This window comes from Thalassoglobus neptunius (assembly GCF_007859735.1).
GTDB lineage: Bacteria > Planctomycetota > Planctomycetia > Planctomycetales > Planctomycetaceae > Thalassoglobus > Thalassoglobus neptunius.
This window is the reverse complement of the sequence record NZ_SIHI01000006.1, coordinates 57,672-108,253: the sequence shown is the minus strand read 5'-3', so window position 1 is coordinate 108,253 and position 50,582 is coordinate 57,672. Positions and strand designations below refer to the sequence as shown.

General features: G+C 53.1%; 36 protein-coding genes (1 of these 36 only partly in view). 19 read left to right on the top strand and 17 right to left on the bottom strand.

What is annotated here, in order from left to right; genetic code table 11:
• Nucleotides 1–144: 144 nt before the first annotated feature.
• The 3 genes from KOR42_RS14380 to KOR42_RS14370 all read right to left on the bottom strand — a co-directional run bounded on the left by KOR42_RS14380 (nucleotide 145) and on the right by KOR42_RS14370 (nucleotide 4,800).
• On the bottom strand, nucleotides 145–789 hold the full coding sequence (locus tag KOR42_RS14380) for a hypothetical protein (protein ID WP_146510529.1): 645 nt from the start codon (nucleotides 787–789) through the stop codon (nucleotides 145–147).
• Between the two features lie 337 nt (nucleotides 790–1,126).
• Nucleotides 1,127–3,187: a serine/threonine protein kinase gene (locus KOR42_RS14375; RefSeq protein ID WP_146510528.1), complete on the bottom strand. Its 2,061-nt coding sequence runs from the start codon at nucleotides 3,185–3,187 to the stop codon at nucleotides 1,127–1,129.
• A 185-nt stretch (nucleotides 3,188–3,372) separates the two neighbouring features.
• Nucleotides 3,373–4,800, bottom strand: a complete 1,428-nt coding sequence (locus tag KOR42_RS14370) for a DUF1501 domain-containing protein (RefSeq protein WP_146510527.1) — start codon at nucleotides 4,798–4,800, stop codon at nucleotides 3,373–3,375.
• 424 nt (nucleotides 4,801–5,224) lie between these two features.
• Between KOR42_RS14370 and KOR42_RS14365 the strand changes: the two genes are divergently transcribed.
• From KOR42_RS14365 to KOR42_RS14320, 10 genes are all read left to right on the top strand, one after another.
• Entirely contained in the window at nucleotides 5,225–6,853 is a 1,629-nt protein-coding gene (locus KOR42_RS14365) for a hypothetical protein (RefSeq protein WP_146510526.1), read from the top strand.
• A gap of 76 nt (nucleotides 6,854–6,929) precedes the next feature.
• On the top strand, nucleotides 6,930–7,964 hold the full coding sequence (locus tag KOR42_RS14360; RefSeq protein ID WP_231740931.1) for an extracellular solute-binding protein: 1,035 nt from the start codon (nucleotides 6,930–6,932) through the stop codon (nucleotides 7,962–7,964).
• A 37-nt stretch (nucleotides 7,965–8,001) separates the two neighbouring features.
• The gene (locus KOR42_RS14355; RefSeq protein ID WP_146510525.1) at nucleotides 8,002–9,405 is read left to right on the top strand and encodes a hypothetical protein; all 1,404 of its coding nucleotides are present in this window, start codon (nucleotides 8,002–8,004) and stop codon (nucleotides 9,403–9,405) included.
• A 206-nt stretch (nucleotides 9,406–9,611) separates the two neighbouring features.
• The gene (locus KOR42_RS14350; protein ID WP_146510524.1) at nucleotides 9,612–11,483 is read left to right on the top strand and encodes an ATP-binding cassette domain-containing protein; all 1,872 of its coding nucleotides are present in this window, start codon (nucleotides 9,612–9,614) and stop codon (nucleotides 11,481–11,483) included.
• Nucleotides 11,480–14,521 (top strand): VWA domain-containing protein, encoded by a 3,042-nt coding sequence (locus tag KOR42_RS14345; protein WP_146510523.1) that lies wholly within the window; start codon nucleotides 11,480–11,482, stop codon nucleotides 14,519–14,521. The genes KOR42_RS14350 and KOR42_RS14345 overlap by 4 nt, the downstream gene beginning before the upstream one ends.
• Nucleotides 14,522–14,600: 79 nt before the next feature.
• Nucleotides 14,601–15,608, top strand: coding sequence for an AAA family ATPase (locus KOR42_RS14340; RefSeq protein ID WP_146510522.1), 1,008 nt, complete (start codon nucleotides 14,601–14,603; stop codon nucleotides 15,606–15,608).
• 62 nt (nucleotides 15,609–15,670) lie between these two features.
• Nucleotides 15,671–16,462 (top strand): carboxylesterase family protein, encoded by a 792-nt coding sequence (locus tag KOR42_RS14335; RefSeq protein ID WP_146510521.1) that lies wholly within the window; start codon nucleotides 15,671–15,673, stop codon nucleotides 16,460–16,462.
• 47 nt (nucleotides 16,463–16,509) lie between these two features.
• Nucleotides 16,510–17,409 (top strand): DUF58 domain-containing protein, encoded by a 900-nt coding sequence (locus KOR42_RS14330; RefSeq protein WP_146510520.1) that lies wholly within the window; start codon nucleotides 16,510–16,512, stop codon nucleotides 17,407–17,409.
• A gap of 52 nt (nucleotides 17,410–17,461) precedes the next feature.
• Nucleotides 17,462–19,387 (top strand): vWA domain-containing protein, encoded by a 1,926-nt coding sequence (locus tag KOR42_RS14325; RefSeq protein ID WP_146510519.1) that lies wholly within the window; start codon nucleotides 17,462–17,464, stop codon nucleotides 19,385–19,387.
• Between the two features lie 17 nt (nucleotides 19,388–19,404).
• Entirely contained in the window at nucleotides 19,405–21,633 is a 2,229-nt protein-coding gene (locus tag KOR42_RS14320; RefSeq protein WP_231740930.1) for a hypothetical protein, read from the top strand.
• A gap of 51 nt (nucleotides 21,634–21,684) precedes the next feature.
• On the opposite strand, the gene KOR42_RS14315 is transcribed toward KOR42_RS14320, so the two are convergent.
• A complete protein-coding gene (locus tag KOR42_RS14315) occupies nucleotides 21,685–22,455 on the bottom strand; it encodes a hypothetical protein (protein WP_146510517.1) in 771 nt (256 codons plus the stop codon).
• Between the two features lie 94 nt (nucleotides 22,456–22,549).
• Between KOR42_RS14315 and KOR42_RS14310 the strand changes: the two genes are divergently transcribed.
• The 4 genes from KOR42_RS14310 (at nucleotide 22,550) to KOR42_RS14295 (ending at nucleotide 28,323) form a co-directional block, all read left to right on the top strand.
• The gene (locus KOR42_RS14310) at nucleotides 22,550–23,431 is read left to right on the top strand and encodes an NAD(+)/NADH kinase (protein WP_146510516.1); all 882 of its coding nucleotides are present in this window, start codon (nucleotides 22,550–22,552) and stop codon (nucleotides 23,429–23,431) included.
• A gap of 351 nt (nucleotides 23,432–23,782) precedes the next feature.
• A complete protein-coding gene (locus tag KOR42_RS14305) occupies nucleotides 23,783–25,699 on the top strand; it encodes a 2-oxoacid:acceptor oxidoreductase subunit alpha (protein WP_146510515.1) in 1,917 nt (638 codons plus the stop codon).
• A gap of 86 nt (nucleotides 25,700–25,785) precedes the next feature.
• Nucleotides 25,786–26,817 (top strand): 2-oxoacid:ferredoxin oxidoreductase subunit beta, encoded by a 1,032-nt coding sequence (locus KOR42_RS14300; protein ID WP_146510514.1) that lies wholly within the window; start codon nucleotides 25,786–25,788, stop codon nucleotides 26,815–26,817.
• 156 nt (nucleotides 26,818–26,973) lie between these two features.
• Nucleotides 26,974–28,323, top strand: coding sequence for an MFS transporter (locus KOR42_RS14295; RefSeq protein WP_197441195.1), 1,350 nt, complete (start codon nucleotides 26,974–26,976; stop codon nucleotides 28,321–28,323).
• Here KOR42_RS14295 and KOR42_RS14290 read toward each other — a convergent pair.
• From KOR42_RS14290 to KOR42_RS14280, 3 genes are all read right to left on the bottom strand, one after another.
• The gene (locus tag KOR42_RS14290) at nucleotides 28,267–28,764 is read right to left on the bottom strand and encodes an MOSC domain-containing protein (protein ID WP_146510512.1); all 498 of its coding nucleotides are present in this window, start codon (nucleotides 28,762–28,764) and stop codon (nucleotides 28,267–28,269) included. The genes KOR42_RS14295 and KOR42_RS14290 overlap by 57 nt on opposite strands.
• Nucleotides 28,765–28,815: 51 nt before the next feature.
• Nucleotides 28,816–30,216, bottom strand: a complete 1,401-nt coding sequence (murD, locus tag KOR42_RS14285; protein WP_197441194.1) for a UDP-N-acetylmuramoyl-L-alanine--D-glutamate ligase — start codon at nucleotides 30,214–30,216, stop codon at nucleotides 28,816–28,818.
• 79 nt (nucleotides 30,217–30,295) lie between these two features.
• Nucleotides 30,296–31,345, bottom strand: coding sequence for a Gfo/Idh/MocA family protein (locus tag KOR42_RS14280; protein WP_146510510.1), 1,050 nt, complete (start codon nucleotides 31,343–31,345; stop codon nucleotides 30,296–30,298).
• A 205-nt stretch (nucleotides 31,346–31,550) separates the two neighbouring features.
• On the opposite strand from KOR42_RS14280, the gene KOR42_RS14275 reads away from it, so the two are divergent.
• Both KOR42_RS14275 and KOR42_RS14270 read left to right on the top strand, forming a co-directional pair.
• Nucleotides 31,551–32,753: a GIY-YIG nuclease family protein gene (locus KOR42_RS14275; protein WP_146510509.1), complete on the top strand. Its 1,203-nt coding sequence runs from the start codon at nucleotides 31,551–31,553 to the stop codon at nucleotides 32,751–32,753.
• A gap of 69 nt (nucleotides 32,754–32,822) precedes the next feature.
• A complete protein-coding gene (locus tag KOR42_RS14270) occupies nucleotides 32,823–33,788 on the top strand; it encodes a C-terminal binding protein (RefSeq protein ID WP_146510508.1) in 966 nt (321 codons plus the stop codon).
• Nucleotides 33,789–33,901: 113 nt separating this feature from the next.
• Here the strand turns inward: KOR42_RS14270 and trpS are convergent, their stop codons facing one another.
• Nucleotides 33,902–34,885: a tryptophan--tRNA ligase gene (gene trpS, locus KOR42_RS14265; protein WP_146510507.1), complete on the bottom strand. Its 984-nt coding sequence runs from the start codon at nucleotides 34,883–34,885 to the stop codon at nucleotides 33,902–33,904.
• A gap of 52 nt (nucleotides 34,886–34,937) precedes the next feature.
• On the bottom strand, nucleotides 34,938–35,864 hold the full coding sequence (locus KOR42_RS14260) for a dihydroorotate dehydrogenase (RefSeq protein WP_146510506.1): 927 nt from the start codon (nucleotides 35,862–35,864) through the stop codon (nucleotides 34,938–34,940).
• A gap of 433 nt (nucleotides 35,865–36,297) precedes the next feature.
• On the opposite strand from KOR42_RS14260, the gene KOR42_RS14255 reads away from it, so the two are divergent.
• Nucleotides 36,298–36,546: a hypothetical protein gene (locus KOR42_RS14255; RefSeq protein WP_146510505.1), complete on the top strand. Its 249-nt coding sequence runs from the start codon at nucleotides 36,298–36,300 to the stop codon at nucleotides 36,544–36,546.
• 7 nt (nucleotides 36,547–36,553) lie between these two features.
• Nucleotides 36,554–38,968 (top strand): carboxylesterase family protein, encoded by a 2,415-nt coding sequence (locus tag KOR42_RS14250; RefSeq protein WP_146510504.1) that lies wholly within the window; start codon nucleotides 36,554–36,556, stop codon nucleotides 38,966–38,968.
• 71 nt (nucleotides 38,969–39,039) lie between these two features.
• Here KOR42_RS14250 and KOR42_RS14245 read toward each other — a convergent pair whose 3' ends face one another.
• From KOR42_RS14245 to KOR42_RS14215, 8 genes are all read right to left on the bottom strand, one after another.
• Nucleotides 39,040–40,191, bottom strand: a complete 1,152-nt coding sequence (locus KOR42_RS14245) for a glycosyltransferase family 4 protein (RefSeq protein ID WP_146510503.1) — start codon at nucleotides 40,189–40,191, stop codon at nucleotides 39,040–39,042.
• A 36-nt stretch (nucleotides 40,192–40,227) separates the two neighbouring features.
• Nucleotides 40,228–41,358, bottom strand: a complete 1,131-nt coding sequence (locus tag KOR42_RS14240; protein ID WP_146510502.1) for an FHA domain-containing protein — start codon at nucleotides 41,356–41,358, stop codon at nucleotides 40,228–40,230.
• Between the two features lie 192 nt (nucleotides 41,359–41,550).
• Nucleotides 41,551–42,570: a hydantoinase/oxoprolinase family protein gene (locus KOR42_RS14235; RefSeq protein WP_146510501.1), complete on the bottom strand. Its 1,020-nt coding sequence runs from the start codon at nucleotides 42,568–42,570 to the stop codon at nucleotides 41,551–41,553.
• Complete coding sequence (locus tag KOR42_RS14230; RefSeq protein ID WP_197441192.1) at nucleotides 42,567–43,634, bottom strand: ATP-grasp domain-containing protein; 1,068 nt, start codon at nucleotides 43,632–43,634, stop codon at nucleotides 42,567–42,569. Before KOR42_RS14230 ends, KOR42_RS14235 begins: the two co-directional genes overlap by 4 nt.
• Nucleotides 43,635–43,937: 303 nt before the next feature.
• Nucleotides 43,938–45,080 (bottom strand): EAL domain-containing protein, encoded by a 1,143-nt coding sequence (locus KOR42_RS14225; protein ID WP_146510499.1) that lies wholly within the window; start codon nucleotides 45,078–45,080, stop codon nucleotides 43,938–43,940.
• 600 nt (nucleotides 45,081–45,680) lie between these two features.
• On the bottom strand, nucleotides 45,681–46,145 hold the full coding sequence (locus tag KOR42_RS14220) for a RidA family protein (RefSeq protein WP_146510498.1): 465 nt from the start codon (nucleotides 46,143–46,145) through the stop codon (nucleotides 45,681–45,683).
• Between the two features lie 440 nt (nucleotides 46,146–46,585).
• Nucleotides 46,586–46,750, bottom strand: a complete 165-nt coding sequence (locus KOR42_RS26680; RefSeq protein WP_197441191.1) for a hypothetical protein — start codon at nucleotides 46,748–46,750, stop codon at nucleotides 46,586–46,588.
• A gap of 179 nt (nucleotides 46,751–46,929) precedes the next feature.
• Nucleotides 46,930–47,811: a CPBP family intramembrane glutamic endopeptidase gene (locus tag KOR42_RS14215; protein ID WP_146510497.1), complete on the bottom strand. Its 882-nt coding sequence runs from the start codon at nucleotides 47,809–47,811 to the stop codon at nucleotides 46,930–46,932.
• 382 nt (nucleotides 47,812–48,193) lie between these two features.
• Here KOR42_RS14215 and KOR42_RS14210 point away from each other — a divergent pair, with 382 nt between their 5' ends.
• Nucleotides 48,194–50,582, top strand: partial view of an efflux RND transporter permease subunit gene (locus KOR42_RS14210; RefSeq protein ID WP_197441190.1) — the 5' portion only. The gene runs 350 nt beyond the window's last position; only the first 2,389 of its 2,739 coding nucleotides appear in the window; its start codon is at nucleotides 48,194–48,196; its stop codon lies off the right edge, out of view.

Here is a 50,582-nt window from a genome sequence, read left to right as displayed (position 1 = left end):
CAGCTTCTGCAACACCTCAGCCAGCGACTTTCCTGCCGCCAACATCGCTTGCCCCTCCTGCAACAGCTTCACAATCTGCTCAGGCTTACGTCGTCGTCGCTTCGTCATCAAAGTCTCCTCGAACCAAAATCGGTCGGTTGACTCTCATAACATCTGGATCAGAAAATGGGGAGCACGCCACGTCAACGACGTTATGAATCTTGGTGAGCGATACCAGTCGCTCGCCTGGATTCGCTGCACAACGTCGAGAAACTGTGCAATGGTGTTTGCTTTTTCGAGCGACCATTCTGTCGTATTGACTGCTGAGACGGGACCGAGTTTCATCACGCTTTCAGGGTCGCCAACGATGATCGGGAACTCTTGCCCCGACACGTGTTGAATCATTTCGTAGTTGGAAACTGGAGTGCCTTTTTCGTCCTCATAATACTCCGTCGTCACGCTCACGGTTTGGAATCCGCGATCATGACGCACTGGGTCGTTGAAGAACGCCTCGACGTTATTGTCTGGAACCTCTGTGAAAAGGTTGCGGTACTTGAGCATACGATTGTCGTAGTTGGGTGCTCCGACCGACTTTGTTATGACGGTTTCTTCGAACCCGACCGGTTCGTGTTGAGATTTCATACTCAGCTTGGCGTCGATGATTGCAAGAATGTCGGATGTCTGTTCTGGCGTTAGCTTTGTCCAGTCGAGCCAGTACCAGCGGTTGTAGACCGGAAGCGGATTCTCGCGTCGCCGATCGAAACAGGAAATCGGCCAGAGAAGTACCGGCAACTCACTATCTAAAGTCATCGTCGATCCTTATGTGATCCAGCGTAGATAGGCAAATAACTTGCTTATCACCCAATAATCTGTCTTGAGATTATTCCGGGTGGTGACGGCAGTCAATCTTAAGTGAGGAATGGAGATGCGTCGAATCGGATGCGCGAGTTGAACGAGAAACTCGTGCGCGGGGACATTGTGGGGATGAAACGCCTCGAACCGCACAGAGCGGCCTTTGAAGTTTGCCGCCTCATCGTTCATTTAAACAATGCTTTTCCCGAATGAACCGTGCACATGAGCTATCCTGACGACACCGATATCCGGATCGGATATAAGAGTTTCGTGTGGGCAGTTGGTCGCCAGTGGCTTAACTGCTGACGCGGCGGATGAGCCATCCTAGGACTGCCAGCATAGCTGTGAAGACGACGAACATTAATTGACCGTAGCGGATGAAAATCTCTCGGAGTTCATCCATGGGGGCGACTGCTTCGGCCCGGCGCTCTTGAACGACTGCAATCCAGTTGACGTTCTTAAGATTCGCCACGGCAGCCAGCCATTCTCCCTGAAAACTCTCGTCGATGTCGGCAAGTGGGTCGTGATACTCTGAGATCACTCCATTCCCGTTGACTGCCCTTTCGAGTTGACTCTCTTCGTTTGAGGAGAGAGCGAGGATTTTCTCTAACTCGACGTCCGATTGAATCTCTTTAAGATTGGCTGCGGACATCCAGGAGTGATCCAACAGGACCGGTGCCCCTTCGCGCATGTCGACGAGAGACAGGAACCGTTCGTGTTCCGTGTCCGATTCGTTGCCGCTGCGAATTCGTCGTTCCCACTGGCTGAGCAGATCGGTCAGATGAATGGTCCGAGCGAGAACGCCAATGACTTCCGAATGATCCTGATTCCAGATCGGAACCGCGACAGCCACCATATATTGATGCGTGTTGCTGCTGCGGAAAGCTCCTGAAATCCCGGGTGTTTTTCTCGGAGTGTAATCCGTTCCGGCGATGTGGCCTCGTTCGACACCTCTCCCCAAACCATGAAAGTAATCTCTCCAGTCAAAGCGTTGACCGACGGAACCATCTTTCTCGTCAACCGGATGCGGATTTCTGTAAATCTGAATCCCGTTGCGGTCATTGACGAAGAAGCTGATGTCCAAAGTTCGTCGCTGCCGCTTGAGTCGCTCGTCGTTCTCTTGTCTCCACTTCGTCAGAAACTCTCCCATATCGGGACGGAAACCGTCCGCTGAGCGTTCGCCGTTAGTTGCAATTAGTTGTTGCGCGAGTCGTTCGAGTTCGTCGGTGCGTTCGGCAAGTTCCTGATCGACACTGGCAGCGAGCAATCTGACGGTCGCTGCGTCGCTGGTCAGTGCCCGTTCGTAAAGGTTTTGTTCCGCCTGTTGAACCGCTTCCGGAACGGCTGTTACCGCAATCCAGAGCATCATCAGCAGAAACAGGACCGGACCGAGGAAGCCGAGCCACACCAATGGACGCCGCGAGCGATTTAACTCTCGTTGTCGCAATCGGTCCAGCACCACCTGTGCGTTGGGAATTCTCTGTGAAGGGTCGGGGCTGAGACAATCTTCGATCAAACGAGCGAGTTCTCCGTCCACTCCGGAGGTGCTGCGGTGTTCGTTCGGAAGAGGATAGTTCTGAATGGTTCGGCGATACTCTCGAAGTCGCTCTTCGAGACTTTGAGAGGCGGAAAGTCGCTTCTTCGTTTGCTCGCTGTGATACGGTGGATTGCCCGTCACCATGTGATAAAGGACGGCACCGAGTGCGTAAACGTCCCAGCGGACATCCGGCACAGCATCGACTGCCGCTTGTTCGGGGGCCATGTAGTAAAAGGTTCCCAATGCGGGGCTTTGATCAGAGGACAGGCGTGATTGTCCAAAATCACTGAGCCGTGCATCGTCGGCATGATCGAGAAGGATATTGGCCGGTTTGATGTCACAGTGCAAAATTCCTGCACCATGCGAATGTACGAGTGCCCGCGCGACGGCAGCGCAAATCTCGATCGCACGCTTGATCGGGAGTGGACCATCTTCCAGCAATGTCGCGACCGAATCATGAGGAAGATACTCCATCACGAAATACGGAGGATCGTGATCCCATCCCACGTCGAGAAGCCGAACGACATCGCGGGAGGCGTCGAGGACCGCCAGTTTCTCGACTTCGCGAGTTAAGAGCGACCAGTCGAGACCGCGACGGTTTGTGAAGAATTTGATCGCAACCTGTCGACCAGTTTTTCGCTCTCGGGCCAACCAGACCATTCCGAATGATCCTTCGCCGAGACATCGCAGGATTTCGTACCCAGCGACGGACGTTGGAACTCGCCCGGTTCGGAGGCTGAGTTCTTGCGAAACCTGCTGTTCACGCTCATCCTGAACGGGAGTTGATTCAAGAGGTGATGAGTTTTGAGGACGATTCATGGCAGCAGCGATGGAATTGAGATTCGAATGGCCGCATCATGACAGCTTTTCGCGTTTTCGTCGATAAGTCTTATTCATCGACGTTGTGGACCGTCATCCCATCGAAACAGACAATTGCGTTTCCGTTCGATTCTCTCTCCCAGAGAGCCGAATGCCGCTTGATTTCCGAGCATTTCAAGTCTTCTCTACGCGATGATGTCGTCGACGACGTGTCCGTGAACGTCGGTCAGCCGGAAATCGCGACCGGAATAGCGGTACGTTAAGCGTTCGTGGTCGAAACCGAGCAGGTGCAGCATCGTGGCGTGTAAGTCGTGGACGTGCACGCGATCCTCAACAGCACGGAACCCGAATTCGTCGGTCGCTCCATAAACCGTTCCGCCCTTGACTCCTCCTCCCGCCATCCAGACTGTGAACCCGTGATGGTTGTGGTCTCTTCCGTTCTGTTTTCCCTGATTCGCCCCCGGTGTGGGAAGTTCGACAACGGGAGTCCGTCCGAATTCCCCGCCCCACAAAACAAGTGTTTCATCCAGCAGACCTCGCTGCTTCAAGTCTTTCAGAAGTGCTCCGAGCGGCTGATCGAGCTGCCCCGCCAGACGGCGATGATTCTGTTCGAGGTCATCATGATTGTCCCAGGGTTGCCCTGCCCCGTGCCAAAGCTGAACGAAACGGACTCCTCGTTCGACGAGTCTTCGGGCCATTAAACATTGACGCGCGTGAACGCCCTCCCCGTACATCTCGTGAATGTGATCCGGTTCCCGAGACAAGTCAAACGCGTCGGACGCTTCGATCTGCATCCGATAGGCAAGCTCCAGCGAATGAATCCGGGATTCGAGTTTCGGATCGTGCCCCCGCTCCGAAAGATGCTGACGATTCAGTTCCTGGACGAAGTTGAGTTGATGCCGCTGTTGTTCGAGCGACAGTTGCTCATTCCGGATGTTGGAAATCAGTTCGTCAACCCCTTTGCGTTTCGTGTCGAGGTACGTTCCCTGATAAACACCCGGCAGAAAGGCGGAACGCCAGTTGGCTGTTTCGGTAATCGGGTAACCGCCGGGACACATTGCGATGAACCCCGGAAGGTTCTGGTTCTCGGTTCCGAGTCCGTAGGTCAACCAACTACCGAAGCTTGGTCGAATCAAACGTCCATCCCCACAATTCATGAGCATGAGAGACGGCTCATGGTTGGGAACGTCTGCGTGCATGGAACGGACCACGCAAATGTCGTCGATTGACTCCGCCACGTTCTTGAAGAGTTCGCTGACTGGAATCCCGCTTTCGCCGTACTTCTGAAACTGATACGGCGACGCAAGTGCCGCTCCAGTCTTGCGCTCTGTCTTCAGGTTTTCCATCGGCAACTCTTTGCCGGCCCATTCCGTCAGCTTGGGTTTGGGATCGAATGTATCGACATGAGACGGTCCGCCGTTGCAGAAGATGTGAATAACGTGCTTCGCCTTCCCCGGGAAGTGTGACGCTTTGGGCGCCATGGGCGAACGACTTTCGGATGCTCCTCGGGCTGTGCCCGGTTCTTCGAGAAGTGAGGCGAGCCCAAGCATTCCGAGTCCTTGACCGGAGCGCTGCAACATGTCACGTCGGGAAAGATAGGGAAGACCGTTCATTGTGGGCCATCGATTCTGAGGTAAGAGGCGGGACTCAGGTGGGATACCAAGTTTCGACCATCAATGGTCATTCGTAAAGTGTAAAAGTCTGCTTGTGGCTTCAATTCCCGGTTTCATTGGGCCTGTATCACTATTCTATCGACGAACTTCCCGACAGCGAACTGGCCCGTCGCAAACAAAGACTGAATGCTCCTGAAAGTCCGGCGGAGAGCATGTCGGTCGGTTTTTTCAGACATTTCTTGTTGATCGGTCCAACAGCACGTATCCTTGAAACGTAGTTTTTCACGATACCGGAATGCGCCCCGAAACTGGTTTCCACTTATTTCGACTTACGTGAGTATTTCAAGTCCCTACTCACGGTGCAGGTTTTGGGATTCCGACTCGAAATTTCACTCGAACATTCATTTCCCGGGTGTGTGCCACTATGTCACAATTTCCAAATGCAACCCGCCTGCTGGAACGAGTTCGGATGCGGTTGACCATTCAGCAATGGTTTCGCCGAATGCTCACCCTCACACTCGTACTCGCCGCAATTTGTGGAATTGTGCTTTTGGCTGGACGCTTGACTGGTCTGTTCGCGGACTGGTTCACTCCACGCTCGGTGATTCTCCTCCCCATTCTCGGTGGAGTCATTGCAGCACTGATCCCCTGGAAGCCCGATGAAAAGACAGCAGCGTCGGCGATCGATCAGTCGCAATCGTCGAACGATTTGTTCCTGACTCTTTTGTCGATCGAAAAGTCTTCCTCTGATTACCGACCGCTGGTGATCCGTAACGCAGAGAAAATGGCTCCCAACGTGAATCCGGAAATCGTCGCTCCATTTCAATGGGAACGGTTCTCCATGTGGCCGATTGCGGCGTTGGTCCTGTTGATGGTTGGTTCGATGCTCGTTCCGACACTCGACCCGTTCGGAAAAGTCGCGGAAGCCAAACAAGAGGAAGATCAGAAGAAGCTTCTCGAAGAATCTGCCAAGCAGGCTCAAAAGCGCAAAGATGTTCTCGCTCAAAAGAACATCGATGCTGAGAACTCTGAGGAAGTCGAGAAAGCCGTTGAAGGGCTCAAGATTGGTTTTCAGCGAATGGAGAAAGCCAATCCCAAAGCGAATCTCGATCGGCTGAATAAACATCAGAAAGAGATTGGCGAGATTTTTCGCAAGCTGAACTCGGGTGAGTTGAAATCATTGTTCGACAAATGGAACAGCGAGCAGAAATTCGGATCGCTCGGAAATCAGGAGATGTTTCGCGAGTGGCAGAAGAACCTCCAGAAAGGCGATTCCGAACCGCTGCAGCAGGAACTCGACGAGATTTCGGACGCCCTGAAGGAACTTGCGAAGACCGACGATCCCATTGAACGGACTGAAATGGAACGTCAGATTCAAAAGAAGCTCGATGCTCTGGAAGACTTTTCAGAAAAACAGGTCGGATCCAAAGCACTCACTTCGGCACTCCAGCGCGTGAAGCAGCAACTGGACGCTTCCAAAGGCGAACCACTCTCCCAAGAAGCAATGGAGTCGATTCAGCAATCGATGGAAGTCGCTCAAATGGAAATGGAGCTTGTCGCCCAATCCGCTCGAGATCTAGAGAAGCTGGAGAAAGCACTCGAAGCGATCGCTCAAGCCAAGCAAATGAATGCAGAAGGTGGCCTTGATGGAGAAGAATTCGAAAGCGATATGACGCTCGAGGACTATGCCGAACTCTATGCTCAAATGACTGGCCGTCAGGGAATGGGAGAAGGTGACGGCGAGGGAGAAGGAGACGGGGACGGCGATGGCCTCGGAGGAGAAGGTTTCGGTGAAGGTGGAGAAGCTCCTGAAGACGATTCTGTCGCAACGGGATTCATTAACGAAACTTCGAAGTCCGCAATCCAGAAGGGCAAGATCCTGCTGTCGATGAAAACAAAAGGGCTCTCCGAATCCGGAGAAATCAAGGATGAAGAATACAAACAGATCGTCGGAGACATTCAGCAATCACTCGATGATGTGATTGATCAGGAGCAGATTCCGCCCGGGTACGTTGACTCGATTAAAAAATACTTCGATACCCTCGACAGGTAATATCGCTGCTTTCGATCCTGAATTTTCAGCTTGCACTCAGACGCTCGCAACTTGATCAATCGTGGAAAGTCTTCTCGTGGCCAAACCGCTGCAGTATGTTCTCATTGGGTTTCTCGTTCTCGCACTTGCTGTCGGCTGGATGTCAGTCGCACGAAGAACTGACGAAGCACTCGTCGTTTATTGTGCTCACGATCTCATCTTCGCGAGTCAAATTCTGGATGACTTCGAAAGCGAAACCGGCATCCCGGTTGTCGTGGTCGGTGACACGGAAGCCACCAAGTCTCTCGGACTCGTGCAGCGATTGCTTCGTGAAAAAGAGAACCCGGTTTGTGACGTTTTCTGGAACAATCAAGTTCTGGGAACTGTCGAACTGGCTGAAGCGGGCGTGCTTCAACCGTATCGCGGGAGCGGTTTCGAAAGAATTCCGGAACAGTTCAAAGACCCGGACGGGTTGTGGGCCGGATTTGGAGGTCGCCTGAGAGTCTGGATTGTGAATACGGACTCCTTCACGACAGAGGAATCGAAAGTTCTGGAAGCCTTTCAATCAGACGACCTGTCGCAGATGACGATTGCGATGCCACTCTACGGAACGACGCTGACCCACTTTGCGATTCTCTGGAATCAGTGGGGCGGCTCGGAAACAAAAGCGTGGTATGACGACCTGTTGGAGCGCGGCTGTCAGATTTCCCCGGGGAATGCGACGGTGAAAAATCTGGTCGCTGAGGGCGTCTGTCAGTTCGGCTGGACCGACACTGATGACTACTTCGTCGGGCTGGATGAAGGAGCTCCGGTCGCGATGTTGCCGATTCGCGTTGATGAGGGGAAGACCATCTGCATTCCAAACAGTGTCGCAATGATCAATGGGACTTCGAAGAAAGAAGAGACGCAGCAGCTGATCGACTACTTACTCAGCGAGCGTATTGAACTCGCCCTTGCGAAATCAGGTTCCCGACAGATCCCGCTCGGTCCGACAGATGAAGATGCGCTCCCCGAAGATGTCCGTGAACTGATTCCTCTTGCGGCTCAGTCTGTGGATGTCACTGATTCCGCCAGTGCGAGGATTGAATGCCTGAAGTGGTTGTCCGAACTGTATACGTCTCCTTCTCAATGATTCTCATCGACTCACATTCGGAATTGGGTGCTCGCCTGTGACCTGGCTGGGGGCGCTCATCTGGTCGCTGGTTCGAAGCCTGATCATTTCCGCATTGGGAACCTGTCTGGCGGAACTGGGTTGTCGAGTTCTTGAATCCCTTCCCCCTGCTCGGCGGAAGTGGATGATGTCTGCAATGGCTGTCCCGTTTCTGATCCCTTCCGTGATGACGGGATACTGCTTTCGTGACACGTCAATGTCCCTCGTGCATCATCCCTGGATGCGCGAAGGACTTTATGCCGCGATCGTGTTAATGCAGTTGTTTCCGGTGGCTGTGATCATCCTCTGGCTTTCTCCTCCATCGACCGTGACGGACAGTGCAATTCACTTGGGACGACTGGCTCGGACCTCGTGGAGTTTCCGTTTTCGACTGGCACTGCAGTCGCGGCTTCGAATTCATCTGACCGCGTTCTGCCTGCTGTTTCTGCTCTCGTTTCAGGAAGCGGACCTTGCCTCACTGATGCAGGCGAACGGTTGGACAGAGTGGATTTTCACGAAACATTCGCGAGGACTTGAACTTGGAGAAACGTTGCGACTGGCAGCTTTCCCGATGGTGGTTCATCTTCCGTTTCTCATTCCGATTGTTCTGTGGATCAACTCGCCACGACCTGATGATCGGCACAACATTCGACGACTTTCGAAAGCTCACACTGGGCGTACGCTGCTGATTTGCTCGTGGATCGCGGCAAGCTTGCTCGTCGTGGTCCTGATGCCAACGTGGCATCTTGTGCGAGGATTTCGATTCGGACTCAACATGGTGGGATCACAGCCGACACTCATTCGCGAGGTGAGCGATGGAATCCTGATCGCTGCGACATCCGGATGCGTTTGTCTGGGGCTCGTTCTGACCTTGAGGTCAACGTTTCAGACGGGAGTTCCGCGACTGTTGTTGTTTCTTCTTTTTCTGCCTGCGTCGATGGGAAGTCTTCCGTGGGGATTGACCGTCGCGGAAATCTTTCAAACAGCGGGCTTCCGTTTCGCGTACGATACACCAGTCCCGTTGATCCTGTCGGAAGTGCTGTATCTGTTGCCGCGAGCAGTCATCCTTTTTCACTGTTTCGATTTGAGTGAAAATTCCCCCGCGAGGAAGATGATTCAGCTGCTGAGCGAGTCAGGAAATGCTGCACAGAAGCGGATCGGACGAGAACTGCACTGGAAATTTCATGGCCGAAAGGTCTTTGCCGTCGCTTTGTTGTTATCGTACTGGAGCTACTTTGAAGTCATGCTTCCATCGATCCTGGCGATGCCTGGCTTGGCTCCCATCAATTATGTTCTTTACAATAGTCTGCACTACGGAAGAATCGCGGCGCTGGGAGTCAAACTCGCTGTGGCCATTGTGATTCCGTTTGTACTTGTCACCGTTCTGATTTCACTTCGACGATTGTTCACAAGGTTTTTCTAACGCATCTTCATCAATGATCTTCACGAGTGAATTCTGCGTTCATCGGTGCAGAAACGTTCGAGCAGCGGCAGACTGGCAATTCGAAAACGATTTCCCAACAAACAATGAAATGTTGCCAATGCCTGTGATCCGAATTGGCGCTGAAGAGTTTCATCAATCATAAGACAAACATTGGACGGCCCCTCTGAAACGGGTCCCTTGCCATCATGGGAATCGAACTCTGGAATCTGGAGAACATTCAACTGGGACACCCCAGTTGCCCTCGACTGGCAATTGGTCAACTCTCCATCCCGAGCGGAGTGACTGCAGTCATCGGTCCTTCTGGTGCGGGGAAAACGTCTCTCCTGAACTTACTGGTCGAATTTGAATCTCCCGAGCGCGGAGTGGTCCGTGCTTCAGACTCATTACAACAGGAGTCGAAACGTCGACTGGGTGTCGGATGGGTCCCTGCCGACTTCGGTCTCTGGCCGCTGCTGAGTGTCCGTGACCATCTGCAAGTTGTGTCTCAAGGCTCCAGCCAACCGTCAACCGATCGTGAGCCGTCAGCCGAAACGGTCGATGAACTTCTGACGACGTTCGACCTGTCTCATCTGAGCGACCGCACTCCCGATTCACTCTCGATGGGAGAGCGGGCTCGACTGGCTGTTGCGAGAAGTCTGGCGATGCAACCGTTTGTACATGTGATGGACGAACCGTTTACGCACGTTGATCCAGAACGAGTTGACCTGTACTGGAGAGTCCTTCGCGAAACCTTGCGGCGTTCCGGGTGTTCGTTGATTTTCTCCACGCATTTTCCTTCTGTGGTTCTCCGAGAAGCGGACTTCGTCATTTGCATCCAAGACGGTCAGGTCGCCTGGTCGGGCTCCCCCCACGAACTTTATTATCGCCCTGAAAACAAATCCCTCGCGAATCTCCTGGGCCCCGCCAACTGGTTTGGCAACGATGAACAACCTTTGTGGCTGCCGGTTGAAAACGAAACACCCTGCCTGCGCCCCGAACAAATTGTTCTGCAAGAAGACGAGACATCCCCCCTCTCAATTGAGAAGACCTGGAATGTCGGTCAGCATCATCAGTCAGAGATCCAACATGGCGAGACCCGAGAAACTCGAACGATTTACCATCAACCGTCATCAGGCACATTCAAGTCGGGGACGCGTGTTCGCCTGAGTGTCGTGCTCGCCCTCTTCTTATCGCTTCTTGTTCCACTTTTGTCCGGATGTGGTCAGTCGGACGCTCAAGAACCACAACTTGCCATCGAGTCTGCAAAGATTTATTCGCTCCCGAACGAAGGGCCCATGCTGCCAGCTCCGAGAGGAATGACCTTCAGCCCTCGGGGAGACCTGTTCGTTCTGGATGATGCAGGACGAGTTCTCATGTTTGATCAAGTCGGGGACCTCGTCCGCAAATGGTGGATGCCGGAATACGATGTCGGCAAGCCGGAAGGGGCTTGGGTTCTCCTCGATGGACGCATCGCAGTTGCCGACACTCATTACAATCGGATCACGTTCTTTAACGTCGAAGGTGAACTTCTCGGAACGCTTGGAGAGTTCGGGCGCGGACCGGGCCAGTTCATCTACACCGTTGCTGTCACGCAGACTCCGGATGGATTCCTTTATGTTGCGGAATATGGGGGCAACGACCGGATTCAAAAATTCACACATACCGGAGAGTTTGTTACTGAATTCGGCGAAGTCGGAACAGAGAATGGACAGTTTCAACGACCAAGTGGACTCGTCTGGCACGAAGGGACGCTTTACGTCGCCGACGCCATCAACAACCGCATTCAGGCGTTTGACCTGGACGGAAAATTTCTTCGTGTCGTTGCAGATGCGCAAACAGCTGGACTCTACTATCCGTATGATCTGGCAAAAGGCCCGGACGGGTCGTTGTTCGTGGCCGAATACGGAGCCGGTCGAATCTCCCGGATTTCGACAGAGGGAAAAGTTTTGGGTCGTTATGGACATGAAGGACGAGGGGAAGGACAATTCTGGACCCCGTGGGGAATTGCAGTGAATCATGACGGCAAGATCGCCGTTGCCGATACCGGAAACCGTCGAGTTGTGGAACTACTCTATTGAAAGTCCCAGACCTGCTCCGCCGAATCTTTCCGAAACCACGAAGCCGGGTGGGCTGGCGTGACGCGCTTCCGCTCGTCGTTTTTCTCATTCTCTACGCGGTCGCGATTCTCACGGTCATCTCCTTCGACGTTTTCACGTTCACCAAACCGCTAATGTTTGGGCTGATTGCGGTCTCCGTCTGGGTGTGGTGGATGGCAACATGCGGCTGGAGCGGACTCAATCGCTGGAGATCGACACAGGCACTCATCGTACGTTTGATCCTCGTCGGCGTTTTCGTCGCGATGCTTGCCGAGCCTCGAAGTGTTCGTACGACCGATGAACTTTCTGTCGTTTATGCCGTCGACATTTCTGAGTCGATTCATCCCGATCGCGTGACCGACGCATTGACCTTCGTCGCAAGAACGACCTCAGAGAAACCGCTTCAGGATGTCGCTGGCTGGATCGCATTCGGAAGCTCCGCCGCGGTGGAAGTTCCTCCCATTCAGACGAACTATGGGAGCACGATGTCGAATCCGGAGGAGATCCGATTCAACAGTCGCGTCGATCGCGATGCCACCAACATCGAAAACGCTCTGTCTCTCGCCGCCGCCATTCTCCCGGAAGATCGACGCGGAAGAATCGTCCTCATCAGCGACGGTTCTGAAACGACCGGTGACCTCAAAACGGTTCTCGACCAATTGAATGCCCGCGAGATCTCCGTTGACGTTCTGCCTGTGAAGTACCAGTACGACAACGAAACCTGGGTTGAGCGGCTCGACCTTCCGCAGTCCGTCAAGATCGGTGAACCCTACGAAGCATCAGTCGTGATTTCTTCTCTTCAGGCTGGGAAAGGGAAGTTGATCATCGAGGAGAACGGCGAGCCGATCACAGAAGATCCGATTGAGATCACTTACGAAGAAGGTAAGAACCGAATCGACATCCCGATTTATCTGAGAAGCCCGGGGTACTACGAATACGAAGCGACTCTGATCCCAGAAGATGGAACAGATGGACGCGACGAAAACAATCGTGCGGTTGGCTACATTTACGTCGAGGGAGAAGGCAAAGTTCTCATCGTCCGTGATCCCATTCGTGATGACGATCGTGATTACGAACATCTCGCGAGAGCGATTCGCGAGGGAGAACGTGCGATTGAAGTCGTCGACTCTTACAGATTTCCCCGCGATTCGCTTTCCCTGCTGCCCTACGATTGCGTCATCTTCGCGAATGTCGCTCACGACGCTTTTGACGAAGTACAGCTTCAGGCGCTGCGTGACGCTGTCTTCAATCAGGGCACCGGTTTTCTGATGACAGGGGGCGACAACAGCTTCGGCCCGGGTGGATATCATCGAACCATTGTTGAAGAAGTGCTGCCGGTCTCGATGGACATCACGAAGAAGAAGGTTCTCCCGAAAGGGGCGCTGGCGATTATTCTTCACACATGTGAATTCGCCGAGGGAAATACGTGGGCCAAGCGGATTACCAAACAGGCAATCAAGGTTCTCGGGAATCAGGATGATGTCGGCGTCATCGCTTATGGCCCGGGCGGAGAACAGTGGGTCGTCGACATGGCTCCAGCTTCTCAATACGAGGACATGGTCCCCGCCATTAACAGCGCAGTCATCGGAGATATGCCCGCCTTCGGACCGACGATGCAGATTGGTTTTGATGGTCTCAGTGAAAGCGATGCTGCCACGAAACACATGATCATCATTTCCGATGGTGATCCTCAGATTCCAGCACCGAGCCTGTTGAACAAATTCATCTCGGAGAAAATCAGCGTTTCAACGATCGCCATTTTCCCCCATGGAGGGATTGAGATCGAGACGCTGCGAAACATCGCCAACGCCACCGATGGTCGCTATTACTTCCCGGCCGATCCCAATGAGCTTCCATCGATCTTCATCAAGGAAGCGAAGACTTTGAAGCGGAGCATGATTCAGGAGAAAGACTTCACTCCGGACGTCGGTTTTCCTTCACCCGTTCTCGAAGGAATTGACGGACTTCCTCCGCTGCATGGATTTGTTCTGACGTCGCTGAAAGAAAATGCACTGACTGAAAACATTCTGTTCACCATCCCGGAAGATGCCTCTGAAGAAGAGACGGACCCCGTGCTCGCCATTTGGAGATACGGGCTGGGAACAACGGCGGCATTTACTTCATCTCTCTCGAATCAATGGGCACGCGACTGGGTCGACTGGAACGACTACACCGCGTTCGTCAAACAATTGCTGATTCGCATTTCCCGAGTCGAGAAGACGGGAAGTCTGCGGATGTGGACCTATAACTCCGGTGGCGAAGGAGTCATCGTCGTTGAGGATTTTTACCCCGAAGAAGACTTTCTCGACGTCGCTGCAAAAGTCTCCGGACCTGGAGGAACGGAACTCTCAATTCCACTCAAACAGGTGGGGCCGCGCCGCTATCAGGGAACATTCCCGGTCAACGACAAGGGGCAATTCCAGGTCACTGCGATTGGAAAATCGGGAGAGCGCGAAGACCGTGTTCATGGCGGCTTCATCGTTTCGTACTCGCCGGAGTTTCTCAAATTCACCTCGAATATGAGCACTCTCCAGCAAATCAAAGACGAAACCTCGGGAACGGAACTGTCTGCCGATTCAACAGCGGAAGACATCTACAACCGACGAACTCCGAAGCAAAGCTCCAAGCCGATCTTTGACTGGTTCCTGATCGCACTCGCCTGCCTGTTGCCGCTCGACGTTGCTGTTCGCCGAGTCCAACTCGACTGGTCTGTTGTGAAGTCGATGCTTGGATTCGGAACGAAGAAGGAAACGACACAGACGATGGGCGCACTCTTGCAACGCAAGAAACAAGTCGGTGAACACCTCAAGTCGGAGCGTCCGTCGAAACCATTCCAGCCGACCGGACAGAAGAGTCCGTATTTGACAACCGAAGCCAAACGGACTGCCGAGCCTTCGAAACCGAAATCGGAGAAACCCAAAGACGTTCCGCCGAAACACGATGAATCGACCACCAGTCGCCTTCTCCAGATGAAACGAAAACGATCCGAAGACGACGACACTCCTGACCAGAAAAGCTGACAGGCAGTCCACTTCGTCCACGATGAGCCATTGCCCACAAAATTATCTCAAGACAATTTGTCACGATTGAGGAAGACCGATGAACGATCAGGAACTTGACGCACTGCAGGCGGAAGCCAATGACTTCAAACAGACTTACGAGTCCGTCTGCAACGAAATCGGCAAAGTCATCGTCGGTCAGGAACGCGTCATCGAAGCGGCGCTGACGGCAATCATCTGCGGCGGAAATGTTCTGCTCGAAGGTGTTCCCGGTTTGGGAAAAACAGAACTGATCAAAGCCATGTCCGAAGTCCTGGATCTCGAATTTCGACGAATCCAGTTTACTCCGGACCTGATGCCGGCGGACATCATCGGTACGAACATGATGCAGTCTGACGAACACGGTCGGTATCAGTTCGAATTCCGCCCCGGGCCGATCTTCACGCAACTTCTGCTGGCCGATGAAATCAACCGGGCAACCCCCAAAACACAGTCGGCACTTCTGGAGACGATGCAGGAAGGAACAGTCACCACGGGAGGCACGATTCACCGCTTGGAACAACCGTTCTTTGTCATGGCGACTCAAAACCCTCTCGAGCAGGAAGGAACCTATCCTCTCCCCGAGGCCCAACTCGACCGGTTCCTTTTCAAGATCGACGTCCCGTTTGTGTCACTGACAGAATTGAACGAGATCGTGAACCGGACGATTCTTCGTCAACGCGTCGAACTGCAAAAGCTTCTGGATGGCCCACGCATCCTGCACCTACGAACCATTCTCAACAAAGTGGTCGTCGCGGAACCGATTCGCGACTTCGCATGTCGACTGGTCCTCGCCACACATCCTGAGACAGAGTTCTCCCCGGAAGGCGTTAAAAAATTCATCCGCTGGGGTGCGTCTCCGCGTGCAGCACAGGCGTTAATTAAAGCAGGTCGCTTGCGCGCTCTCAGCCAAGGCAGAAGCCATCTTTCATTCGACGATGTCCGCTACTTTGCCGACGAAGTTCTTAAACATCGAACATTGCTCAATTACGACGGACAGGCAGAAAACGTCGAAGTGGGCGATTTGATTGACGAGTGCCTAACAACACTCCCTGAACAAGCTGCCTGAGAAATTCTAGTTAACGCTAACTAAACCAACATCGATCCTTACTCAGTTAATAAGGTCCATTCGTGAAAACCCTGAAACCTGTCACTCCTTTGGCGATCGTGTTTGCGTTCGGATTAACTGGCTCCGTATCTGCGCAGGATGAGTTCGAGGCTCTGTTCGAATCCCGAAAGCATCAGGCCGAGAACGGACATGAATTGAATTACCGCCTCATGTCTCCCGAGAAAATGGAAGACGGCCAGACATACCCGCTGGTTCTCTTTCTTCACGGGGCGGGCGAACGCGGAAACGACAACGCCGCCCAGTTGGTTCATGTCGTCGAAGAACTCGCAACTCCGGAAATGCGAAAGCGGTATCCCTGTTTCGTCCTCGCTCCTCAGTGTCCTCAAGGCCAGAAGTGGGTCGAAATTGACTGGAGTAAGCCGAGCAGCACAATGCCGGAAGAACCTTCCAAACCACTCGGAGCAACGAGCGAAGTCATCGACACACTGATTGAAAACTTGCCAGTGGATCCCGATCGAATCTACGTTTGCGGACTCTCCATGGGCGGTTACGGAACTTGGGACTGCGTTCAACGTTGGCCGGATCGGTTTGCAGCGGGCATTCCGATTTGTGGCGGAGGCGACCCTGCTTACGCGAAACGTTTTGTCAATGTTCCCATCTGGGTCTTTCACGGTGACGCTGACGGAGCCGTTCCTGTGAGACGTTCTCGCGAAATGGTCTCGAAATTAAAAGAGCTGAACGGAAACGTGATTTACACCGAGTACCCGGGTGTCGGGCATAACAGCTGGACACAAACCGCACAGAATCGTCTTACATGGGACTGGTTGTTCGCACAATCGCGTCAAAAGGATTGAGATACTTTACCTCAACTCTTTATTAAGCAACGACCGGAGACTTTGTTATGTCCACTGCCGCGACTCAGTTTACATCATTGTTGCCCAACGATGTTCTCGCACGAGCTGAGAAGATGCGACTGAACCCGCTGCGCCGACGGACCAACCGGATGCGCGGGGAACATCTCTCCGGTAAGGGCGGAACGAGTATCGAGTTTTCGGACTATCGAGAGTATGTACCCGGCGACGACATGCGTTACGTCGACTGGAACATCTTCTCTCGATTAAATCATCCGTACTTGAAACTCTACGCCCACGAAGAAGAAATGCACGTGGCGATTCTTCTGGACAGTTCGAGTTCGATGGAGTTCGAAGGAAAGTTCGAGCTTGCACGTCGTGTAGCTGCTGCGCTGGGCGTGATGGGACTGATGAACGTGGAGCGCGTCAGTGTGTTCAAATGCGGGTCAACATCCGGCGAACTTCCGTACCTGCGCCCCTGTACCGGCCGAGCCAGCTTAAAGAAGTTCTTTCGGTTTCTGGAGCAAACAACTCCGGGTGGTTCGGTCTCCATCGACGAATCCGTCGATCAGGTTCTGAAGGTCCATTCAGGAAAAGGAATCGCCATCGTCCTTTCCGACTTTCTCACACTTGGCGATGTGGCGCGAAGTTTCAATCTCCTGTTCGGAGCCGGGCTCGAAGTCTATGCCCTGCAGATCCTCGGACCGACTGAAATCTCCCCGGAACTGGCGGGCTACTTACGCTTCGTCGACTCGGAAACCAACGCCACGCTGGACGTTTCATCGGTGGGAGAACTGCTGGGGATGTATCACCAGCATCGACTTGGACTCGAAAACTATCTCGCATCGCAGTGCCGCAAGCGAAACGGACGGTTTCTCTCCGTCTCCAGCGAAGACCCATTGAAGTCGTTGTTATTCGATCAGATGTTGCGGCAAGGTTGGATCAGATAATTATTCGCAATGAAAACAGTATGAACTCCCTGAATCGATCACGGTATTGAGCATGAGCTGGCTGACACAATGGATTCCGACCTTCTTTGCGCCGAAATACGCCTGGCTGTTTCTGCTCGCCATTCCCGTGATTATCTTTTACTTTCTGAAACTTCGCCGAACACGCATCGCCATCTCTTCACTGGCTCTCTGGCAACAGGTGATCAACGATCAGCGAGTGAATGCTCCGTTTCAAAAGTTCAAACGCAACATGTTGCTATTCCTGCAACTGTTGCTCCTGTCGCTTCTGGCACTGGCAGCGATGCAACCATTCTGGAGAGGCGATTCTGAGCGGCTCACTTATCTTCCGATCTTGATTGACTGTTCGGCCAGCATGGGAGCAGTGGATGCCGAAGGGACAAGTCGCCTTGATGTCGCCAAAGGGGAAATTCAGTCCATCATCGACGGGCTTTTGCCCGATCAAAAGCTGACTCTGATCGCGATGGGTTCGACGGCCCGCCGATTGACCGAATTCACGGACAACAAGACGTTGCTCACCGACGCTCTCAAGCGGTTGGAAGTGGAACAAGTCCCGAGTAAATTGACCGATGGACTTCGACTGGCGCAGGCGTTGTCACGAACTCAATCGATTGAGACTGTCCGTTTGTACTCTGATGGAAACCTTCCGACGCGTCCCAATCCAGCGACGGGAGAATTGATGGCAGAGGTCGACTTCGATCTCCCATTCACGTTGGACTTCTTTCAGATCGATCTCCCCGGCAATAACATTGGAATCACTGCACTCAACGCTCGTCGTTCTTCTCCCGAACGCTGGGACATTTTTATCCGGATTGAAGGGACCGCTTCCGCCAGTACGGAAGCCGAGCTTGTTTTGACTTCGAACGGGGAACCGGTCGGAGAAGAACGAGTCATTCTGAATGCTGGCGAATCTCAGCGGCTGGTCTTTTCTGTCGATGCCCGAACCGATCAGGCATTGCAGGCGAGTCTGAAACCGGTTGGACTCGATGCCCTCGCCGCAGACGACAGCGCCTGGCTGAACCTTCCGAAAGGACGGGAAATTGATGTTTACTGCCCGACAAATATGAAGGCATTTCGACATGCTCTGGAATCGCTTCCCGGCGTCCTCGTTTATCCGCGTGCTGATGCAGTCGAACCGGCCAATGAATATGACCTTGTCATTTCTGACAACAAGGACGACATCGCGCGTGAAACTCCACTGAGCATCTTCATTGGAGTTCTTCCCGACGATCTCGCAAGCCTCATCTCGATTCAAGACGAACCGGCAGAAGTCGTCGACTGGGAACGTGACGCCCAGATTCTGCAGCATGTGCAGCTCAAGGAAGTGATCATCTCTGAGATGCCCGTCAAGAACGAAGGGATCAGCGATGTGTCCATTGAAGATTTGGGCTATAGCATTCTCGCTCACGGAACTCAGGGTCCGTTGATCGTGAGCCAACGAGTCGGAATCGGCAAGCGATATTTCCTCCTGTTCCATACAGACCGATCGACTCTTCCCTACCGCGTCGGATTTCCAGTCTTCATCGCGAATGCCATCAATGAAGCGATGCAGTTTGCTTCCCTCTCTGACATCCGGGCCCCCTCCACTGGAGTCCTTCCCGCGCAAGTGATGAATGAACCTGGAACCTATCGCGTAACGACTCCCGAAGGTCGACACGAAGAACGATCGACCGATGCTGACGGAGTGCTCAAAGGGATCTCCGCACCAGAAGTCGGAGAATACCAGATCCGAAAATCTGGAGATCTCGTCGCGAAAATCGGAGTCAGTCTGCTCAACCCGACGGAATCACGACTCGAAACCGTCGATACAATCACCTTCAATGAGTTGTCGGTCGAAGCGGAACAGCAAACGGTTCAACAGGATGCTCCTTTGTGGACATGGTTCGCAGCTGCTGGCTTCATCGTTCTGTTATTCGAATGGTGGTATTTTCAACGACGACCGGTCGGAGTTCCTGAATAGACAATGAACATGAATTCATGGCCCGTGCCGACATTTTGTTTCTGATGAGCGAATCGATGAAATCCGGACACCTATCACACTCCAATTGGACGAAATTGCTGCTAAGCCTCAGTGTCTTCGTGTTGTTTGTGTGCGTCGGTTCTCTTCAAGCTCAACCTGCCCGATCATACCCACTGCTCGTGGAGTTCGATTCCGAGACCTATTCCAATCGATCAGGCGGCCCGATCTTGCTTCGAATGCGCGTCCAATGCGGTTTGCCCGCCCCGGGTGTTTCTGGAGATCTGACCCTCGAACTCGTCAACGACGCGAGCGGTCGAGTCGGAATCTATGAGCTCGACAATCTGTTTTTCACATCGGGGACTCAGGATTATGAGTTTCTCATTCAGCCACCGACAGCGAGGCTGTGGCAATCGCAATACGATGTCTTCGTCACTTTCACATCGAGCGATGGAATTCGACACGCGCTGAATCCGCAGGTGATTCGAACTCCCGGCGCAAGTCGCCGCGCTTGCGTGGTCACGTTAGCGTCGCCCGATTCCGACCGGATGACGACCGAAGAGAAGGAACTCTGCCACGAGTTTTTTCTCGAAACGTGTCTGCCGGACTATGATGATCAGACTCAGGCTGATCGTCCGGTTGTGTCCCTTTCGCGTCTTCTGGAACCGATCGATTTCCCCAACAGCCCTCTCGAACATTGCGTCAGCGATCTGGTCATCATTTCGAGCGACTTGTTCGCCAAGCTCAGCGAACAGCAAATCATTGCATTGAAGGCATGGATTCGAGCCGGGGGAAGCTGTCTGATCCTACTGAACTCATCTCAACACGTGAACTCAGATGAGTTGACGGCTCTGAATTCACTGGGAGGTTTTCCAGAATCCGATCCTCATGTCTTTCAAACTCCTGGCGGAGGTTTCTCTTTTGAAGATGAAGAGAAAATTCTGACCTGTCGTTCCGGATTCGGCCGTGTGGCGTACGTGAGAACCGATCCTCAGGAGAAGGTGATTGAATCGTTGACCGAGCAGCAACGACTCAAGCTGTTCGTCCATTTGTGGAAGGTTCGCAAAGAACAAGTTGCTCCAATTCTTGAATCGGGAAAATGGTCATGGGACCCCGGTCGACGTTACACCGTTCTGAATAACTGGAACTTTCACACCGTCGACGACCCGGGAATCGATGCGTTTGTGACGCGGTTTCGCCAAACACCTTCTTCGGGCGGAGCCAGTTTTCTGCAGCGAACCCAACCCACAGGAATGAAAGTTCTTCCACTCTGGTTCATTTCACTGTCGTTGTTTCTGTACGTTCTTGCGATCGGACCGCTGGACTATCTTTGTCTGGGATCGCTCGGGCTTCGAAAGTGGACATGGGTCACCTTTCCAGTGATGACAGTCCTCTTCGCGTTCGGTGCAATTACGACCTCCAACTATGCCATGCAAGGCAGCAATGAAGGCGGAAGCCTGACGATCGTTGACGTGACCGATGACGGACAAATCGCACGCGTGAACGAACTCCACACAATGCTTCTTTCAACTTCGAGACAACTCGACCTCGAAGCCGACCGAGAACTTCTCACCTCGATCGATCTGCAATCGATGTCGGGATCGAATAACGTCCAGTACCGTCGCCCCGACGAGACCCCGAACGAAATTCCGTTCTATCGCGGAAGCTTTCCCAGCGGCGCCCATCTGATTCAGGCTGTTCATAAATGGTCTCCTCAAGTCTTTCGCCGAATGAAAATTCCGACAGAAGACCAAACACCTCCGGGAGACTTTGACTGGACACTTCCGATTGACCCCGCTGCCAGCAACCAGCATCTCGCCCTCCAGGAGCGATTGCGAGAAGCATTCGGAGACGACGTCTATGCTCAACTGATCCGTCAAATTCCAATCCAGCAGCGTAACAATACGAACTGGTATCCGGTCGATCGGATCGTATTCTGCGGAGACTCCGAATTCTTTGATTACTCGGAAGTTGAGAAGGCTGATCAGATGAGGCCGATGGCCGTTCCAGTGATTGACCAATATGGACACCGCAGCGAAGCCAACTTTTTATACTCGACTGCTTTCCGCACCGAAGCTGGCATCTATTCCGTCGTGAGTCAGCTCTCACCGAAATGTGATGACTTTCTTGAAGACCTTCCATTGATCGACTCTTCCGATCCTCATCAGTGGCTGTTGCTCGTGGCAACAAAAGACGACAACCACTGGACCGTTTACCGAAAGGTCTATGACACTCGAACCAAACGTTGACCGGTCAGCTGAAAATTATTTCATCTGCCTGAATCGTTTCGAGAGAAGCCTTCACTCGTCGCGAGGGCCGGAATTTTCCGGCGAGGTTCGCGACTCAGCTGCTCGGGTTCCCAGTCGAGTCAACCGTTCGAAGTAAGCTTTGACCTGATCTTCATAGCCCGGCAGAAACGTCTCGCTGTAGGTCCGAGAGAGTTGCCTTCGTTCTTGAGGGGGAAGGTGTCCCCACACAGCGTCTTCAAGTGTCGCACGTTGCCACGGCGACCAGTTCTCAGCAGCTGGCTCTTTCGCAGGACCCTGCCCTGCTCCGTGACCAGTTGCTCCATCTGTTGGCTCTTCAGAACTGCCTCCTTGAGAGGAATTCGAGGGGTCATTCGATGTCATCTCCGAACTTTCCGGACGCTGTTCCGCCGTTCCCTCTGATGGCTCACCCTCCGATTGTCCTGCCTCAAGTCGATCCGTTGATTCCGCCTGTTCGGACTTAGGGTTCGCGAGAGAATCCGTTTGACTGTCTGTCGAGAGAAGCTGTCGGATCAGTTCGAGGACACGTTTTTGTTCGTCAAGAACGTCTGGACCAAATTGTCCATTCTGGATTTTCGTTCCCAAACGATTCGCGGAATCTGCAACGTGCTGAATCACTTCTCGACGTTGTTCCGAAGTCGCCCCCCGCAAGGACGGATCGTCCGTTGAAGATGCGGGTTCTTCTGCGTAAGCCCCCGACAACATCGCGCAGCTCAACAGCATTGACCACGAGAGTTTACCGAGTTCACCACAAAAGTGACCTAGCGGCAAACGAACTTTGAGATGCGACACTTGTGAAAACATCTGTTATCTTCATGCTGAATGAATCGTCTCCGTATTGTATCACCTCGACCTTCCTCAGGACGAGGGTTGACTCCGAATGAGAAGAAAGCGTGGCATGTCCGAGCCTGCTCTAAAAATCGTAATTGTGGCTCGCGACCAGTCATCCCATGTGCAATCTGCGCAACGAAAACTGAGCAAGATCCTCTCTGAGAAGGAAGGAATTGAGCTTGTCGCCACGCTGACAACTTCGGACGAGACGATTGGAGATCAGGATGTCGACGTCGCACTGGTCGTCGGAGGAGACGGAGCGATTCTGCGCGCCTGCCGCTGGTTCGAGAACGAACAGATCCCCATTCTCGGAGTCAATCTTGGCCGACTGGGATTCCTCGCGGAGATTGCGGAAGACGAAGTGGAAGTTATTCTCGACGATCTCGTTGAGCGTCGTTTTACCATCGTCTCGCACTTGATGTTTGAATGCGTTCATCGTCACGCGAACGGAGAGGAATCCCGATACCATGGCCTCAACGAAGCGGCGATCCTGGCGGGGGCTTCGCTCTCACTGATCGATATCGAACTGTCAATCAACGGAACAGAGGTCACCACCTTCAGCGGCGACGGATTGATTGTCAGCACCCCTGTCGGTTCGACAGCCCACAACCTGTCCGCCGGGGGTCCGATTCTTCGACAGGATTTGAGAGCCTTCGTGGTCACTCCGATCTGTCCCCACACATTGACCGTGCGTCCCATTGTCGACCGGGCTGATGCGGAGTACCGGCTGACCTCCGATCATGTCCCCGATGGAGTCATGCTGGTCGTAGATGGACAGATTCGTGTTCCGTTTTCGTCAGGTGATGAAGTCATCGTTCGCGAAGCGGATATCTCTTTTCAGCTTCTTCGTGTCGAAGGATACGACTTTTACGGCACGCTTCATCGTAAGCTCGGATGGGATGGCCAACCTCGCTACCGACGCTCGCGGATCCCACGCAAGGAACACTAGATTCGTTCCCCGTCAAGATTCGATTCAGCCAATAATTGCAATTCGCGAAAAACGCATCAACTCATGCCGATTTCCCGATGTAAGGTCTTTGCAAGCATGCAGTGAATTGCAAGAATGAACTCAGAGGTCATAGGAGAGAGGGAAGTGTTTCTTCCGTCTCTGAATTCGGTCAGGAACTGGATCTCGTATGTTATCCGTCCTTCAGAATCGTCGTGTTGGAATTTCAACACCAGAGAGTTGTTGATGCTCTCTCACACGAATTCCCTTTGACAGGGCGAGTCGGAACTGGATGCATTCTCAGATCTTTCTGACATAGCAGACTCATCAGAGTCACCGAGGAGTTACGGAGCGATGTCATCCGAGAGTCGAGAGTCGAGTGAGCAAGAGACTGCGGAGAGCGAAACGCCAGTTGAAAGCCAAGCAGCATCCAAAGAACTTCAAACCGTTGAATCCGTCGTCATCCGGTTTTGTGGTGACAGCGGCGACGGAATGCAACTCGCCGGGACGCAGTTTACGAATGTCTCAGCAGTTTTCGGGAATGACGTCAGCACGCTTCCAGACTTTCCCGCCGAGATCCGTGCCCCTGCCGGATCGCTCTTCGGAGTCTCGGGTTTTCAACTCTGCTTCTCCAGTGGAGACATCTACACCCCCGGAGACGAAGTCGACACACTCGTCGCGATGAATCCGGCGGCATTGAAGACAAATCTTGCGGATCTGAAACGTGGCGGAACGCTGATCGTCAACGAAGACGCCTTCGACAAAAGCAATCTCGGCAAAGCCCACTACGACTCCAACCCGCTGGACGATGAATCCGAACTTGCCGCGTACAGGGTTCATAAAGTTCCGATGACCCGCCTCACACGGGATGCAGTCGAAGGACTCGGATTGAGTGTCCGGGAAGCGGATCGCTGTAAGAACTTCTTCGCACTCGGATTGGTCTATTGGCTGTACGAACGAGATTCTAAGCCGACGGAAGAATGGGTCAAATCGAAATTCGGGAAATACCCGAGTGTGCTCGAAGCAAACCTCCGGGCGTTAAAAGCGGGGTATAATTTCGGTTTCTCGACGGAACAATTTACCGTCCATTATGAAGTTCCCGCAGCCCAACTTCAGCCCGGCAAATATCGAAAAGTGACCGGCAACGAAGCTGTTGCGATGGGACTGGTCACCGCAGCGAAACTTGCCGACACAGAACTCTTCTACGGCGGTTATCCGATCACTCCCGCCAGTGATATTCTCCACGAACTCTCAAAACTCAAGCGATTCGGAGTCCGAACGTTTCAAGCTGAGGATGAAATCGCGGCGATTACATCCGTCGTTGGAGCCGCTTTCGGCGGGGCATTGGCCGTCACAGCGAGTAGCGGTCCGGGGATTGCACTCAAAGGAGAAGGAATTGGATTGGGGGTCATCATGGAACTCCCGATGGTGATCGTCGATGTTCAACGCGGCGGCCCCAGCACGGGCCTTCCGACGAAGACCGAACAATCCGATCTCTTCTTAACTTACTTCGGCCGCAACGGGGACTGTCCCATGCCGTTGATTGCAGCCCGTTCTCCTGCGGACTGCTTTGCAATGGCGCAAGAAGCGGTTCGAATCGCTGTCGAGTTTATGACTCCCGTCTTCCTGTTGACCGACGGTTATATCGCAAATGGTGCGGAACCGTGGAAGATTCCGGAAGTCGATGGGCTGTATCGAGTCAAAGTCCGTCACCCGAAGGAATCCAATGGGAACGGCGATGGATTCCAACCGTATCTGCGTGATGAAAACCTCGTCCGCCCTTGGGCCATTCCGGGAACCCCTGGACTTGAACACCGACTGGGCGGTCTCGAAAAATCAGACGGTTCGGGAAATGTCTCGTACGACCCCGATAATCACCAACTTATGACCCAAATCCGAAGCCAGAAACTGGAAAAAATCGCGGAATCGATTCCCGATCAGGAAGTTGACGGTCCAGAATCCGGAGACCTTCTGGTCATCAGTTGGGGCGGAACATATGGAGCGGTCAAGTCAGCATGTGCTGCTTCCCGACGGCAGGGAAAATCCGTCGCCCACTGCCATCTTCAATACATTCACCCATTCCCTAAAAACCTCGGCGAGATTTTAAGTCGTTACAAGAAGGTCCTTATCCCCGAATTAAACTCAGGACAGCTGTGGATCATCATTCGTGCTCACTTTCTGGTCGATGCCGTTAGCATGAGCAAGGTCAAAGGAAAACCGTTCCTCATCGGGGAATTGTGTTCCAAGATCGATGAACTTCTCGAAGATTAAACCGGACACATCGATGACGTAGCGGCTGCTGCTCTTGAGTTAAACATTTTGAGTTGAATCATTCATTTCATTAAGTGGAACACCCAATGTCGGCTGATACAAGTCTTCCTGTACTCACTCAAAAAGACTTCGCAAGCGATCAGGAGATTCGCTGGTGCCCGAGATGCGGGGACTATTCGATCCTCGCTCAGATGAAGAAAGTTCTGCCAACGCTCGGTATCCCCCGAGAGAATATCGTCTTCGTTTCCGGAATCGGTTGCTCCAGTCGCTTCCCGTATTACATGTCAACGTATGGAATGCACAGCATCCACGGTCGTGCCCCAGCCATCGCCACAGGTCTGAAAGTCGCTCGACCGGAGCTTACGGTTTTCGTAATCACCGGAGACGGAGATGCCCTGTCGATCGGCGGAAACCATTTGATGCATGCGTTGCGAAGAAATGTCGATTTGAAGATTGTGATGTTTAACAATCAAATCTACGGACTGACGAAAGGACAGTATTCTCCGACCAGTCCGCTCGGCAAAAAAACGAAAAGCACTCCGTTCGGATCCGTTGATCGTCCCCTCAATCCTCTTTCCATCGCGATCAGTGCTGGGGCAACATTTGTCGCACGAAGTGCCGACGTCGACATCAAGCATCTCACCTCAGTCCTGGAACGGGCAGCAAATCACAAGGGATCGGCATTCGTCGAAGTCTATCAGGACTGCAATGTCTTTAACTCGGGTGCCTTTGAATTCGCGACCAAGAAGGACCAAAAAGAAGAGAACTGCATTTACCTCGAACACGGGAAGCCACTCATTTATGGCAAAGCCCGGGACAAGGGAGTTCGGATCGATGGTGCTGGCAATCCAGATATTGTCACTCTGAGCGACGTCAAAGAAGACGACCTTCTCTTCCATGATGAAACGATCGACGATCCAACGCACGCATTTCGACTCGCCCAGATGCGATGGCCCGACTCACCTGAACCGATGGGCGTCTTCCGAGCCATCGAACGGCCGACTTACGACGGAGAAGTGGACCGTCAGTACAAGGATTGCATTGCCTCGCAAGGATCAGGCGATCTCGACAAGTTGTTCAACTCCGGGGACACTTGGGAAGTGAAAGCCAAATCGTAGAATCTCTCATCTCCGAGAGATGAACTCTGCGTCAAAAACTTCTATCTTGTCGAAGCATGAAGTGTTCTGGAGAGCACTTCTCTGGGAAGAGCCGCGGCCGAGAGATCGCGCCGTCTTCGTCGACACGCAATGAATTGTTCAGATGCAGGAGTTGCATTGCCCAACGGGACACGGAAGTTCAGCACCGAAACGGTGACCCGATTGGTCATGTTGAGTCAGGCTTTATTCACCGCCGGAAACTCATTGACGACCGGCGGATTTCTGAACTATTTCATCTACGAGTTTGAACAGTCGGCTCTGTATCTGGCTGCGATACAGGTCGCTCCGGAATGTGCAGAGTCGCTGGGAGTATTCACTCGTCGAATTCTTTATTGGTTCCGAGGACGAAAACGCCTTTGGATCTGCGGACTGATCATCGCACGACTGACGGCACTGGTGATTCCTGCGGTCTTTCTGTTCCTTCCCGAACGCTTCAACAACCTTTCTTTGTCGATCATCCTGGCCGCCATCATCGTTTGGTATCTGGCACAGGGGATCTCGTATTGTGCTTACATTTCCTGGCTGAGCGATCTGGTCCCCGAGCAGAACTGGGGAACGTTCTTTTCTCGACGACGAATTGCTGGCCTGATTGTTTCGATTATTGTCCCGACCAGCTTCGGCTTGCTGAGGAGTCGACTGATCTCGGAATGGCCCAGTGATTGTAAACTTTGGAGCTATCTCGTGATCTTCGGAACTGGGGCTGCCCTTGCACTCAGTTCCATTCTTCCGATGCTTTCACTGCCGGAGACCAAGACTCCGATCACGACGAAAATCATTCCCAAGTATTCACGAACGCGGTGGAAAGAACTCAGCCCATCGTTTCGCTGGCTGCTCTGTTCGAGATGGTGGCTCGCTTTCTTCCAAGGTCTCACTCAGGTCGCTCTGTTCAAATTCAGCGTGAGTGTCTTACACGTTTCGCTCGAAACGTATTACGTCCTGACAGCCATGATGCTGCTACTGCAAATCGTGGCTGCTCGCTGGGCAGGAGCCATGTGCGATCGAGACCAGGATCGTAAGATCACCATTCTCGGACTGCTCATCGTCAGCTGCGCGATGCCTTTCTGGATGACAGCCACTCCACAGTTCTGGTGGTTGATCGTGGGTGCGAATCTTGCCTGGGGAGCTTTCGGAATCGTCAATGTGGGACTACAAAATCTCACACTCAAACTCGCACCGGTGAGCGACAACTCTCTTCATATCAGCCTCTCGCGTCAGTGGAGCGGACTGATCGCCGGCATCGCTGGCCTCTTAGGCGGGTACTACCTCGATTGGGCGTTTAAGCAAAGCGAGATCGCTCCGAATCTCGTTTATACGATGATCTTTGGCGTTTCCTGGTTTGGGCGAATGACTGCCCCGCTGTTTCTACTTCCCGTCGTCCAACCAACATCCAGACAATCTGCCAGTGACGAATCACTCGGCGCAGACGAGAGTGATCGGATCACCGAGACGAATCGTCCCACCAGTTAAAACTTTCGCGGTGATCCCTCCGTGCCCGCGCATCGCCTGAAAGCCTCCCTCTCCGAGATTCTCTTCCATCCGCCGACACGGATCGCAAGGACCGGTCCCTTCCAGAAGGACATCGCCAATGGTGAATGTCGACTTCTTAAGCGATAGAAGATTGATTCCAGAGACGACAAGATTTCGACGAAGCTGCTCCGGAGAGACAGCATCGCGACCACAGAGTTGCGCAACGACCGGCAAATGCTCTGCTTGAATCAATGTCACCTGCCGATGCCCACCCGGTCGATTGACGCAGTGATGGTCACCCTCAATTCCGGTCCCGACTTTCAGGGTTGCGGTCTCCAGCTGCTCGATCGGTTCTTTTTTCCCCGGTGACACACCGATCGATTCCAATCGTCCCACTTGAGGAACTTTCTGGAGCAAATCACCAAAGTCGATCGATGTCATCCGGCCACCCTCTCTCTCTCACTGAACTATCTCAAAGCTTCGATGAACTGATCATCGAGAGAGGAGTTCACTCACGATCCGACGAAACTCATCCCCTCGATGCTCAAAGTTATAAAATTCCGAGTGACTCGCACACCCTGGCGACAACAGAACGATGTCACCGGACCTCGCTCGGCTGATCGACCACTCAACAGCGTGATCAAGACTCGCGGCGACTTCAACAGGCAATCCGGGGGTCAATTCACGGAAGTGATCGGCCAGTGTCTCCCCGACATCACCAATGCAGGCGACTCCTTGAACACGTTGGGAAAAAGCTTCACACATCGGACGGAGATCGACCTGTTTGTCTTTCCCGCCGAGAATCAAATAGATCGGCTTCGCCATGCTTTGGACAGCAGCGATTGTCGCTTCCGGTGTTGTCGCTTTCGAGTCATTCACAAATGTGACCGGTCCGTCCACGGAAAGCACTTCCAGCCGGTGAGACAGCGGCTCGAATCTGCGAACTCCGTCGACGAGTTGATTCGGAGGAAGCTCGAGGCAGATTCCCGTGACCGCCAGAGCAGCTGCGAGATTCTCTTGCAGATGACGATACTGAAACCGATCAGGAAGCTGGCTGAACGGAATCATGGTCTGCCCCGTTTCGGCCTGAAGCAGAATGCCTTCGGGAGCCACTCGTGCTCCCTGCTCACTCTCTTGAAGTGAGCGACCAAACCAGATTCGCTTCCCAGCTCCGGGCCAGTTTCGGAGAGCCTCGTCATCGCGATTCAGAATCGTCACTTGCCGATCAGTCTGCCAGCGAGAAGCCTGTTCCTTGCACTGCCGATAGTCATCGATCGAGGGATGCCAGTCGAGGTGATTGGGCCTGAAATTCGTGACAACAGTGATCTCAGGAATCGGTTGAGTCGACGCCAGTTGGCTGAGTTGGAAACTGCTGAGTTCCAGGACCACCCAATCTTCTTCCCGAATGCTTCCGACTGTTGGAAGCAAACTGACACCGATGTTGCCTCCAAGAAAGGCGGCTCTTCCGGCCGCTTGGAGCATCGTGTGAATGAGTGTCGAAGTGGTCGATTTTCCGACCGTCCCAGTCACGACAATTTTCGATCCGCGACAATTTCGCCAGAAGATCTCGATCTCGCTGGTGAGTGGGGTTCCCTGCTCGATCGCTGCAAGCGTGTATCGATTTCGATTCGGATTGAGCGCCGGACTGACGACGATCAGATCGGCAGTCACAAAGTCTTCCAGCCGATGCTCGCCGAGAACCAGTGATTCAAGACGGGAAACATCAATCTGGGCGAGCGATTGCTGCAACGCTGTGGCCGACTGCAAATCAGTGAGAGTGACTCGCGCTCCGGAGTCGAGAAGAAAATTGACGACCGCGATACCGCCGCCGAAGCGACCCAGCCCCATGACCGTGACACGCTGTCCCGCGAATGAAGGATCTCCACGGTCCATAGTCATTCCGTAAGTTTCTGAAGCACGAAGTCGCAGTCGTTGACCATCGCCGACTCAATGACGAGGCGTGGACGCTCTCCTATTCGAGTGGAAGTTCGACGGGCTGATTCGACTCAGCACTCATCGAAACAGCTTCGACGAATTCCATGTACTTCACGCCTGTCTCAAAATCGGTGAGGTCGACCTTCCGTTCTCCTCGAATCGCTGCCACGAAATCTTCTTCGACCTGCCATCGCCCAAGTTCTTCTTCCGGGATTTCGAGCCGTTGCAGCTCTTCGTCACCTGCGCGTCCGTGCCAGACGATTTCTTCTCCGTTCACGAATTCAATTTTCATCGTGCCACGGCTTCCGTAGAGATGAATCTGAAGCCCCGGACCAAAGAGAATCACCCCGCTCAAATGATACATGCAGCGGGCGCCCCCTTTGAGTTCAGAAAGAATCTGTACGCTGTCGGGAACCGATGCTGTCACGAACTCTCCGGAGTCGGCAGAAGGTCGTGTTGGCTCAAAGAGTTCCGCTTGAGCGAAAATCTGAACTGGCTCGGGAGCCCATCGCATCAGAGTTTCGTGGAGAATGCCGAGCGACAGAATGTTCTTCCCGCTCAGTTGAGAATCCTGACGAGGACTCAGCGGTTTGCTGTAGTCCCAGAATTGATCGTTCGCGCCGAGAACAACAACTTCGCGAAGATCTCCGAGAAAGTGGCTTTTAACCATCGAACTGACAGACGGTCCACAAACGAGCCCGAACGGGCTGGGAACAACTTGAGCCACAAGTTCGGGATGCGCCTTGGCTGCCTCCAGCATTTGGCGAGCTTCAGCAAGATCTCGCGCCATCCGGGCTTCGGTCAGAACGTGCTTCCCCGCTTTGAGAGCCGCACAGGTGAGCGAACAATGTTGATCGGGCCAGGTCCCGATGACGACAGCATCGATGTCGGGTGATTCGATTAACTCTTGAGGTGATGAGAAACACTTTTCGATTCCGAACTTTTCGGCGACAGCCTGGGACGACTCCATCGAACGATTGACGACGCCAGCAATCACGACATCGTCGATGTTTTTCAGCTCCGGAATATGACGTTCCTGTGTATTTTTTCCGGCACCAATCAGTCCGATACGAATCGTCTCCGCCATTGTTTCTCAAACCTCAATCTGTAAGTGTGTTCCAAGCGACGCATCGTATCGACTTCTGCATTCCACAGGGAGTCCCCTGAGTGGAGAAAATCGTCGGGAGTGGCAAGGCGGTTCCATTTCCATCTTCACTCTCTGACCATTCCCCAGATATGATCATTTGCTCTGCCGGAGACAGGATGCACAGCATGATTTACAAGGACGGACAATGCCCCGCAAACGATCGCAAGTAACGATCCCAGAAGAACTTGCGACAACTTTTGCGACTTCTGAACGCTGCCCGAGCCGTGAATCGGTCCGGACAATCGATCTGACGGGAACACTCAAAACGATCCGTTCGAGAGTGCGGGAAAACTGCCCGCAGAGTCCGGGCGTCTACAGCTTGATCAATTCTGAGAATCAAATCGTCTACGTCGGGATGTCGGTCTCCCTGGCGAACCGGTTACAAACCTACTTCACGCAAAAACGTGCTCGCCGAAGGGAATCGCGAATTCGTCGGGCGGCCGTCCGACTGATCTGGCAGCCGCTGGATCACGGACTCATCGCCAGAATTCGCGAGAGAGAACTGATCCGAAAATTTCGCCCCTTGATGAATGTCATCGGTCACCCGACTCAGCTTAAAACGGGATATGTCGTCGCGATCGATCACCCGGTCGGCGGGTTCGAGTTTGTCGAAGAACTGCGTGGTCGCTATCAGGGCATCTGGGGACCGATCCCATTCAATCAATGGTCCAGAGATGCGACAGAAGAGTTAAACCTCCACTTCCAACTTCGTGATTGCCCAAAGTCGACGGTCTTGTATTTCTCTGGTCAACCGACTCCCGAAGCTCCATCCACTCCGTGCTTACGGGCGGATCTCGGAACGTGCCTCAGCCCCTGTATTGGCAAGTGTTCGAAGACTGCATATCTCCGCGCGTTCAAACGCGCACGATCATTTTTGAATGGGTCCGCTGAAGACGTGACAGCTGAGATCGAAACTCAAATGCGCGAAGCTGCCGGTGAGAAAAACTTCGAGACCGCCGCTCGCCTTCGTGACCGCATGAAAGCATTTCGATACCTGAATGATCGACTGCGGCGATTTCATGACTGGACCAATCGAGCGAATTTTGTCTACCGATTCACTTCCGAAATTGATTCTCAACCTCGATGGCTTGTCGTTTCGCGCGGTGTCATTCACCAGTTGATTGACGAGCCGAGCAGCGTCGAACAGGCTATGGGAATATTAAATCCGCTTAATTCTTCGAGAACCCGCCATTCAAAACCGACAAGACCGAACGAACAATTGCGCCCGGGAGACTTTGAAACCGCTCGGATTCTGTTTCGATGGTTTCGCCAGTTCCCGAAAGAGAAAACATCACGATTGAGTTATTCCGCTGCCCTCCGACTGATCAAACGTCGCCGTGCTGATTAACGAAAGAGAAGTTCAACCGAGTGCGATTTTGACAGGTTCAGGCAGCTCAGGAAAAGGACAACGAACGCGATGGCCTCAAAGAAAGTTCTGATCACCGATCACCCGTGGACTGAACTCGATATCGAGTCCAAGATCTTGTCGGAAGAGTCGCTCGAAATTGTCGACGCTCCGGATGACTCCGAAGAGACTCTCGCAAACCTTGCTCAGGATGTGATTGCGATCGCAACCTGCTGGGGACAGGTGACGAAGACCGTGATCGAATCGGCTTCGGACTGCCGCCTCATCTGCCGGATGGGAATTGGCCTCGACAACATCGATGTCGACTTCGCCACGTCCCAAGGGATCACGGTGACGAATATTCCCGATTATTGCATCCCCGAAGTTGCTGATCATACGTTGGCGCTTCTGCTCGCTCTCGAACGAAATATCGCATTCTTTCATCTGCGATCAAAACGCGGCGAATACGATCTGTCCTCCGGGCCTCCGATGAAACGACTCGCAGGCTCCCGACTGGGACTGATTGGATTCGGTCGGATTGGACAAGCTGTCCGGGCTCGTGCCGAAAGCTTCGGTCTCGATGTCGTCGCTTATACTCCTTCCGGAAACGACTACGGCACCGGTTGCACGATGGTGAGCCTTGAAGAGTTACTGAAGACTTCGGAATACATCAGCCTGCATGTTCCCTTAAAGGAGGACACCCACAACATCATCGACAGCAAGGCGATCTCGGCAATGAAACCAGGGGCTGTGCTGATCAATACATCGCGCGGAGGGCTCGTTGATCCCGACGCACTCTTACAGGGGCTGAAGACAGGAAAATTGTCCGGGGCCGGACTGGATGTCTTTTCTCCTGAACCTCCCAACATCACCGACGAGCTTTATCGCCGGGAAGATGTCGTGACAACACCGCACGCAGCCTTTGTTTCCGAAGAAGCACTTATCGAATTGCGCGAACGAGTCGCCCATCAGATCGTCGCCATGGTTCGAGGCGAGCAGCCGGAAAACATCGTCAACGGAGTCGAAATCGACAGCTAGAGCAAATTGCTCTTTCCTGTGCGCTCGCTTGAACTCACTCTTCCGAACAGTGTTGCGTCTCCCCGTGATGTGCGAGAAGACAGTTTCAAAGAAGACAGTGGCAAAACAGTCGATCAGTCGTTGGCATGACGAGCGGACATTCCGCATGCCTCACGCGCGCGAGAAAGAACTTCCTGTGCTTTGACTCGAGCCTTCGCTGCGCCTGCGCGGAGAATGTCTTCGACTTCGTCCGGATTGGCTTCCAGTTCTTCACGACGAGAACGAGCTTCGGCAAAGTGTTCCATTGCTTTGTCGTAAAGCGTCTGTTTCGCTTCTCCGTATCCCATTCCCCCTGCCCGGTAACGTTCGGCAAGAGCCTTCTGTTCCGTCTCGTCCGCAAAGAGTTTGTAGAGCCCGAAGACGGCGCAGGTCTCCGGATTTTTGGGATCCTCGACCGGTGTTGAGTCTGTTTTGACAGACATGAACTTCTTACGCATCTTCTTAGGTGACTCGAAGAGACCAATCGTATTGTTGTAACTCTTGGACATCTTCTCGCCATCAGTTCCCGGAACTTTTGCGGTGCTTTCGAGAACATGAGATTTGGGAAGAACGAAGACTTCAGTGTCGTAGATGTGATTGAAACGCTGAGCGAGATCTCGAGTCACTTCGACATGCTGAATCTGATCCTGACCGACTGGCACAAGGTCGCTGTCGTAAGCAAGGATATCGGCCGCCATCAACACCGGGTACGTGAACAATCCCGCGTCCGCTGGCAAGCCCTTCGCGATTTTGTCTTTGTAGGCATGGCACTTTTCGAGAAGACTCATCTGAGTGACCGTCATCAACAGCCAGGTGAGTTCGGTCACCTCCGGAACATCCGATTGTCGAAAGAGAGTCGCCTGATCCGGTTGCAGCCCGAGAGCCAACAGGTCGAGTGCTGCATCGCGAACGTTCGCCCGAAAGTCTTCCGGATTACGAACGGTCGTCAGCGCGTGAAGGTCCGCGATGAAATAGAAAGCCTGCTCGTTGTTTTGCAATGCGATGTATTGCCGAATCGCGCCGAAGTAGTTTCCTAAGTGAAATCGCCCAGTTGGCTGGATACCGGAGAGAACTCGCATAGCTACAACATTATCTGGTTGAAGAAACTCGAACGCGTCACCTGGACGCAATTCAGCATGATTGCTGAGTTGTCTGATGAATGGAACCGACGATTTCTGCGACTGAGCGGATTCCGTCCGCGTCGAGTTGCTGATTGAGCAGCGTCGCCATCGATCCAGAGACCGCAGGATTGTAAAAGTTCGCTGTTCCAATTTGAACGGCGGTTGCCCCGGCAACGAGGAATTCCAACACATCATCAATCGTTGAAATCCCTCCGATGCCAATAATGGGGATGTCGACCGATTTGGCGATCTGATAAACACACCGGAGTGCGAGAGGCTTGATCGCCGGTCCGCTCAATCCTCCGAGAACGTTTCCGAGAACCGCTTTCCGTCGTCGCCAGTCAATCGCCATTCCCTGAAACGTGTTCACACACGAGACCGCGTCAGCCCCTCCCTCTGCAGCTCCGGCAGCAATTGCAGTGATGTCGGTCACATTCGGGGTCAACTTGGCAATTACCGGAAACGGACACGCATTTCGAACAGCTGCGACCACTTCCTTGGCGGAATCCGGATTCGTTCCGAAATCGACTCCCCCGGACACATTGGGGCACGAAATGTTCAGCTCAACAGCCGCGATCCCCGAAACGCCGGAGAGTCGTTCGGCCAGCATCGCGAAATCGTCAACGGTCCGCCCAGCCACATTCGCGATCAGCGCGGTATCAAGCCCCGTCAGATAGGGAACGTGCTTGTTAATAAAGACGTCAATCCCGTCGTTATCGAGCCCAATCGAGTTCAGCATTCCGGAAGACGTTTCAACCGTCCGCGGAGGAGGATTGCCAATGCGAGATTCTCCCGTCACGGTTTTGGGAACGATTCCTCCCAGATCCGAAAAATTGACGAACGCCGCCATCTCGCGTGCATATCCAAAGGTTCCCGATGCCACGAGGATGGGATTTCGGAGTTTTAATCGATTCAACGTAACTTGCAGATCCGCCATCAGCGATTGGTCTTCCGTAGCGATGTCATTTTGTTCATCAATTCTGTCGTTTCGAGACGACTTCCGGTAAGAGTCACTTTCACTGGGTTTGCGTCGATTTCTCAACCAAACAGAGTGATCATTCCTCGTGATCATTCCGCGATGCAAGTTCGTGGGGATGCGAAAAGTGCAGTCCGCTCTGTTGCACGGACAATCGCACCCGAACTTGAAGTGGAACGAGAAGGACTCTCACCTCGTCAAAGTATCGAATCGTCGAGGATTTCGCACTCCTGCTGTTTCGTTCTTCTCGGAACCGATTCCCCCGCCCGAAAATGCGACCCGAAATGCGACTGGATTCGCCCAACTCCAGTCTCGTCAATCGACACGTCAATGGTCGACCGCTACAGTAGGAACAAAGTGTTGTACTCTCAAAAATTCACATCGCGAAAGAAACATGGCTGGTTACAACAAATTCGATCCTCGACTGGAATCCCTTGTCATCGAAACCTTGACTCTTTGGGATGATGCAATCAGCGGGCTGACTCCGGAAGAAAAGAATGTGATCGCTGAAGCCATTCAACTGCAGCCGCAACTCGCATCAAAAATTACCTATGAGCGAGCCCACACCGGTTTCACGCGAATTATCACAGTGACGGAAGAAGACATCGCACGATTGTACGAACAGAATCTCGCGGCGGAGTGATTCACTCATGGGCAAACTGCGGGAAATTCGAGAACTGCAACTGTTGAGAACAGTTGCAGTCGCTATTGCGTTCGTTTGCCTTAGCTTTTCCCAGTGCTTCGCATCACCGCCAGCGGAGTCGGTCGAACTTCCTCCCGGATTTTCGATCAAGGTGTTCCACGACGAATCGGGCGACCATCGCTACGGAGTCTATCTCCCGAACGACTATTCTCCCGACAAAGCCTGGCCCGTGGTGCTCTTTCTGCATGGAGCGGGTGAAAAGGGAACCGATGGGTATCAACCGCTCTCAGTCGGGTTGGGAGTCGCGTTGGAAGAGCATCCCAATCTCCCGTTCATCGCGGTCTTCCCACAATGTGAAAGCGAACGCTCTCGGCATCTCACCGCCTGGCTTGCCAATTCTCCCGATGCTGATCGTGCGTTAAAGATCCTGAAGGAAGTCGAGTCCGAGTATTCGATTGACCCGTCTCGACGAACTCTCTGTGGATGGTCAATGGGAGGATACGGGGCGTGGAGTCTCGCAGCAGACTCTCCGGAGCTTTGGCAGGGAGTGATGGCCCTGTCCGGAGGGGAAACTGAAAATGGGCTGGACCTGAAGTCGCTCGCGAACTCGAAAATTCCCGTCTGGGCCATTCACGGATCGAATGACGAACTCATCTCTTCGGATTTCTCAGCAGAACTTGTTCGCAAACTCTCCGAAGCGGGCGGGAGCGCAGAACTCAGCGTCGTCGAAAATGCTGGGCACGATGTCTGGAGAATCGCATTCGCGAACCCGGACGTTTTGAACTGGTTGACAGATCCATCAATTGAGAATGTCGTCAAGCTGGAGAGTACCGCAGAAACGGCCAAGCTGCCGATCATGGCGAACTTCTACGAACAGTCACTCATGACTCAGGTGACCCTCGCGGACAAACTTGCACTTCGTCTCGGGAACGAAGCACTCGCCAGTATCTCTGACGGCATCTCTGAATTCCTTCCGCGTTCGGCGCTTCGCGGAGAACTCCCAGACATCGAGCGAGAGTTCAAGTCGTCCTCCGGAACCGTGCACGTCCTGTTTTCCGACATCGCCTTTGACGGGAACCTCGAAAAATGTGAACTCCACGCAATTTCAGGAGGTCGATTTCGTGCTGATTTTGATCTGTCCCCGTTGCTTCTGACCATCAAAGAAGCACAGCTCCGGTTCAGCGACGAATCCGCAACGACCGGTGAATTTCACGTGAACCTCGGACACCAGCATCCGGTTCGCCTGTCTGTAGAATTTCAACCGACTGTGACTCCCTCCGGACTCAAGCTCCTTCCGCTTCGTCAGGAGTTTCAAATTGCGGACCACAACTGGCATATTTCAAAACCTGTCGTGACTCATCTCGACAGCGAAACATTCTCCGAAGCGAACATCATCACTGGACTGGTCGGAGGGCTGTATCTTCGCAAGAACGAATTGGAAGAAGCGGTCCTCGGAGTCGTTCCGACCATGCTGGAAGTCGTCCAGGGAGAGCTTCAAACACGCAATGCCCCGCGACTAGCAAGGTTACTGTGGCCGCTCCCGGCCTTGGTTCCCATCCTGAGTGTCTCACCGAGTCAGGTGCGAACGGACAGTCGAGGGGTTTCCATCGTCTTCGACATGGAAGTTCTGACTCATCGATCGAGCAAGATTCCGACGGATTTCTCAACTCAGGGCAACCAGTTGACCGTCAACGATGTCGGCAAGAAATCTCACCTCGATTTTCTGATCACACTGGACGCTCTCAAGGCACTCGCACAACTCGCGATTGCTGATGGACTGGCATATATCAACGTTCTTGATATTCAGGATGCCAGATTTGCAGAACTCGCAGACCGTCAGACACTTCAGAAAATCTTCTCCGGATTCGAAGCCGTCAGTCGACCATCTCCAACTGCACTGGAAAACGAATCGTCCCCCGCATGGGATGTCGGATTGAGATTGATCGAACCATTTTCCGTGCACTCACCTGAGCAGGATCGCGAGCAAGATTCGACGATCATCACACTCACCATTCCTCGGGCATCGTTTGAAGTCGCTCTCCGCGACAGCAAGACCGCCGGTACGATTGAATTTTCAATGCAGCAGCAACTTAGGTTGTCGACGATCCGCAGCGAGAACCGATTGGAGTCACTTCAAGTGGAATGGATCGCGAACCCGGCCATCGAAGTTCTCGACTCCACGTGGAACGGTTCTGTCGACGAGCAGCAGTTTCGCACGATTCTCGCGGACGTCTGGACAGACTGGACATCCCGAAAACTTGACAACACCCGACCGTTGCCCACGCTGCAGTTCGGAAGCTCACAGCTTCAGCTGGAACTGTTTTCGATACAAGAGAACGAAGTTCGACTTCAGTTTCTCAACGCGACTTCGTCCCCTCCAGTTCAGGCGTCATCATCTTCACCCAGTGACGCCCAACCGTAGACGATCTCCGTTTTCTCACGTCGTCGAGAGAAGAAAATCGACGAACACATCTTTGAGTGACTGCGAGATCTTTAACTCAAGACGTCGCGATAAACGTCGCGAATTTTCTCTGTCATCGTCTGGTGACGAAACTGATCTGCAAACCGTCGCCGTCCTTCCTCTCCCAGTCGTTGACGAAGCTGTTGATCGTCAGCCAGTTCCAGAATTGCTGTCGTGAGTTCGTCGATTGAATCTCTCTTCAGGAGGTAGCCCGTTTCTCCCGGAATGACGACTTCCCCAGCTCCTCCCACGTCATAAGAGACAACGGGTTTTCCGGAGATCAGCCCTTGAGGAAGAACCCGAGCGAGCCCTTCCCATTGACTCGTGTGAGCGACGATGTCCATCGCACTCATCAATTCAGGAATCCGTGTCGTCGGGACAAGCCCCGTAAAGTGAAACGAATCGCTCATTCCGTATTGGGAAATTTGTTCTTCGAACTGCTGGCGAAGAATGCCATCACCGACAAAGAGAAACTTGACGCGAGGGTTCTTTCGAACAATCTGACGGGCTGACTCAATCAGAAATTCGTGCCCCTTCAAATGGAACAGCCGACCGATTTTTCCGACGACAACATCATCCGGCCGAAAGCCCATTTCCTGCCGAATCGCATCCCGGTCATGCTGCGTGCTGAGGAAAGGATCAACGTCGAATCCGCTGTAAACCGTCACATAACGATCAGCAGTTGAGATCCCCTCCGCGAGATAAGCATCCCTCATTGCATCAGCGACACAGATGAATTTTTCTGTCCACCGCGACACATACTTCTCTGCAGCGACATAGGAACCGTATGCAACCCGAGACTGTCCGTAATGAAAAGCAGCTCCATGGATCGAATGAACAACCGGAACGCGAGCTTTTCGAGCAGCAAGCCGACCCAAAATTCCCGCCTTCGAACTATGTGTATGAACGAGGTCGGGTTGGCGTTCCTTGAAGAGCCGAACCAGATGGCGGTAGGCCCGCATGTCTTCCAGCGGCAGGATGCTGCGTTTGAGAGAGGGGACAATTTCGACTGGAAATCCACCTTCCATCGCACGCGGAACGAGCGTTCCTTCCGGTCCTTCCGATGGGCCGATCACGAGAGTTACGTCGTCCCCGTGAAGCGAGTGCTGATCTTCTACGGTATGGAGCGTATTCTCTTGAGCACCGCCGAGAATCAACCGCGTGATAACGTGAATAACTTTCACTTGGGACACTTTCCAGTGTGAGCCAGCCAGCTGTGATCAGGGCATCGACACAACTTGCAGAGCATCGCTTCGAGACTGGTAATGATCCCAGATTTGGAGCATTCGCGTCGTCTTCAACATCTCATACGTCGAAACATTACATCCACACAAAGCGGATTTTCCACTGGCGGCCCCAATGCGGCAAAACTGCACAAGCGATTCGACCATGATATGCCCGATGGCATCGACTTGTGAAAAGTCAATGATGACATTCTTCGTCCCCTGGCGATTGATCGCATCCTTGACGCGGCTCGCCTCGGTGTGAATGTCCTGATAGAAGTAAGTCTGCGAATCTCCGATGGGAACGACAATCATCGTGTCGCCAACCCGCTCGGTCTTGAAGATCTTATTCTGACGCGTCAGAAAGTCCGCGTCAGATTCATTCGTCCCTTGAATCGATCCCTGATGCTCTTGTGGAGGAGTCGAATATCGAGGAGTGAGAAGATACGGACCAATCTGCAACTCACTTCCGTCAGCGAGAAGCGAACAGCGGCACTGCTGACCGTTGACGAGAAAACCTCGCTTGAAGCTGAGATCGATTACCCACAACCCGGAGGGAAGCAAAACCAACGAGCAGTGAACACGTGAGACGTTTTTATCAACGATTGTGATACGACACCGATCGTCCTGGCCAACGAGTGTCATTACTCGATTGATGGGCCACTTCTGTCCTTTCGCTGAGGTGTTCAACAGCTCCAGGTCAACTTTTGGAAGCACTCCGTATTCCTCACGAAATTCATCGCGAGGACGAAACGACAAAGGGGGTTTCAGATCGTTGCCAGTTTCCCAAATGTCGTCTTTGAGGCGAATTTTGTTCTCAAGAATCCCGACAACATGATCTTTGGACAGCCACCCGTGAAATTTCTCTGATCCCCAATCCACTCCGCTTCGACTGTATAAGTCAACGGCGGCGATGCGATTTCCGATCGCTTGCAGATAGACATGTCGGGCTGAGACAGATTCGTGAGGGATAACGATGTCACATTCAGCATGTCGCCCGATGATGACAAACGGTTTCGCGACATCCACTTCTTCGAGAGGACTGTTCGGCCGTTTCACTAATAGACGCAGAGGCATCGGCGATGCCGTTGCAAACTGCAACATCTCTATAATGAAGTGGTCATCCATTAGGGAAAATTCAACGTTGAATGTGAGCTTGTGTGGAGATAGCGCGATGGATGGCGACGTTGGGATTGTCGCAGAAAACCCATCACACGACCCGTTTCTTCACGGCAAATTCTCGCAGGAATGAGAGACAACGTCAACTCGACTCCCTTTTCCGGGGCGCCAGAAGATCAAGTCAGTACCCGCGTTATGGACTCAAAGCTTCCTTTCTTCAGATAAACGGGACAATGCAAACGCACAGGCAGCCTGAGAATGAGATGCACCAAGCATCTCATTTAAAGACACCAACTCTCTAGAATTCTGTGCCAGCTGTCGATTGTCAATCACCTTTCTCAGAATTGCCTCTCCTTCGCCCGCCAAAACCCACACAGTTGGATCGCAGCGCCAGCGATTGAGAACGGTCTCGATCGCAGTCCCAATTCGCTCCTCTTGAGCCCGTTGAAACTGTTCTGCAACGCGAATCCATTCAGTTCGCTCAAACGCGTCTTTGTCCGTACACAACATCCGAGCGAGACGAGCGAAGGCATGTTCCCGATCTGCGGGACGTCCATCCGCGGTATCGAGAGAGTCTGGAGACTCGGCGACAGTCTCCAGAACTAAGGCGACATCATGAGTCGTTGCGAAGTGCTCGGCAGCGACGCCGTATCGTCGACCGTCAATTTCGACCTCGTGACACAACGAGCAGAGTGACGTTCTTCGACACCCGGTGTAAATCAGTTCACGAGACGTCAGCCGTTCGAGATCGGTTCTTCCAGCCGGTTGAGGTATCTCCGATTCGATTGGAATCACGTCCGTTGTCGTCGATCCGAAATCGACCAGAAGCACATTGCCACCAGGATCAGCACGACCAACCCAGGTTGCCAGTGCATGCCAGTTCGCAGACGCCACCAATTCAAAAAACTCATCCGCTTCCGCAACGGTGAAAAATTCTCCTCCCGTTTGCCAGGCGCGAATCGCTCGGCTGCCAGCCGCCTCTTCCAGCGATGATAGAATCTCGCGAACTCCTTCAGCTCGGGATTCAAAACAGTCGGCGAGTTCTCCCGTCATCGTCGCGGCAATCTGACGCGCTTGTGGAAACTGCCCGATGAGTCTTCTCAATTCATCCGTCAGTTTCTCTGGCGACTTCCACAACGGAAACGGCACCGATCGGCACGTGAATCCATCCGAAGCTTTCAAATGGGCTCCGCCAATATCTAACCCGAGATGTTCGCTCATTCTTGCGAATCCTTTACTGCCTGAATGATTTCACATTCACCTGATGAGGAAAACTCGACAGCGTCAACACAGGGCTCCGGACATTCGGATTGATCCCGCAACAGAACATCCATCAAATTGTTTGCAAGCAGCGCTCGATAGCCGACATAACTTGTTGTCAAACGCGGATTGATCTCAACGACAACCGGAACCGGATCATCATCCAGCAGAAGACAGTCAACTCCGACGAAACCACGAAGGCCGCTGATTTGTTCAGCGATCTGATGAAGAAGCCTCTCGAACTGAACCGACGCCGCATGGACCAACGACGTACTCTCTGCTGGAACTCGACCGCCAAGATATGAGAGTGTTCCATCTTGCGAAAGATGCTGTTCCGCGACCGGCAACGACATGAGAATCTGCCCTTCGGAACCGAACAGAGCAGCGACGGAAACGGCCCGTCCTCTCATGAACGATTGAATCACGGTCTGCGATCGATCGATCTCTCGAATTCGCAATTCGTCCGCAGAACAAATTTCGATTCCATCACTTCCCGCCCCGAAACGCGGCTTGATAACGCACTGACCTGAGAGTGTTCGCAGTTGATCTTCAGAAACCGTGGGAACACACCGGATTCCCCATCGCTGTAACTCGTCGTTGAGTGCCTGCTTGTCCGAGCAGAGTGCAATTGCAGACGAGCTGCAATTCAGAACATAGCCCGAAAGAGCCTCTGCAATGTTGCAAAGCTCCCCCAGTCGCTGATTGATTTCAGGAGCGATTACGAGCGTGATTTCTGCTTCCTGACAGAACGACTGAAAATGCGCGGACACTTCGCTCGGCGACGAAACTCGTTTCAAGTGAACTCGCTCGTTGGTCAGCACCTCAGGAGGAGACACGTTGTCACTCCAGAGACAGCAGACCTCGATCGTCGAAAATCGGGCACTCGAAGAGATCTCAAGAAGATCGCTCACCACTCCAGCAAGCATCGCCTTCCCTTCAACAGCCAGCGACGCCGAGAGCTCCTGACTGTTTTCGTCGCTCGAAAACTCTCCCGCACACAGGGATTCGTAAACAAAGATCTTCATGGTCATCCGTTACGTCGATGAAGCAGTCTCCCCATCAGTTGGGAAGTTCACTCACTCCAATTTTCAGGGAGAACAATCCGGGGCGAGCAACTTTCTTAGAGCATTTGCCTGCACTCGTTTCGTCGCGCAAAGCTGTCGTCGGTTAGTGCAGGTGAGCCCCCCCACGGAGAATACCCTCTTCGACTCCTTCGCTCCATTCTGAGCAAGCAAGTGAGCTGACAAGCCAAGACGAAAAGTTGAGATGAGCCAGAAGACTGCGCAAGCGGCCAACGCAAACGAGTCCCCGGAATCGACGAATATCGTCTAAAGCTGAACGGGTGCAGGCCGACCGTAGAAGTAGCCTTGGGCCAGATCGAAACCGATCTCAAAAACAGCCTGCGCTTCCTGTTCGTTTTCGATCCCTTCGGCAAGGGTCACGATTCCAAAATCGCGTGCTGTCTCGATCAGAATTCGGAGCATCTTCTTTTGGTAGTCATTCGCTTCGTGCAGATCGCGAATCAGCGATGCATCGAACTTCAGATAGTCGGGCGGAGACTGGACGAGTTCGATGAGTCGAGACTGACCTGCCCCGAAGTCGTCGTACGCCACCTTAACTCCAATGTCCGCGAGCATGGCGCGATTCTCTCGCATGATGCTGGGACTCTGAATAGTTTTCTCGTGAAACTCGACAACGATCGGAACGTCGGACCGAACTTTCTGAAGCCGTGCAATCGTTGGAAGCACATCGACTTCGATGTTCTCGTTCGGATGTGTGTTCACGAAGATCGGAGGACACGGCTCTGCATGCGGAGCGTGACGAATGGCCTGATCGCGACAGACAATGCTCAACGCCACTTCTCGGTTGACGATTTCGGCAGTCTGAAACATTCGCGCGGGGCTTTCCAACCCAACCACTTCGCTGCGCGCCAATGCTTCGTACCCGACAACTCGGGAATCGCCCAGAGCGACAATCGGTTGATAGTGCGGAATGATGGCTTTCTGAACAATCAGATCTTCAAGCTGACTCATCACCCAATCAGATTGCAGAGCATGCACGGCAGGCAGAGTCTTTTTCTGCTCCAGAAGATTCTTCTCTGCTGAGTCCGGTTCAGGCTTTTTGAAGTCGACACGAAATTCGACGTCGGCAATTTGAATGTGATCGCCCGGCCTAATAGGAATCGGCCCACTGACCATTCGTCTATTGAGAAACGTTCCGTTCGTGCTATCGAGGTCCCGAATAAACAGAGACTCTCCGATCTGCAGAATTTCCGCGTGACGCCCGGACACACATTGCGACTTCAGCCGGAGTTGACTCTCGGCACGCCGACCGATCACGAACGATGCAACATCGATCGGAGTTTCCGTTAAGGACGTGGACGGTGGCACGCAGCCAATCAACGACCAGCCCGCAAACCCGCTATTCGGGGCAGACTGCTGTTTCTTCGGTGTGATGGCTTGCACACTCATCACTAACCATTCCTTACTGCGTGACTTTGTTTCGATACTCTCAAACGACTGGAAGCTTACGTTCACGATTAACGCTACTTCGGTTTGGATACTCTCCCGGCCAATTTGTTGTCGTGATTCAGGGATGAATACGCGGATTTCGCCTGCATTGCCGGATTGCGCCGATTTGCCCGATCGTTCGAGTCACGAGCACTATGCCGATTCTCCGACGAAGAATCCGAGCAACTCAAACGATTCTCAAAGAAAGCAGTTGACCCGATCAGATTGCAAACGCCCTGAGCACCCTAAAAATGCAGGTCGAGACCGCATTCATCGTTTCTCGGCACTGCAGACGATCCCGATTCGTTCACTGGAGTGCGCGTCGATGATGCGCGTATCTCTGCAGAGCATTAACGCAGACCAATGAATATGAAGATTCGAGATTCTCGCCACGAACGAACTTCGCTTGGCTGAGATTAACCCGCTCGTCCATCAAAGCGGCAGATTGCACAGAGAATGATTCCCGCTGAGAGACACCGTTCACATTCAACAGACGTCAGAAAGCAAACGCCTGAACTCTTCGGAACTGGTGGATCTTTGACCGGACTGGTCGCTCAAGAACTAGTCGGCCACTTCGAAGAGCAGTTCAACTTCAACGGCCGCATTGAGTGGAAGTGCATTCATCCCGACAGCGACGCGTGCATGCTTTCCAATGTCCCCGAAAACTTTCTGCAACAACTCACTCGCCCCATTGGCCACGAGTGACTGGTCGTAAAATCCGTCATCCGACTGGACGAAGACCCCGATTCGGACAACCCGCTGCACACGATTCAAATCGCCGCCCAACTCGTGACGAAGGATCGCGAGCCCGTTAAGAACGCATTGCTCAGCAGCCGCTTGTGCCTGATCAACCGGGACTTTCGAGGGAACACGTCCCGTCGCTAGCAAGTTTTTGCCTGCAAAAGGGAGTTGTCCACTCAGAACCACGAGGTTCCCTGTACGCACACACGGAACATAAGCCGCGACAGGTGCTGGCGGAGTGGGAAGAGTGATCTCAAGTTCCTGAAGTCGCTGTTCTGCACTCATCTCTTCACCCTCAACAACAGACCGATCAAAGCGGCGATTTTTGAAGAACCTGAAACGAAAACCGTGCGTCCATTCTCGTACAATCGAGACCAAAACGCACGAACCGGAGTGACAACTTCACCGAGAGTCTCGAAACGCCAATCTGAGACCCACCAACCCTGACAAGTAACTGTTCATCAAGTCACTGCTCAACCTGTCAGGCAGCAGCTGAAACTGTTCGGACTGGCTTTCACTCTGTCTCGCTGCAGAATTTATGAGGCGGACACGAATCGCTTTCAATCGCGAATATGCCCGTCTTGCCTCACTTCATCCAGCGAGACAACAATCCCGGCGAATCAACTGCACTCAAAGCAATCGCTGGACGGAATTGACTGGCTGCACAATTTCAGCCCAGTGAAACCCCTGCCCGTAATCAAACAGCGATACAAGAAAACAGCACTCTACTTCTCAGTGCCGTGTGCCATTTGAGCAAGTTGTCGACGGTATTTTCGAGCTTTGAAAGCGTATTGCTTCCGCTTTGGAGTGCTCGAAGTCTGTGCCGCTTTTCGTTCGTATTTGTGGGCCAACGCTGTCTTTACGTCGACAATTGTCTTTGTGGTGTCCATGATAAGACGGACCTTCATCGTCTGAAAATTGAGTTCGGAATACGCCAATTCTGAAGTGTAGCTGGTTCTTCGATTTGATTCCAGTGATGTGCACAATCAGATTGCTGTTCCACACAGCTTGCTCGAACAGAGTAGCGCTCGGCCGAAACGACACCCGTAAACCATTCCTCTAATGCAACTTAAAGCAACGACCAGGAACGCCTTCGGTACTCAAACGCGACCAACAACACGGCCAGATAGCTGAATCCCCAGACGAGAAGAAAAAGAGAAGGAGATTGATTCGTGGTGATTTCGTACTTCACCATCACGACCGCCAGCAGATTGTTCAGAAAGTGAACCACGATCGGAACCCAGAGCGTCCCGGTTTTTAAATACAAAAACTGAAGCAAGCACGCCATCGGCAACGTGGCAATCGCGTGAGCGGGAGACGCATGGGCAATCGAAAACAGCAACACTGTCATAATCGATCCCGGCAAGGTTCCAAACTGACTGACGAGTTGCCGCCCGATCACTCCGCGAAAGATCAACTCTTCCCCAATAGCTGGCCCCAGAGCCAGGGCCACCACCAGCATTGGAAGCGGAACGGAATGAATCTCCGAGAACAGAACCGTCAGCGAATCCCCGCCCTCTCCTGTTGAGAACACGGCGAGCATCAGGGATCTGGCCAGCGAATAAAGCCAGTCGCCAAGCATCGCGATTGGCAAAACCATGGCGATGGCGAAGATCACCTCTTCATGTCGCGGTGAACGAAACCCGACCTGCTCGCGGTAACTCGCTCCTAGTCTCCAGGCGACAAGCGGCACGAGCAGAATCAACGCCCCCAGACTCGTCACTCCGATCAAAACAAAGGACTGATCGAGGCCCAATTCGAGTGCAAATTGCATGAGCCGGTCGTGATCGGGCCACTGAAATCCAAATGCCGCAGTAAACAGAAGCGACACAAAGACAACGAAGGAAATCAGTTGCGCAAATGAATACGACCCCGCCCACAAGAGAGCCTCAGCGAGAGCGCGAAGCGATTTGAGACGAATTCGGGTTGTTGGAACACTCTGCGCAATCACACACGATCCTCCGGAGACTGTCCTGCAATTCGTTTCAAACGATTTCTGTTCTTCTGAAGATCGGACAGTGAAACGAACTGACCCGATCGACACTCCTGAACCTCCGACCGCAAATTCTTCGCCAGTCCTCCCAACTCCTCTCGCTGGTGGAGAAAGGACTCCTTCAACACTCAGTATGTCAAACAGGAAAGCTAAGGAAACCTTGAGGATTCAAGCGAACAGTTTTTTTATAAGCCTCCATCAAGAAATCCTCAACTTCATGGAGTTTGTGGCATGAGTGTCACTTGGGATGAAGGTTCGAATCTGTCACCATAAGAAACGGAGTCACATCCATCTTTCAATGACTTTTTTCCGACTTTCGCCCAATTTGGATCGTTCCCGCATGGAGCGCTTCTTTCATATCCGAGACTGGTGGGGCAATGGACTCGCGCTGTGGGTCGTTGTTCTTCTTATGCTGTCGATCCCGGTTTTAGCGGTCGTGATCAAAGATGTCGATCTCGAAAACGACGTCACGAACTGGCTTCCGAGCGACGACCCGGAAGCCGTTGCGCTCACCTGGTTCACCAGTCAGTTCGAACGCGATGATCGAGTTCTCGTCTCGTGGGACAGCAGTACGCTCATTGATCGACGAATGCAGCAGTTCGCCGAATCACTCCGCGAAAACGGGGTGAATCAAATCCCGGCGATCCGCGATGTTGTCACACCGCGTGAAGTTCTTGATCGAATGATCGAAGACAACAACGTGGCTCCGGAAGATGCGATTGAGCGAATCACCGGAATTTTCATCGGCCACGGATTTCTGAAAGTCCAACTGACAGAAGCTGGCCGATCCCAGCTTGAGGAAACTCAAAAGGCAATTCGCGCGACAACTCGCGGAGTCGTCGGAGAGCGTATTGAAATCCTTTCCACTGTGACCGTTCCTGATGACGATCTGGAACTTGAGTCGGAAGAAGAAGAGCCTCTTCCGTTTGAAATCCCAGCCCACGACTTCCAGATTCGCTGGTCCGGAATTTCCGCTACCAATCCCATTGCCGACACTGTGATCGAACAGCTGTCAGAACTCAGCCTCGACGGTCAAAATCTCGTCGAGCGTGCTTTTTTCGCACCCGGTTCTCCAGCTGCCATCGCAATTTCTCTCAATCCCATCGACGATTCAGATCTGAACGACGCAATCACGTCGATCATTGATCGCGCCGTCAAAGCCGGCGTTCCTTCGGACGAAATTCGACTCGCTGGAAGCCCGATCAGTCGTGCCCGCCTCAATCAGGAAGCGCGTCGAGCGATCTGGAATACGGACTATGCAGTCTGGAATCTCTACAAGCGGACGCCCATTCTTCTCTCAGCTGTTGTGGGTGTGGTTGTCTCGTTCCTGCTTCTCAAGAGTCTCCGCCTGTCTCTGTTGGTGACGGCGTCATCGATGTTCACCTGCATGGTCGTCGTTGCTCTGATTCCGCTAACGGGCAAGTCTCTGAATATGGTTCTGATTGTTCTCCCCGACTTGCTTCTGGTTCTGACCACTTCAGGAGCGATTCATGTGGCGAACTATTGGAAGAATGCGGTGATGCACGATGAACCGCATCCAATCGCCACCGCCGTGAAGATGGCATGGAAACCGTGTGTTCTCGCAAGTGTGACAACCGCAATCGGGATGGCGTCCCTCTTGACGGCTGTGCTCGAACCGGTCAGAGAGTTTGGTCTTTACGCAGCTGTGGGATGTTTCGCCTCGCTGTTCATGATTCTGATCGGCTTTCCCTCTCTCATGAGTGTCTGGCCCGGCAGAAAGCAGAAGTTCTCGGAACATGCAGATAAAGAAGCCACGGTTTGGGGGCATTTTGCGCGGTTCATCGTGCATCACCGTATTACCGTCTACACAGCCTGCCTTCTGCTCTTCGTGTTCTCTGTCTACGGCCTTCGCTGGTTCCAGACGGAGACGAAAGTCATTCGCTACTTTCCTCCCGAGACCCGAGTCTCTCAGGACTACCACTACCTGGAAGAGGGACTTACTGGAATTGTTCCGCTCGATATCGTCATCAGTTTTCGTCCTGAACTGGTTGACCGGTTAGACATCGATGAGAGAATCGAAGTCGTCCGCAGAGTCGAAAATGAGGTCGCGAAGCATCCGGGAGTGAGTGGGACTCTGTCGCTCGCGGACTTTCGTGATCCGTTCAAGAAACCAAGCGAAAACGCCAGTTCCGCCGTTCGCATTCGGTACAAACGCGGATTGCAGCGGAAGGAAGAGGTCATCTTCGAAGGGGATGAACCATCCATTCAAGAGTTTGCCAGAAAAGCGACGGTCAAGCTGGAACTTCCATCACTTGGCGGTCGTCCCGTCGACATTCATGCAAATGAAGAGATCTGGAGAATTCGCGTCCAAACGGTTGTCACGGGTGATGTCGATTACTCTGTGCTCACATCGGAACTGAACACGCTTGTCGCGGAACAGCTTCAAGGCGAAGACGGTGCGGACTATCTCGTCACGGGAATGGTTCCGCTTTTCCTTCGCACGCAACAAGCTGTTCTTGAAAGCTTGATCAACAGCTTCGCGTTAGCCTTTGGGGTCATTGCGATTGTCATGATCGGTGTTTTGCGCAACCCGATCTCCGGTGTCCTGGCGATGCTGCCCAACCTGTTCCCCGTGGGAGTGGTGTTCGGACTGGTCGCGTGGATGGGAATCCCCGTCGACATCGGAACGATGATTACAGCTTCGGTGGCTCTCGGAATTGCCATCGACGGAACTCTCCACTTGCTGACATGGTTCCAGGATGGAATTC

What these genes read in the sequence shown, in the direction of transcription:
- trpS (WP_146510507.1), bottom strand. Translation starts at nt 34,885, where the DNA reads ATGCGAGTTCTCTCCGGTATCCAGCCAACTGGGCGATTTCACTTAGGA.
- KOR42_RS14290 (WP_146510512.1), bottom strand. Translation starts at nt 28,764, where the DNA reads ATGACATCGATCGACTTTGGTGATTTGCTCCAGAAAGTTCCTCAAGTG.
- KOR42_RS14370 (WP_146510527.1), bottom strand. Translation starts at nt 4,800, where the DNA reads ATGAACGGTCTTCCCTATCTTTCCCGACGTGACATGTTGCAGCGCTCC.
- KOR42_RS14340 (WP_146510522.1), top strand. Translation starts at nt 14,601, where the DNA reads ATGAACGATCAGGAACTTGACGCACTGCAGGCGGAAGCCAATGACTTC.
- KOR42_RS14350 (WP_146510524.1), top strand. Translation starts at nt 9,612, where the DNA reads ATGGGAATCGAACTCTGGAATCTGGAGAACATTCAACTGGGACACCCC.
- KOR42_RS14250 (WP_146510504.1), top strand. Translation starts at nt 36,554, where the DNA reads ATGGGCAAACTGCGGGAAATTCGAGAACTGCAACTGTTGAGAACAGTT.
- KOR42_RS14260 (WP_146510506.1), bottom strand. Translation starts at nt 35,864, where the DNA reads ATGGCGGATCTGCAAGTTACGTTGAATCGATTAAAACTCCGAAATCCC.
- KOR42_RS14305 (WP_146510515.1), top strand. Translation starts at nt 23,783, where the DNA reads ATGTCATCCGAGAGTCGAGAGTCGAGTGAGCAAGAGACTGCGGAGAGC.
- KOR42_RS26680 (WP_197441191.1), bottom strand. Translation starts at nt 46,750, where the DNA reads ATGGACACCACAAAGACAATTGTCGACGTAAAGACAGCGTTGGCCCAC.
- KOR42_RS14255 (WP_146510505.1), top strand. Translation starts at nt 36,298, where the DNA reads ATGGCTGGTTACAACAAATTCGATCCTCGACTGGAATCCCTTGTCATC.
- KOR42_RS14235 (WP_146510501.1), bottom strand. Translation starts at nt 42,570, where the DNA reads ATGAGCGAACATCTCGGGTTAGATATTGGCGGAGCCCATTTGAAAGCT.
- KOR42_RS14230 (WP_197441192.1), bottom strand. Translation starts at nt 43,634, where the DNA reads ATGAAGATCTTTGTTTACGAATCCCTGTGTGCGGGAGAGTTTTCGAGC.
- KOR42_RS14330 (WP_146510520.1), top strand. Translation starts at nt 16,510, where the DNA reads ATGTCCACTGCCGCGACTCAGTTTACATCATTGTTGCCCAACGATGTT.
- KOR42_RS14300 (WP_146510514.1), top strand. Translation starts at nt 25,786, where the DNA reads ATGTCGGCTGATACAAGTCTTCCTGTACTCACTCAAAAAGACTTCGCA.
- KOR42_RS14270 (WP_146510508.1), top strand. Translation starts at nt 32,823, where the DNA reads ATGGCCTCAAAGAAAGTTCTGATCACCGATCACCCGTGGACTGAACTC.
- KOR42_RS14315 (WP_146510517.1), bottom strand. Translation starts at nt 22,455, where the DNA reads ATGTTTTCACAAGTGTCGCATCTCAAAGTTCGTTTGCCGCTAGGTCAC.
- KOR42_RS14320 (WP_231740930.1), top strand. Translation starts at nt 19,405, where the DNA reads ATGGCCCGTGCCGACATTTTGTTTCTGATGAGCGAATCGATGAAATCC.
- KOR42_RS14280 (WP_146510510.1), bottom strand. Translation starts at nt 31,345, where the DNA reads ATGGCGGAGACGATTCGTATCGGACTGATTGGTGCCGGAAAAAATACA.
- KOR42_RS14325 (WP_146510519.1), top strand. Translation starts at nt 17,462, where the DNA reads ATGAGCTGGCTGACACAATGGATTCCGACCTTCTTTGCGCCGAAATAC.
- KOR42_RS14310 (WP_146510516.1), top strand. Translation starts at nt 22,550, where the DNA reads ATGTCCGAGCCTGCTCTAAAAATCGTAATTGTGGCTCGCGACCAGTCA.
- KOR42_RS14220 (WP_146510498.1), bottom strand. Translation starts at nt 46,145, where the DNA reads ATGAGTGCAGAACAGCGACTTCAGGAACTTGAGATCACTCTTCCCACT.
- KOR42_RS14380 (WP_146510529.1), bottom strand. Translation starts at nt 789, where the DNA reads ATGACTTTAGATAGTGAGTTGCCGGTACTTCTCTGGCCGATTTCCTGT.
- murD (WP_197441194.1), bottom strand. Translation starts at nt 30,216, where the DNA reads ATGGACCGTGGAGATCCTTCATTCGCGGGACAGCGTGTCACGGTCATG.
- KOR42_RS14225 (WP_146510499.1), bottom strand. Translation starts at nt 45,080, where the DNA reads ATGAGTGTGCAAGCCATCACACCGAAGAAACAGCAGTCTGCCCCGAAT.
- KOR42_RS14365 (WP_146510526.1), top strand. Translation starts at nt 5,225, where the DNA reads ATGTCACAATTTCCAAATGCAACCCGCCTGCTGGAACGAGTTCGGATG.
- KOR42_RS14375 (WP_146510528.1), bottom strand. Translation starts at nt 3,187, where the DNA reads ATGAATCGTCCTCAAAACTCATCACCTCTTGAATCAACTCCCGTTCAG.
- KOR42_RS14240 (WP_146510502.1), bottom strand. Translation starts at nt 41,358, where the DNA reads ATGGATGACCACTTCATTATAGAGATGTTGCAGTTTGCAACGGCATCG.
- KOR42_RS14275 (WP_146510509.1), top strand. Translation starts at nt 31,551, where the DNA reads ATGCCCCGCAAACGATCGCAAGTAACGATCCCAGAAGAACTTGCGACA.